Below are 41,873 nucleotides of genomic sequence, written 5' to 3' on the forward strand. Positions count from 1 at the left end.
GGAAGCTAAGCCCCTCTGCGCCGATGGTACTGCACGGGAGACTGTGTGGGAGAGTAGGTCGCCGCCGGACAACCATTGAAAAGAAAGAGCCATCCCTTCGGGGATGGCTCTTTCTTTTTGCCCAGACGCACTTGACGTGCGGATCCCGGTAGACGGGGTCCGCACACGTTGTGAGGGCCCGCGCACGTCCGACCCGCGTCCGACCCGGGAGATACTGGGGGCGCGTACCGGCTTCCCGCACCGGCGGAGCTGAGCCGGACAAGTTTGGAGAACTGAGACTTCGTGCTTCTGACGACCCCGTCCCCCCGCCCGCTGCGTATGGTGGCGACCGATCTCGACGGAACGATCATTCCGCACGGTCGAACCATCTCGGACCGCACTCGTGCGGCGCTCGAGGCCTGTGAAGAGGCCGGCGTCCAGGTGGTCTACGTCACGGGTCGGCCGCCGCGCTGGCTCGCACCCGTCGTGGCGGCGACCTCCGCGTCGCGCTTCGCGATCTGCGCGAACGGGTCGATCACGCTCGACCTCCAGACCGATGCGATCTTCTCGTTGCACGCGATCTCGAACGATGTCGTGCTCGAGGTCGCCCACCGGCTCCGATCCGCCGTCCCGGACGTCGTGTTCGCCGTCGAGACAGCGCACGGGCTGCGGGTCGAGGCCGGCTACGAGGCTGCGCGCGGCCAGGGGCCGGCGGAGGGGCTGGCCCCACCGCGGGGCGGGCCGCACGATCTGTGGTCGGCGGGGACGCTCGAGGAGCTGCTCGACGACGAGCCGCTCATCAAGATGGTGGCCATCAGCGCCGGGTCGACCCCGGACGGCCTGCTCGCGGCCGGGCGCACGCACGTGACCGATCTGGTCGCACCCACGCACTCGAGCCCGGGCCTCGCCCTGCTCGAGATGGGTCCGCTCGGGGTGACGAAGGCGTCCAGCCTCGGGGCGCTCGCTCGGGCATGGGGGATCGACGCGGCCGACGTGGTGTCCTTCGGGGACATGCCGAACGACATCGAGATGCTGCGCTGGGCCGGGACGAGCTACGCGATGTCGGGCGGGCACGCCGACGCGATCGCCGCAGCGGGCAACCTCGCGCCGCCTGCCGGCGAGGACGGCGTCGCGCAGGTGCTCGAACGGATGCTCCGGGGCGACTGACATGCGCGCGTCTGCCGACTACGTTGGCGATGGCGCGTACCGGATTCGGTGGCTGCGGGCCCGGTGCCCGACAGGTGATCGGGAGCACCGGCCGCCGCGGCGGAAGGGTGTGGGGTGGCAACGGAGACAGGGCACTCGTCCCGCGCGACGGCGGGGGCTGCCCATCCGGAGGTGAGCCGGTGGTTCCTCACCGCTGCCGAGCGCGGAAACGATCGGACCACGCTGGACCGTCGGCACGGCGACGGGACGGCCTGGTCGACGGGGAACGTGGTCGAGCCGCTGGTGCACGGTGCGGTCTACTTCGCCGAGCTGCTGCTCGCGGTGCAGGCCATGGGGTCGGGCGACCTCCTCCTGATCACGGTGTGGCGCGGTGATCGTGACCAGCTCTTGGCCGGACCCGGCACGGAGGTGGGCGCGGTCCTGGCCGCCGCCGCGCGCCGGGGCGTCGACGTGCGCGCACTGGTGTGGCGCTCGCACTCGGACAGGTTCCAGTTCAGCGCCGCGGGGAACCGTCAGCTGTGCGAGCAGATCGAGGCCGCGGGTGGGCAGGCCCTGCTCGACATGCGGGTGCGCCGGCTCGGCTCGCACCACCAGAAGCTGGTCGTGCTTCGGCACCCGGGCCACCCCGAACGTGATGTCGCGTTCATCGGCGGGATCGACGTGTGTCACGGTCGGCGCGACGACCGCCGGCACGAGGGCGACCCGCAGAGTCAGCAGATGGCCACGGCCTACGGCGGTCGTCCACCCTGGCATGACGTCCAGCTGGCGGTGCGCGGACCGGCCGTCGGCGACGCCGAGACCGTGTTCCGGGAGCGCCGGGACGACCCCGCCGCGCTGAGCCGCAACCCGGTGCACGTCCTGACGGCGCGACTGCGCGGTGAGCGGCAGCGGGGCACGTCCCTTCCGGCGCAGCTTCCCGATCCGCCGGCCCGTGGTCCCCATGCCGTGCAGCTGCTCCGGACGTACCCGGCCCGCCGCCCGGGGTACCCGTTCGCGCCGTCCGGGGAGATGAGCATCGCCCGGGGATACCGCAAGGCGCTCGGGCAGGCACGCTCGTTCGTGTATGTCGAGGACCAGTACCTGTGGTCGGCGAACGTGGCGAGGGCGTTCGCCGAGGCGTTGCGGCGGGAGCCCTCGCTGCACCTGGTCGTCCTGATCCCGCGCGCCCCGGAGCAGGCGGGTCGGGTCGCGGCGCCGCCGAGCCTGCGCGGTCGGGAGCCGGCGATGCGGGTGCTGCTGGCTGCCGGCGGCGACCGGGTCTCGATCTACTGCCTCGAGAACGAGGCGGGCACCCCGATCTACGTGCACGCGAAGATCTGCGTCATCGATGACATCTGGTCGTGCGTCGGCTCGGACAACGCGAACCGCCGCTCGTGGACGCACGACAGCGAGCTCAGCTGCGCGGTGCTCGACACCGTGCCCGGCGGGGGCGCCGTCGCGTCGGCGGCGCGCGAGCTACGGCTCGAGCTCGTCCGCGAGCACCTGGGGCGCCCCGCCGATGACGACGGCCGTGACCTGGCAGATCCGGGGCGCACGTTCCGCGCCCTCGCCCGGTCGGCTGCCGAGCTGGATGCCTGGTACGCGGGTGGCCGCCGTGGACCGCGCCCGCCGGGGCAGCTCCGCCGCTACACGCAGGAGCCCCTCTCGCGGTGGACACGCCTGTGGGCCACGCCGCTATACCGAGTACTTTATGACCCCGACGGGCGTAGCTTGCGGATGCGGCGTTCCCGCACCTTCTGATGGCCACGGCGGTGGTGGCCGCCTTTTCGTCACCCGTACGGGTGAACGTCACCTCAGCGCGGCAGAACCGGTGCCGATAGGGATCGCAGGGAAACCTGTGTGGTGCGCCGTCTGGCCCGTCACCTGGAGGATCCCTCACGACGATCAGAACGGGAGGGGTGTGGACGGCGCCGCGGCACTGCCTGCTCACGACGCGACCTCCCGGGTCGGTCGACTGGAGACGATCTTCGAGCTGGCCCCGGTCGGCATCGGCATCGTCGACCTCGAGGGCCGCACCACCATGACGAACGATCTGCTGCGTCGTTCGCTGGGCTTCACCGCGGACGAGTTCGCCGCCATGACCTTCACGGAGTTCACGCACCCCGACGACGCCGCGGCCAACCTCGAGCTGTTCGAGCAGATGGTCGACGGCGAGCTCGATCAGTTCTCGATGGACAAGCGGTTCATCGGCAAGGACGGGCAGATGGTCTGGGCCGAGCTGACGGTGTCGCTGGTCCGGAACCGCGCAGGGGCTCCCGACTACGCGATCGGCATGACCCAGGACATCACGGCCCGCAAGCGGCTCGAGCGCGAGCTGCGCACCGCCGAGGAGGGCTACCGCCTCCTGGTCGAACGGGTGCCTGCGGTCGTCTACGCCGCCGAGCCGGGGGCGGCCGGCCGGTGGGACTATGTCAGCCCGCAGATCGCGGGGATGTTGGGCTTCACCGCGGACGAGTGGCTGGCCGAGCCGGACCTGTGGAACCGACAGCTCGACCCGCGCGACCGCGCGGCGGTGCTCGACCATGAGCGCCGGGTGATCCGGTCCGGTTCGACGAACGAGAGCACGGACACCTACCGCCTGCGGCACCGCAACGGCACGACCGTGTGGGTACGGGACGACGCCATGCTGCTGTGGGACGCCGAGGGCCGTGCGGTCTTCCATGGCGTGCTCGTCGACGTCACGCGCGAGAAGCAGCTCGAGGAGCGGCTGGCGCACGAGGTCCTGCACGACTCGCTCACCGGGTTGCCGAACCGCAAGCTCTTTCGCGACCGGGTAGGACATGCCCTGACGGCCGCGGCGCGCTCAGGCGAGGCGGTGGCCGTGCTCTTCATCGACCTCGACGGCTTCAAGACGATCAACGACACGTTCGGCCACGCGGCCGGCGACGAGGTGATCGTGGCGGCGGCCCGTCGCCTGCAGACCTGCGCCCGGGCGGGTGACACCGCCGCGCGCCTCGGCGGCGACGAGTTCGCCGTGCTGGTCGAGAACCTGACCCCCGCGCAGGCGATGGCGCTGGGCGACCGCATCCTGGCCGTCCTGCGCGACACCCCGGTGGAGTTCGGTGGCCGAACCGCGACGGTCGGAGCGAGCATCGGGATCGCCGTGGCGGGAGCCGGGGAGACGACGGAGACCCTGCTGCGCAACGCGGACCTCGCCATGTATCAGGCCAAGGCGGAGGGACGCGGCCGTCTGGCGCTGTACACCCCCGGCATGCACGACGAGGTCGTCAACCGGTTCCGGCTCGAGTCGTCGCTGCATGCGGTGGCGGTCGCGACCGCTGCGATCTCGCTCGACTACCAGCCGATCGCGGACCTGGGTTCGGGCGTCGTCGTCGGGATCGAGGCGACGGTCCGCTGGTCCGACCCCGCGTTCGGTGAGCTGCCCCGCAATGAGCTCATCGCGGCGGCGGAGCACTCGGGTGTCCTGGCCGGAGTGGGCTCGGAGATGTTCCGACGGGCCTGCACGGCATTCGTCGCGTGGCGGTCCGCGGTCGGTCAGGACGCCTACCTCAGCTTCGCCGTCTCACCGCAGCAGGTCGAGCACGCCCTGTTCGCCACGGCGGTGCGGGGGATCATCGACGACCACGGGCTCGAGCCGGCCGGGCTCGTGATCGGGGTGGCTGACGGACTCGAGCTCGCCGAGGGCGGCCTGGGCGCTCTGGACGACCTGCGAGCGATGGGCGTCCGGATCGCGATCGAGGGCTTCGGCACCGCCCGGTCGTCCCTCGACTGCCTGCGCCGGCTCCCGGCCGACATGGTGAAGATCGACGGGTCGTTCCTGGAGCAGGGCGCGTCCCACGACCCGGCGCTGCTGCGCGCGATCGTCCAGCTGGTGCGCAGCCTCGACCTCGTGGCCATCGGCGACGGCGTCGAGACCCTCGACCAGCTGGCCGAGCTCCGGGCGGCGTCCTGCGACCTCGGCCGGGGACCACTGTTCGGGGTCGGCGCGATCGAGCTGATCCCCGCGACCATCCCGGTCCTTCGAACGACGGGCGCCACCGGACGCACCTGAGACCCGGTTACCGTCGTGCGTCCCGATCTGGAACGATCAGGGCAGGGGGGCGACGGTCGGTGACGGCAAGGAGCACAGCATGTCCGAGAGCGTGGACCGGGTGGTCGACGCCGCAATCGCGTCCGCCAGCGTCGATCTCGAGGCGCCCGCCGGTGCGCGGGTGCGGTTCGAACCTGACGCCCTCGAGTCGGTGCGGGCGCTGGGTGGCGACGAGCCCACCCGGGCCCGGGTGCTGGCGGTCCTGCGGCAACGGCTGAGCACGGCGATCCTGTCGATGGAGCCCGTCGACGCCGAACCGGACTGGCACGACGCCCAGGCAGCCCAGGGTCTGCTCAGCTGGGTCGAGGGCGCGTCGGACGGCTCAGGACGCGGTTGAGCATCCGTTTCGTCTTTCTTGTCCTGTGGTAAACAAGTCGTCATGACCTCTTCTCCTGCTGCCGGGCTCGTGTCATCTCCCGAACGGCTCTTCCGGTCGCCCGCAGGGGTCTGGGCCCAGTTCACCGAGAGCGCGACCCTGCGCCGGCTCGATGCCGGTGACCACAGCGTCCTGATGTACCCGTCCGACGACGTGGAGGCGGGACCCGCCAACATCTACCTGCGGCTGCACCTTCCCGGCGGCGTCGTCGAGGTCACCCCGCTGCTCGGCCCCGCGAGCCCGGGCGCCGTGACCTGGACGCGCACGGGGCCGGAGGTGAGCGGGACCTGGCGCGGTATCAGCTTCCTGGTCCGGTTCGCGCTGGCAGAGTCCGACACGGCCTGGTTCTGGCACGTCGAGGTGACCAACGAGACCGACGGGCCCACCACCGTGGACGTGGTCCACACCCAGGACGTGGCGCTGGCGCCGTACGGAGCCCTGCGGGTCAACGAGTTCTACGTGGCGCAGTACCTCGACCTGACCCCTGTCCTGACCCGCGCGGCGGGGACCGCGCTCGCCGTCCGCCAGAACATGCCGGCCGCGCAGGTGCCGTGGATGGTGCTCGGGGGCCTTCGCGACGTGGTGGCGTGGGGCACCGATGCCCTCCAGGTGGTCGGTCGGGCCGGGCTCACCGGGATCGTGCCCGTCGGCCTGCAGGCCGAGACGCTGCCGAGCGCCCGGCTGCAGCACGAGCACACCCTGGCGATGCTGCAGGACCGCCCGGAGCGGCTGGCTTCGGGCGGGTCGCTGACCACAGGGTTCTACGGCCTCTATCGCGCCGACCACCCGGCGGCCACCTCCGCTGCCGACGGTGCCGTGGCCGACGCTGCGCTCCGCCTGCCCGAGGCCGCGGCGCCGACGGGCCTCGCGCGACCCGGCGCCCGCGAGATCGTCGGGTCGCTGTTCTCCACCGCCCCGGTCCTCGAGACGCTCCCGCTGGACCAGAGCGCGCTCACCGCGTTGGCCGGTCCGGGGGTGCACCACGCCGAGCTCGACGGCGGTGCGGTGCTCGCCTATTTCACCGACGACGGCACGCACGTGGTCACCGCAGCCAAGGAGCGCGCGGTGCTGCGCCCCCACGGGCACGTCCTGCGCACGGGTGACGTGCTCGTGCCGGACGAGTCGAGCCTGACCTCCACGGCGTGGATGGCTGGCGTGTTCCACTCCCAGCTCACCCAGGGGCACGTCAGCCGGGACTCCCTGCTCTCCACCCGGCGGGGCTACCTCGGTCTGCGTCGCGCGTACGGCCTGCGGGTGTTCGTCGCGTCCGCCGGCGCCCCGGGCAGCTGGTCACTGCTCGACGTCCCGAGCGCCTGGGCGCTCACCCCCGACTCGTGCCGCTGGTGGTACCGGCACGACGGCGGCCTGCTCGAGGTCGTCTCGCGGGCCGCGGCGCCCTCGCACGAGGTGCAGCTGACGCTGCGCGTCGTGGCGGGTGGGCCGGTTCGCGCCCTCGTGTGCGCGCACGTCGCGTTCGGGGGCGACGACGGCGCAGACCCGATCCCCGTGATCGTGGACCAGGACTCGCGGGGGGGTGACCGTGCGCGCCCCCGCGGGCTCGGCGATCACGGCCCGGTCGCCCGGCGCGTCGTTCCGGATCGCCTGGGCCGACGGGGCGATCGAGGCCGTCGGCCGCGACGAGGCGCTGTTCGCCGACAGCACGTCGCGGGACATGCCCTGGCTGACCCTCGCGACGCCCTCCACCCGGCGGCTTGACCTGGCGATCACGGCCGACGTCGTCCCGGCCGGCCGCCTCGCAGCGCAAGGCCTGGGCACCGGGCCGTGGCCGGACTTCTGGACCGGCATCTCCGACGCGATCACGCTGCACGCGCCGGTCGGCACGCGGTGGGAGGCGGAGTTGGACCGCCTGAACGCCGTCCTGCCCTGGTTCTCCCACGACGCGCTGGTCCACTACCTCGCCCCGCGCGGGCTCGAGCAGTACACCGGCGGGGCCTGGGGCACGCGTGACGTGTGCCAGGGACCGGTCGGGCTGCTGCTCGCCCTGAGCGAGATGGCGCCGCTGCGCGCGCTCATCCTGCGGGTGCTGCGGGCCCAGAACGCGCGTGGGGACTGGCCGCAGTGGTTCGAGTTCCTCGACCTGGACGACGCGCGCGGTCAGTCGAGCGCGCACGGAGACGTCGTCTACTGGCCGTTGCTGGCCGTCGGGGAGTACCTCGCCGCCACCGGTGACCGGACCCTGCTCGACGAGTCGGTCGCCTTCGTCGGCGACGACGGTCCGACCGAGGCGACGTCCGTCCTCGACCACCTCTCTCGGGCGCTCGCGCACATCGCCGCGAGCACCGTGCCCGGCAGCCCGCTGCCCGCCTACGGCCACGGCGACTGGAACGACTCGCTGCAGCCCGCCGATCCGGAGCTCGCGGCGCGGCTCTGCTCGACCTGGACGGTCACGCAGCAGGTGTTCTCGTTGCGCACCCTCGCCGGCGCGCTGCGCGGACTGGACGCGGACGCAACGCGCGGTGCGGCCGAGTGGGACGGGTCCGCCACGCAGGCCGCCGCCGCCATCTGGGCCGGCGCCGCCGAGGACCAGGCGGACCGCAGCGCGACCGCCCTGGCGCAGGTCCTGGTGAAGGACGGCCTGCTGTGCGGGTACGGGCTGTTCCACGACGACGGGACGGTCGAGCATCTCGTGCACCCGAGCGACGAGCGCACCGGACTGCGCTACAGCGTGCTGCCGATGATCAACGCGATCACGGGCGACCTGCTCAGCCCGGAGGCGGCCCGCACCCACCTCGAGGCCCTCGAGCAGCACCTGCTCGGCCCCGACGGCGCCCGGCTCTTCGACGCGCCGGCGCGCTACCAGGGCGGCCCGATGGAGGTCTTCCAGCGCGCGGAGGCCAGCACCTTCTTCGGCCGGGAGATCGGCATCATGTACACCCACGCCCACCTGCGGTACGCCGAGGCGCTCGCCCGGCACGGGGATGCCGACAAGCTCCTGCCGGCGCTGCTGCTGGCCAACCCCGTCGGCCTCGCCGGCCGGGTCCCGACGGCAGCGCCGCGCCAGTCGACCTGCTACTACTCGTCGTCGGACGCGGCTTTCACCGACCGGTACGACGCCGCCGAGCACTACGACCGGATCGGTACCGGCGAGGTGGCCCTCGAGGGTGGCTGGCGGGTCTACTCCTCCGGTCCGGGGCTGTTCCTGCGGCTCGTGGTCGAGACCCTGCTCGGGATCCGCCGGCGCGGCGACGTGCTGGAGATCGACCCGGTGCTCCCGGCGGCGCTGGACGGCCTGACGGCAACCGTGCCGCTCGACGGCCTGGCGCTGCGCCTGGCCTACACCGTGGGGCCGCGGGGTTGCGGCCCGGTCTCCGTGCTCCTGGACGGCGCGGCGCTGCCCACGACGTCGCTGGTCAATCCCTACCGTCAGCCCGGGGTGGGCGTCGACCTCGAGCTGGTCCGCCGAGCGGTGCGGGCCGGGGGAGGTCTGCTGCAGATCGTCACCGCCTGACCGCGCGGAATGAAAGTCCTCGCGGCACGCTTCAAGCGGGGAAGTCCGCAATCGAGGGAGACACCGTGGGAACTCAGGGCGCGCTCGAGGCTGTGCGGGGGGCGACCTCGTTGCTCGAGGCCATCAGGCGGGCCGACGAGCTCACCCTCGCAGCGAGCCGCGACGGGGGACCCCGCGCCGTCCTCGTCCTCGCGGCGGCCGCGGCCGACCCCAGCGACCAGCTCACGGCGATCGCTGCCGTCCACGCGCTGGCCCAGGTGTTCGACCAGTCGGCGGACGAGGTGCTCGTCGGGCTCCTCGCGCAGGACGTGCCCTTCCTGCGCGAGCACACCGCCTGGGCGCTCGGGACGCGGCTGCCGCGCCTGGACGCCGTCGCGGGCCTGGTCGCCATGGTCGTCGACGGCGGCTTCCCCGGCATGCTCGCCCAGCGCACCCTCGAGCAGTGGGGAGGTTCGGCTCCCGATCACGTGGCGCTCGCGCTCGAGGGCGCGCTGCTCGGGATCGACGACCCACCGGCCAGGGCCCGGCTGGTCGAGACCGCCGGTCTGGTGCCCGGCCGGATCCCCGAGCGCATCCTGCGGCGCGCTGCGCTCAGGGCAGGCGAGGCCACGGTCGTCCGGGCGGCCGGCATCGCGGGGCTGGGCGACCGCACCGCGACCGACGCGGTGCTCGCCGTCCTGTCGGACCTGGCCCAGGGGGCCGATGAGCTCGCCGACCTGGCCCGGTTGGCGCTGGTCGACCTGACCGTTCCGGAGGCGTCCCGGGCACCGTGGAACCAGGGCATGACGATCGCCCAGCTCTTCCTGCACGCGGACCTCGACCGCGATCTCGCCCAGGTGGGCGCGGGAGACAACGGCGGCATCGCGACGCTGCTCGTGCGCCTGGGCGACGCCCTGGTGGCCGGCGATGTGTCGAGCTCCCGCCAGGTCGAGCGCGTCGTGACGATCTCCCGGGGCCGGCCCGCCCAGGCGCTGTCCTGCCTGGCCGAGATCGGCTCCACCGTGCCGGGACACTCCTTCGCGGCCGTGCCGTTCCTCGGGGAACCGGTCGCCTCCGTCGATGCCTGGCCGCAGCGGGTCGCCGCGCAACGCGGAATCCGTCGCGTGCTCCGCGCGGCCGGGCCCGTCGACGCGATCCACCTGCGGATGGCCGACGTCGGTTCCCTCGCCGCCGCGACGGTCGCGCGCGAGCGGGACCTGCCGATCCTGTTCACCGTCGCGCCCGACCCGCACGCGGCCATCGAGACCCTGGCGGCAGCCGGGACGCTGACCCGCGCGAACTTCGGCAGCGTGGACGAGACCGAGCACTTCTGGTTCCGGGTCCGCCTCGTGCAACGGCTCACCGCGGACGCTGCCCATCTCGTGCTCTTCCCGCGCCCGAACCTGGCGCCGGACCTGCGTCGGCTCGTCGGTCTCGACCTCGACGCGCACCCCGAGCGGTACTCGGTGATCGCCGAGGGCATCGACCTCGGGGTCATCGACCGCTCCCTGGCCGACGCGCGCGGTGCGATCGGGACCGCGCCGCACCTCGGCTCGACCGGACAGGCGGCCTTGGGTGCGCTCGATGCGCTGCTCAGCGACCTGCCGCCCGCGCGTCGCGGGCTCCCGCTCGCGGTCACGGTGGGACGGCTGCACCAGGTCAAGGGGATGGCCACCCTGGTCGAGGTGTGGGCGCAGGACCCGGCGCTGCGAGAGCGGTGCAACCTGCTCGTCGTCGGCGGTGACCTCACCCGGCCGTCCGTCGCCGAGCAGGGGCAGCTGACCCGCATCGCCTCCGCCGTGCCGGACGGTCCGCGGCAGGGGCTGCTGCTGGCCGGGCACCGGGCGAACGGGACGGTGGCGCGCTGGCTCGCGGCGGCTCGGTACGGCCGACCCGGCCTGGCGGCGCCGCACGGCGTCTACGTGTGCGCGAGCGTCAAGGAGGAGTTCGGCATCGCCCTGCTCGAGGCGATGGCGACCGGGCTCACGGTCGTGGCGCCGTCGTCCGGCGGTCCGGCGACCTACGTCGAGGACGGGGTGACGGGCCTCCTGGTGGAGACCCGTGACCCGCGCGCGCTCGCCGGGGCGATCGCCGCTGCGCTCGACCTGGCCTCCGGTCCGCACCGCGACGAGGGCGTCGAACGGGCCCGGGACATGGTCCGGGCGAAGTTCACGATCCAGGCCATGGCCACGAGGCTGTCCGACGCCTACCGCCGCGTCGCGGCGCCCGCCGGGTCGGCGTCCTGGGCGATGATCGGCTCATGACGCTGCTGATCATCAGCCCCGACTACGCCTCCCACCTGTTCCCGCTCGCGACCCTCGGTTCTGCCTGGCTGGCCGCGGGGGAGCGGGTGGTGGTCGCCAGCGGGCCGGCGACGGCCGACATCGTCGAGGCGTTCGGGTTCGAGCGCGAGCACCTCCAGCTGGGCCGGGGGTCGAACCCGGGCGTGATCCGGGCCGAGCAGCAGCCGAAGGGCGAGGACGACGCCCTGCGCGGCTTCTTCGCCGCCACCCGCGAGGGCATGGTCGCCACGCTGCGCTTCCAGGCGCAGGCCCGCAACGCAGATCTGCTGTGGAACCCCGTCGACACGGCCCGGGACGTGCAGCGCCTCGTGGCCCGGGTGCAGCCCGACGAGGTGATCGTCGACCACCTCGCCTTCAGCGCACGCCTGGCCCTGAAGAGCGCGGGGATACGCCACGCCGACGTCGTGCTCGGGCATCCGACCGCGCTCAGCGTCGGCGACGAGGTCTACGGGTATCCCGCGCGATGGCCGGCGTGCTTCGATCCGCACACTGCCGACCTGGCCGCGCTGCACCGGCTGTGCGGGCAGGTCCGGGACACCTTCACCGAGCAGTGGAACGGGGCCCTCGTGCTGCTCGACCCCGGCGCGGCCGCGAGCGAGGATGCGTTCACGGAGACCGGAGACGTGCTCCTGCTCAACTACCCGGTCGAGCTCCACGACCCCGACCGGGGGCGACTGCTCCCGCCGCACGCGTTCCTCGGCTCCGCGGTCCGTGCCGAGGTCGTCGACGACGACGTCGAGCGCTGGCTCGCCGGGAGCGATGTCCCGGTCGTGTACGTCAGCTTCGGCAGCTTCCTGTCCGTGCGGTCGGACGTGCTCGCGCGGGTGGTCGAGGCCCTGCGCGGGCTGGACGTGCGGGTCGCGATCGCGACCGGCTCGACGAGCCCGGTCGAGCTCGGCCCCGTTCCGGCGACCTGGCTCGTGCGTGAGTTCTTGCCGCAGGTGCGGTTGTTGGACGGCGCCGCGCTCGCCGTCTCGCACGGTGGCAACAACTCGGTGACGGAGGCGATGACCGCCGGTGTCCCCTTGCTCCTGCTGCCGTTCTCGACGGACCAGTTCGCCGGCGCCGCGGCCGTGGAGGACGCCGGTTTCGGGCTGGTGCTGGACCCGAACGTGGCAGGCGCGGGCGAGCTGCGCGCGGCGGCGAGCCGGCTCCTCGCCCTCGATCGGGAGGCACGCGACCGGCTCGACCGGCTCAGCGGGTCGCTCGCCGGCGGCGCCGGGTCCCGGCGGGCGTTCGCGGCCCTGACGGGTGCCGCCGCGCGGCCCTGACTGGTCCCGTCTACGACCGGTCGACGTCGAGGCCGGTGCCGAGGTCTGCGCACTCGATCTCGACGGCCTGGCGGGCCGCGAGGTAGGCGCGGGCGCCGCTGTCACCGGTGAGCCCGTCCAGCAGGGGGGCCCAGTGCCGACGTCCGAGCACGACCGGGTGGCCCGGCTGGCCGTGGAAGACCGCGCGTCGGAGGGTGCCGTCGTCGACCGGGGTCGTACCCGGACCGTTGGCGTGTGCGCCCGTGAGCCGCGCCACGAGCTCCGCGCTCAGGTCCGGCACATCGACGGGGACGACGACGACGGCGGTGGGCTCCGGCACCAGCGCCGCGACCGCGCCCAGGCCGGCACGCAGCGAGGCGGCCAGGCCCGCGGCCCAGTCTTCGGCGTGCACCACCAGCACCTCGGCCGACCGGTCCAGCAGCGCCTCGGCCTCGTCGGCGCCCGCGCCGAGCACCACGACGACCGGCGCGCACCCGCCCTGGCGGAGCGCGTGCACCGCACGCGAGAGCCACGGCGTGCCGTCGGCGTCCCGCGCCAGCGCCTTCGGGCCGCCGTAGCGGGACCCGCGGCCGGCTGCGAGGACCAGGCCGACGACCGACGGGTAGCGGATGGACGCGCGTGGGCTCGTGATGGTCGCCATCGTAGGCGCGAGCGGCGTCGATGCGGTGGCGAGAGCCTGTGCCAGGCTGCGGACATGACGTCAACCCGCGCACCCGCGCCGGGCCGATCCCGCCGGTGCCGTGCCCGTGCCGTGGTGCCGCCCGTCGGAGCCGTCCGTGCTTGAGATCGCGGGTCCGCTGCTCGACGCGCTCGACTCGGGGCACCGCGTGGCCGTCGCGACCGTCACGAGGGTGCTCGGCAGCGCGCCGCGCACCCTCGGCACAGCGATGGCGGTCACCGAGGCGGGGACGGTGGTGGGGAGCATCTCGGGTGGCTGCGTCGAGGGCGAGGTGTACGCGTTGTCCGGCGAGGTCCTCGCGGACGGACGATGCGTGCTCACGGAGTTCGGTGTCACGGACGACGACGCGTTCGCCGCGGGCCTGAGCTGCGGCGGCAGCCTCGAGGTGTTCGTCAGCGAGCTGGCCCCGGCCGGTGAGCGGAACGCGCTGAGCGCCGGGGTGCGGTCCGAGCTCGAAGCGGCGCGGCGCGGCGAGCCGGCCGGCCTGGCGATCGTCGTCGACGGGCCCGGGACCGGGATGATCCTGCCCGCGGGGGCGGGTGCCGCTGCGGACCACGACGTGGCACTCGACGACGCCACCGCGCGGCGGATCACCGCCGAGCTGCGGGCGCTCCTCGCCGCGGGCGCCACCGCCACCGGTGAGCTGGCGTGCGGCGCCCGTGAGGTCCGGGTGCTCTACGTGGTCGCGGCGCCGCCGCCCAGGCTCCTCATCTTCGGCGCGGTCGACTTCGCCGCGGCGCTGTGCGACGCCGCCACCCTCCTGGGGTACCGCGTGACCGTGTGCGATGCCCGCGCCGTGTTCGCCACACCCGAGCGGTTCCCTTCCGCGCACGACGTGGTCGTGCAGTGGCCGGCCGACTACCTCGCGGCCACGCCGGTGGACTCGCGCACGGTCGTCTGCGTCCTCACCCACGACGAGAAGTTCGATCTGCCGCTGCTCACCGTGGCGCTCCGGCTCGGAGTCGGCTACGTCGGGGCGATGGGATCGCGACGCACGCACGAGCGGCGCGTCGGGCGGCTCACGGATGCGGGGGTCGGTCCCGACGAGCTGGCCCGGTTGCACTCGCCGATCGGGTTGGACCTTGGCGCGAGCACCCCCGCCGAGACGGCCGTGTCGATCCTGGCCGAGGTGCTCGCGGCCCGCACCGGCGCGTCCGGTGCGCCGCTGGCCCGCACCGATGGTCCGATCCACCCGACCCGCGGCTGACCGGGCCGATCGATCCTGGTCGGGTTCAGAGCTGCAGCAGCCGCCAGATCCGGTCGCGCGACATCGGCAGCTCGAACGGTCGGACCCCGATCGCGTCCCGAACCGCGTTCGCGAGCGCCGGCGCGACCGGGTTGTAGGTGGACTCGCTCATCGACTTGGCGCCGTACGGGCCGAGGGAGTCGGTCGTGCTCGCGAAGTAGATCTCCGTGACCGGGACGTCGGCCAGCTGGGGCACGTGGTAGCTGCGCAGCACCCGGGTGGTGACGGTGCCGGCGCCGTCGAGCACGATCTCCTCGTACAGCGAGGTCCCGATCGCCTGCGCCACCCCGCCCTCGATCTGTCCGCGGCACTGCTCGGGGTTCATCACGACGCCGGCGTCGGCGGCCTGGATCGACTGCAGGATGCGCACCTCGCCGGTCTGCGTGTCCACCGCCACCCGGAACGCGTGCACGTTGAAGGCGAGCGACCGCACGGCGCCATCCTCCGCGCCCTTGGCCTCGAGCCCGGTCGCGCCGGCGAGCTCGGTCAGCGGCAGGAAGACCGACCCGGACCGCAGCCCGGTCGGCTCCGGTGTCCAGGACTCGGCCGGCAGCCCCGTCCGGGCGGCGGCGGTGAGCTGCAGCTGCTCGATGAGGGCGGTGGCGGCCGCGAGCACGGCCTTGCCTGCGACCGTGATCCCGGCCGACCCGTACGCGCCGGTGTCGTAGTCGGCGACGTCCGTGTCCGACTGCCGGATGTGGACCCGGTCCGCCGTGGTGTTCAGCGCGGTCGCCGCGATCTGAGCGTGCACGGTGGTCGTCCCGTTGCCGAACTCGACCGTCCCGATCCCCAGCGTGTAGGTGCCGGCGGGGTCCAGCCGGATCGAGGCCTGGGAGAAGTGCCCGCGCGGGGGCATCGTGGCGATCATGGCCGACGCCATCCCGGCGCCGACCCGCCACTGCGGTCCGGCCGGCGCTTCGACGCCGTTGCCGCGCGTGAGGGCGGCCTCGGCCAGGTCCAGGCACTGGTCCAGGCCGTAGCTGCCGATGATCAGGTCGGCGCCCTCGACCTCGGTCACCACGAGCGGGTCCGTCGGGCCGATCGAGTTGAGCCGCCGCAGGTCGAACGGGCTGATGCCGAGCCTGCGCGCGAGCTCGTCGAGGGCGGACTCGATCCCGAAGATCACCTGGCCGAGGCCGTACCCCCGGAACGCCCCCGACGGCGGGTTGTTCGTGTAGACGCACCGCGCGTCGACCCGCTTGTGGGGGACGGCGTACAGGCTGACCGACTCCGAGCAGCCGTGGTACATCACCCCGGGCCCGTGGTTCCCGTACGCCCCGGTGTCGGACAGGACCTCGAGCCCGAGCGCGGTGAGCCGCCCGTCCTGCGTCGCGCCGAGCGTGACGGTGACCTCGAACGGGTGCCGCACCGGCGAGATCGTCATCTCGTCGGTGCGGGTGAACTCGTACTGCACCGGCCGGCCGGTCGTCAGGACCGCCAGGGTGACGATGTCCTCGGTCAGGATCTCCTGCTTGCCACCGAAGCCGCCACCGACCCGGGCCGCGAACACGCGCACCTTGGCCGGTTCGAGGGCGAAGATCCGACAGATCTCCTTGTGCACCAGGAACGGCACCTGCGTGGCCGTGCGCAGCACGAGCCGACCGTCCTCGATCCAGCCGATGGTCGCGTGCGTCTCGAGCTGGACGTGCGCCACCCGCTGCGTCTGCCACGTGCCGGTGACGACGGTCGTGGCCTCGGCCAGGCCCGCGGCGAGGTCGCCGTGCTCGCCGTGCATCTCGGCGACCAGGTTGCGGCGGGGGTCGGCGAGCCGGGACGTGGCCGCGTCCTTGTCCCCGTGCACCAGCGCGGCGCCGGGGGCGAGGGCCGCCCGCGGGTCGAACACCGCCGGGAGCTCGTCGTAGTCGACCGCGATCAGGGCGCACGCCTGTTCGGCGATGGCCACCGTGTCGGCGACCACCGCCGCGACCCGCTGCCCGCGGAACCGCACGACGTCGTCGAGCACGAGCGAGTCGTCGGGGTCATCCAGGCGGCTCTCGTGGCGCGCCGAGGAGTAGAGCGTCGCGGGGGAGTCCACGTGGGTGAGGACCGCGTGCACCCCGGGAAGGGCGGCGGCGGCACGGGTGTCGATCCGGGTGATGCGGGCATGCGCGTGCGGGCTGGCGAGCACGGCCAGGTGAAGCAGTCCGGGCACCGCGATGTCCAGCGTGTACGGCTCCTGGCCGCTGACGATCCGGGTGCTCGCGGGCGCGGGATGGGACGTGCCCACCCGGCCGCAGGCGCGGGCGGCGGCGGCGCGCGAGGTGGCCGGGTCGGGTTCGCGGGGCTCGCCGACCCGACGGTGGGTGCCGCGCACGGCGTCCTCGATCGCGCGATAGCCGGTGCACCGGCACAGGTTGCCGCTGAGCATGCGCGGCAGCGCGTCGAGCTCGTCGGCGTCCAGCGTGGAGGCGGTGACGATCATGCCGGGGGTGCAGAACCCGCACTGGAAGCCCGCCGCGTCGACGAAGCGCTGCTGGAGCGGGGAGAGGTCGCCGTCGCGGCCGAGACCGGCGACGGTCGTGACCGCCGCGCCCTCCGCCCGGCCGGCCGGGTAGAGGCACGAGTGCACCGGGACGCCGTCGAGCAGGACCGAGCAGGCTCCGCAGTCGCCCGTGTCGCAGCCCTTCTTCACCTCGAAGTGCGCGCGATCGCGCAGGAACGTGCGTAGCGACTGTCCTGGTGCGGCGACCGCGTCGACGGTCTCGCCGTTGATCGAGAGCTTCATGCCACCGACCTGTCCTCGAGCTCGGTGCGGATCTCCTCGCCGAGCACCGCGCTCACGGCGCGTCGCCAGTCGGCCGCACCGTGCGGGTCGGTGAACCAGGAGCCGATGGCGTCGAGGTCCGCGCGCAGCTCGGCGGCGGTGGGTAGCGACGGGTAGCGCAGCAGCTCGGGCCGCACGGTCGCCCCGGTCACGGCGAGCAGGAAGCCACCGTCCGGGTCGAGCCGGCCCACCAGGACGGCGCCCGACCGGCCCAGCGGGGACAGGGCGATCTTGCGGTACGCGGTCCGGGCGCGCAGCGCGGCGAGGGGGAGGTGGATCGATCGCAGGACGTCCCCGGGTTCGAGCACGTTCGTCATGTTCCCGGTCACGAACTCGCTCGCCGGCAGGACCTCGTCCTGGCCGTCGCGACGCCAGACCAGGAGCTCGGCGTCGAGCGCGACCGCCAGTGCGGTCATCGGTCCCGCGGGCAGCGAGGTGCAGAGGTTGCCGCCGACGGTCGCGACGTTCCAGATCTTGAAGGAGCCGAACAGGGCGCCGCAGCACTCGAGAAACAGGGGCTGGGCGGTCCATCCGGGCACCGCGGGCAGCCGGGACAGCGCGGCGAGGGTGCAGGTCGCGGCGATCTCGAGGCCGTCGTCGGAGATCACCAGGGCGGGCCACCCCAGGCTGAGCAGGTCGACGAGCCCCACGAGCTCGGGCCGCGGAGAGGCGAACAGCTCGGAGCCGCCGGCCAGCGGGGCGACGCCCGGGCCGAGCAGGCGCAGGTCGTCGCGGCTTCGCGCCGGGGTGATCGACGCCACGGTGTTCAGGTCCATCAGCTCGTCCTCTCGCACCCGGTGGCCGCTCGGCGAACCATCAGGCCCGGCGCCGACGGGCCTGATGGTCCGACCCTAACGCGCCACGTCGGGCCCGCTTCCGCGGACCCGACGTGGACTCTGTCACCGTGCTTGGTGCCCGACGGTGAGCGGTGACCCGCGCTCCGCCGTCGTGGGTGCGACCGGCTCCACGGCCGGGGTGGGCGGGCCGAACGGGTCGTCGGCGAACGGGTTCGCGGCCTTGGACGAGGTGAAGACCGACAGGTCGAGAAGACCTTCGCGCTTCGCCACGATGGTCGGGATCACGGTCTGGCCCGCGACGTTGACCGCCGTGCGCCCCATGTCGAGGATCGGGTCGATCGCGAGCAGCAGCCCGACCCCCTCGAGCGGGAGGCCGAGGGTGGACAGCGTCAGGGTGAGCATGACCAGCGCGCCGGTGAGCCCGGCCGTGGCCGCCGAACCGACGACCGACACGAACGCGATGAGCACGTAGTCCCAGATCGACAGGTCGATGCCGAAGACCTGGGCGATGAAGATGGCGGACAGGGCGGGGTAGACCGCGGCGCAGCCGTCCATCTTGGTGGTCGCACCGAAGGGCACCGCGAACGCCGCGTACTCCTTGGGGACCCCGAGGTTCGCCACGGTGACGCGCTCGGTCACGGGCAGGGTGCCGAGCGAAGAACGCGAGACGAACGCGAGCTGGATCGCCGGCCAGGCGCCCGCGAACCAGCGCACCGGCGACAGACCGTTCAGCTTCAGGATCAGCGGGTACAGCCCGAAGAGCACCAGCGCGAGCCCGAGGTACACCGCGACCGCGAAGATCCCGAGCGGGCCGAGCAGCTCCCAGCCGTAGCTCGCGACCGCGTTGCCGAGCAGGCCGACGGTGCCGAGCGGCGCGAGCCGGATCAACCACCACAGCACCGTCTGGATGATGGCGAGGACCGACCGGTTCACGGAGAGGAACGGTTCGGCGGCCGCGCCGACCTTGAGCGCCGCGAAGCCCAGCACGAGCGCGATCACGACGAGCTGCAGGGCGTTGAAGGACAACCCGGTGCTGGCGGCCGCGACGACGCCGTCGGCCCCCGGCTCCAGGTGCGTGGTCGCACTCAGACCGAGGAAGTTGGCCGGCAGCAGACCGGTGAGGAAGTCGAGCCAGGAGCCGGTGCGGTCGGGGACCGCGCCGTCCTGCGGGGTGAGGCTGGTGCTGAGCCCGGGCCGCAGGACCAGGCCGAGGGTGATCCCGATCAGGACGGATGCCAGGGCCGTGATCGCGAACCAGAGCAACGTCTGCCCGGCCAGCCGGGCGGCGTTGGTGACGTTGCGCAGGTTCGCGACCGAGGCGATGATCGCGGTGAGGATGAGCGGCGGGACCAGCGCCCGGAGCAGCAGGACGAACGAGCTGCCGATGGTGGACAGCGTCACGGTGAGGCCGTTGTCGGCGCCGTCACCGGCCGGTCCGATCGAGCGGGCGAGGACGCCCAGGGCGACGCCCAGGACGAGGGCGACAAGGATCTGGATGCCGAACGAGGGCAGCCGAAGGCGGCGAACAGCCATGAGGGGGAGAGCCTTCCGGAGGGGTCAGGTCGTGCGGGGCGCGACAGCGCCACCGACTTCGCGTCAGCGAAGATTCGTCGGGTGCTCGACGTTGCGACAGGACCCGCTCGCCTGACGTCGAAGATCGACGTGGAGGCGGGAGGAGAGGTTCCAGGGATTGCGCATGAGGTGAGTCATCCTACGACTTGCCTCACGCCGGCGTGACGCCGGGCTCGTCCACCGGGCTGAACCAGGAGCGGACCAGGGCTTCTGCTGCCGCCAAGATCGCGAGCTGCTCGACCCGGTCGACCCGGTCGAGCAGCATCGCGCTCGTCGACATTGCGGCGATCGTCCGGGCGCGCTGGTCCACCACGCCGGCCCCGACGCGGGGGTCGCCCGCGATGGTCAGGGCCTGCCGGAGCGCCGCGGTGAACTCGTCCCAGTACGCGGCGACGAACTCCCGGGCGGCTTCGTCCTGGCCCGCGAGACCGGCGGCGCAGCCCACGAGCAGGCAGCCACGGCGCGCCGCGTCGTCGGGGAGGGACTCGATGGCGACCCGGACGGACGAGAGGTACCGCAGCACCGCGTCGGCGCCCGCTGGCTCGGTGCGCAGAACGCGAAGGCGGGGCCGGATGACCGTGTCGAGGTAGTCGTCGAGCGCGACGTCGAAGAGCCCGCGCTTGCTCCCGAAGCAGTGGTAGAGGCTCGACCGGTGCAGCCCGGTCGCACTCTCGAGCTGCGCGATCGAGGTCCCCTCGAAGCCCCGCACCCAGAAGAGGTCCCGGGCGCTGCGCACCACCGTGGTCCGGTCGAAGAGCGGGGTCCTGCCCATGATGACCTCCGTGCTCGACGGTTGCGGGGACGAGGGTTCCCTGCACTGCTCGGGGCCTCTCGGCCACGGAACCTATAGTAGAACGATCAGTACACAATCTAGCGAGAGGCTCGCGCTCATGGCGTTGCCCAGTGTCAGCACGCAGATCCAGCTCGTCGCGCGGCCCCAGGGCTGGCCGGTCGACGGCGACTTCCGGATGACCACGGTCGAGCTCGCCGAACCGGGACCCGGCCAGGTTCGGGTGGTGAACGAGTACATCTCCGTCGACCCGTACATGCGTGGGCGGATGAACGACGTGAAGTCCTACGTCCCACCCTTCGCCCTGGGCGAGACCATGACCGGGGGAGCGGTCGGCCGCGTCGTGGCGTCCACGGTGGACGCGCTCAAGGTCGGCGACGTCGTCGTGCACCAGCTCGGCTGGCGCGACGTCGCGCAGGGCGACGCGGCGCAGTTCCGGGTCGTGCCCGAGGTCGCCGGCGTGCCGGTCTCCGCCAACCTCGGGGTGCTCGGCATGACGGCGCTCACCGCGTACGTCGGCCTGCTCGAGGTGGCCCAGATGGTCCCGGGCGACACCGTCTTCGTCTCCGGCGCTGCCGGTGCCGTGGGCTCCATGGTCGGGCAGATCGCGCGGCTCAAGGGCGCGGCGCGGGTCATCGGCTCGGCCGGGTCCGACGCGAAGGTTGCACTCCTGACCGGCCGGTACGGGTTCGACACCGCCTTCAACTACAAGAGCGGCCCGGTGACCGACCAGCTCGCGGCCGCAGCCCCGGACGGCATCGACGTCTACTTCGACAACGTCGGCGGTGACCACCTCGAGGCCGCGATCGCCACCCTGAACGACGGCGGCCGTGCGGCGCTGTGCGGTGCGATCGCGCAGTACAACAGCACGGACGCTCCGGTCGGCCCGCGGAACATGGCCAACATCGTCGGTCGGGGACTGATGCTCAAGGGCTTCATCGTGGGCACGTACCTGCAGCACTACCCGGCGTTCGCCGCGGAGATGGCCGGCTGGCTCGCTGCGGGCGAGGTCGTGTTCGACGAGACGGTTGTCGACGGGATCGAGCACGCCGTCGATGCCTTCGGGTCGTTGATGCGCGGCGCCAACACCGGCAAGATGCTCGTCCAGATCGCACGCCCGTCCTGACCACCGGTGATAACGGAACCATGCGCTCCGGCCGCGCATGGCGGTGCCGGGCCCAGCGCGCACCAAGAACGCCCTGACCAGAGGGGTGGGCTTCCGTTATCACCGATGGTCTGAGGTCTTCAGATCCTGGAACCCGGTCATCCCCGTGGTAGACCACGGGGATGACCGACCAGACTGCAGCGTCGCGCGCGCGAGGGCAGATGCCGAGCGCTCAGGGCCTGGTCGAGGTCTACCTGGGTCAGCTCGAGGGCGCGGAGTCGACCGTGCGGCAGCGCCGGTGGGCGCTGCGCGACCTGCTGGCGTTCGTCGCCGAACAGGGGGAGCCCGCACACCTGACCGGCCGGATGCTGCTCGACCCGGAGCTGCTGACCGCGTGGGTCACCCGGGCCGCCAACGATCCGGATGCCCCGGCGTCGCAGGCGGGGCTGCGCGCCCGCGCAGGTGCCGCCCGAGCACTGGATGGCTTCGCGCGCGCCCAGAACCTGCTCGGACCTGATGTCCACGCGCCCGCTCCGCTCACCCTGGCGGCGCCACCAGGGCCCGCCAAGACCGATCGGTCCGCGGCCAGGCACCTGCTCACGGTCGCCGCGGGCGCCGCGCCCTGGCCCGTGCACCCGGGAGTGTGGGCCCGGTTCGCGGCGCATGCGCATCTCGCGGCCGTCACCGGCTCCGGCGAGGGTGCCCTCGCGGCGCTGACGGTGCACGACCTCACGGCCACCGGATCGCTCCCGGGCGTCGAGCTGGACGATCGCGCCCGGCTGACCGTCGCCCGGTGGGTCGGGGTGCGGACCGCCCTCGTCGCGGACCTGCAGGGCAGCGACCCCGGGGCGCTGTGGCTCCGCGTGCATCCCTCGACCAACCCGCGCACCGGGAAGATCGCGCCCGCCGGTCTCGCGATCACCGCCCGCGGGCTGCGGATGGCGTTCACCCACATGGTGGCGGCCGCCGCGGCCGTCGACGACCGGGTCGCCACGGTCCGGCCGCGTGACCTGCGTGCGCTGGGCCGGGAGCCCGTCTGAGCGGCCAGGCGCTACGGGTCGAACGCCGCTCGGTACGCCTTGACGGCGTTGTTCACCGTCGGGAAGAAGTGCTCCGGCCCGAACCGGGCGCCGACGCCGAACTTGACCAGGCGGTCCTTGATCGGGCCCTTCATCTCGGCGAAGACCATGGAGATCTCCCGGCGTTCGAGGAGCTCGTCGAGCTCGACGAGATCGTCGAGGGCGGTCGTGTCGAGCCCGGTGATCGGCTCGGCCGCAACGATCACCCAGCGCACCGGCTGGGGAGCGCGGGCGACGAGATCACGGATGTGCGATTCGAAGACCCCTCCGTTGGCGAAGAAGAGCGGGGCATCGAACCGGACGATCACCAGGCCGGGGATCCGCTCGCCGTCGGCGTGCCGGCTGACGTCGTGGTAGCCGGGCACCCCCTCGAGATTGACGAGCTCGGTGCGATACGGGTTCCACGCCTGCCGCACGAACACCATCAGCGACAGCCCGACGGCAACCAGGATTCCCTCGAGCACCCCGACGAAGGCGACGCCGAGGAAGGCCGCCACGAGCAGCGCGGTCTCGGTACGACTGATCCGCGCCAGGCGTACGAGCGTGCGCACGTCCACCATCGACGCCGCCGCGACGATGACCACGGCCGCGAGGGTGCTCGTCGGCAGGAACCGCGGGAGCCCGGGAACCACGACCATGAACACGATCAGCAGCCCGGCCGCCACGACCCCTACCAGCTGCGTCCGGGCCCCGGCCTGGACCGCCACCGGCGTGCGCGACGTGCTGCCCGAGACCGGGAACCCGCCGAACAGGCCGCTGGCGGCATTGGCGATCCCCAGCGCCCCCATCTCCTGGCTCCCGTCGACCTGGTAGTGGTGCCGCATCGACAACGTGCGGGACAGCACCCCGGTGTCGGCGAACGCGATCACCGCGATCCCCGCGGCCGGGCCGAGGAGGTGGACGACGTCGTCCAGGTCGAGCCCGGTCAATGCCGGTGCCGGCAGGCCCTGGGGCAGCGCCCCCACGACCGGGATCTGGGTGTCCAGCCCGAGGACGGCGGTCACGACCATCGAACCGACGACGGCCACGAGGACTCCGGGGACCTTCGTGTGCGCGATCCGGGTCACGACGATGGCGGCCAAGGAGGCGAGGCCGATCGCGAGCGCCAGCCCGTTGGCCTCACCCGCGGCCAGGGCCTGTGCTGTCTGCCCGAGGTGGACCCACACGGAACCGCCCGGCACGGAGACGCCGAGCAGCTTGGGCAGCTGGCTCGCGATGACCACGAGCGCGATCCCGTTGAGGTAACCCACCCGGATGGGCTTCGACAGCAGACCGGTGACGAAGCCGAGCCCGAACACTCGCCCGGTCAGCAGGATCAGGCCCACGAGGATGGCGAGCAGTCCCGCCAGCGCGACGCTCTGCGCGGGGTCCCCGAGCGACAACGGGAGCACCGCCGCGGCGATCATCGGCGCCAGCGACGAGTCCGGTCCGAGCACGAGGACGCGGGACGGGCCGAAGAGCGCGTAGGCGAGCAGCGGCACGATGGACGCATACAGCCCCGTCACCGGTGGCAGCCCGGCGACCTCCGCGTACGCCATTCCCGCCGGGATCATCAAGGCGCTCAACGTCGCACCGGCGACCAGATCGGGCCGCAGCCAGGAGCGCTCATAGGTCCGGGCGGTCGCCACCCCGGGCAGGGCACGGTCGATCCGGCGGCGCTCCATCGTGAAAGGTTAGGCCGAGAGGCCTGGTCACCGCCGGAATTCCCCCGGTGGGCGCATCGTCTCACCGGGTCGACCCACCGGCCCCGGGCTAGCCTGAGATCGAACCGAGGGCGCCGCGTTCGCCTCGCCCCGGCCGGTGAGAGGGGGCAGTGATGCGCGCCACCTCGCGTGTCATCCTGGTCGGGCTGGGCCTGCTCGTCGCGGGCACGGCGGTCTTCATGATGACCCGGGGCGACGACGATCCCCTCGACGGGTCCAGCTGGGTGCTGACCGACTGGTCGGAAGACGGGATCGACCCCGCCGAGTTCGCGATCACGGCCGAGTTCGCCGATGGCCGGCTGGCTGGCAGCTCGGGGGTCAACCGGTACACGGGCGGCTACACCGCGACGTCGGCCGGTGAGTTCTCGGTGAGCGAGGTCGCCTCGACCATGATGGCCGGCCCAGAACCGGCCATGGCTGCGGAGGCGGCGTATCTCGAGCTGCTGGCGTCGGCGCGCGGGTTCCGGATCGAGGGCGACCGCCTGGCCCTGCTCGACGCCGAGGACCAAGAGATGCTGACGTTCGCCACCGGTCCTGACGCCACCGCCACGTGATGACGAAGCCGCACCGACGACGTAGCGTCGTGGCATGACCTGTATGCGGTTCGCGCGCGTCGCGGTGCCTGGAGGGTGTGGCTGGTGACTCGAACCTGGCAGCGATGGCTGCCCGCCCTCGTCGTCCCGACGCTGATCGGGGCGGGAGCCCTCGTCAACGCCTCCCAGGCCGGCGCCACGGTCGACCTTCCCGACAGGACGGCCGCGCAGGTCCTCGCGATGATCGGCGAGAGCTCCGTCGATGCGCTGTCGGGGACCCTCGAGCAGACCTCCGACCTGGGCCTGCCTGAGCTGCCGACGGAGGCAACCGGTGCGGGCGGCGGCACGGGCACCGGCGGAGCGGCCCTCGAGCTGCTCACGGGGTCGCACACCGCTCGGGTCTACCTGGACGGGCCCAGCCGGTTGCGCGTGCAGGTGCTCGACACGCTGGCGGAGCGGGACGCGATCCGCAACGAGCGTGAGATCTGGCTCTACAGCTCGGCGGACAACGCCGCCACCCACATCGTCGCGCCGGCCGACCAGGCGCCGGCCGACGAGAGTGCGGACCGGACCACGGACGAGCAGACGATGCCCGGTCACGTCGGGACTCCCGCCGAGGTGGCCGAGGAGCTCCTCGCCGCGATCGATCCGAGCACCCGGGTCACCGTGGGCACGGACACCGTGGTCGCCGGCCGGTCGGCGTACGAGCTCGTCCTCACGCCGCGCACGACGCAGACCCTGGTCGGCTCGGTCTCGATCGCGGTCGACTCCGAGACGGGACTGCCGCTGAGCGTGGCCGTCACAGCCCGGGGCCAGGACGAGCCGGCCTTCCGGATCGCGTTCACCCAGATCGACCTGAGCACGCCACCGGCCGCCCGGTTCGAGTTCACGCCACCACCGGGCGCCACCGTGACCGAGCTCGTCCCCGACCTCCCCTCGGCCATCCCGGAGTCGGGGATCCCCGGATCGACCACGTTGCTCGGGATCGGGCGGCCCACGGTCTCGGGCTCGGGCTGGGACGCGGTCGTGGAGATGCCGCTCGGGCTCGCCGCGACCGTCCTGACGGACTCGCCGCTGCTCGAACAGCTGACGCACGCCACCGCAGGCGGTCGTGTGCTCGAGTCCGCACTGATCACCGTCCTCGTCACGGACGACGGCCGGATCCTCGTCGGACCGGTACCGCCGGAGCGGCTTCTGGCCGCGGCCGGCACGCGGTGACCGTTTCGACGCCATCCGTCGACCTCGCGATCGAGACGCACGGGCTGACCAAACGCTTCGGTCATCAGGCCGCCGTCGACGGGATCGACCTGGTCGTGCCCCGGGGGGCGGTGTTCGGGTTCCTCGGGCCGAACGGGTCGGGAAAGACCACCACGATCCGGCTGATGCTGGGCCTGGCCGCGGCCACGAGCGGGGACATCCGGGTGCTCGGCCGGGCCATGCCGCAGAGCCTGCGGGACGTGCTGCCGCGGGTCGGTGCCCTGGTCGAGGGGCCGGCGTTCTACCCCTTCCTGTCCGGTGCAGCGAACCTGCAGCGCCTGGACACCGCCGACCGGTACGCGCCGTCGGCCACCCGGGCCGAGCGCGTGGAGCTGGCGCTGGAGCGGGTCGGCCTCACCCACGCCGCGGGCAAGAAGGTCCGCGCCTACTCGCTCGGGATGAAGCAGCGGCTCGGGATCGCGAACGCCCTGCTGTCACCTCGGGACCTGCTCGTGCTCGACGAGCCGACGAACGGGCTCGATCCGCAGGGCACCCGCGAGGTGCGGAACCTGGTCGCCTCGCTCGCGGCGGACGGCGCCACGGTGTTCGTCTCGAGCCATCTGCTCGCCGAGGTCGAGCAGATGTGCACCCACGCCGCGGTGATGAGCTCGGGCCGGATCGTGGCCCAGGGAACCCTCGCCGACCTGCGCGGCGGGGGCATCGCGCACGTGCGGATCCGCACCCCGGACGGCGCCGAGGCACGGGTCGTGCTCGCCCGCCTGGGGCTCGTGCCGGCACCGCGGGTCGGGGCACCGGACCGCCCGCCCGAGCTCGACGACGTCGTGACCGCACCGCTGCTCGACGACTCGACCGCGTCCGAGGCGATCGTCGCCGCCCTCGTCGCCGCGGGCGTACGGGTGCGGGGCTTCGCCGTGGAGGGTTCCACTCTCGAGGACCGTTTCGTGGCCCTGACCGGGGAGGGGTTCGACGTTGCCCAGTGACCTGGTCGTGCGCCCGGCGCGTCCCGCCGCCGGCTGGGCACTGCTGTCCTCGGAGCTCTCCGTGCTCTTCCGGCGCCGGCGGACCTGGGCGATGCTCGCCGCGCTGGCCGCGATCCCCATCCTCATCGCGGTGGCCGTGCGCCTGTCGTCCTCGCCACCCGCTGCGGGGGAGGGCCCGCCGTTCCTCGACCGCGTGACCCAGAACGGGCTGTTCGTCGGGATCACCGCACTGGTGGTCTCCATCCCGCTGTTCCTGCCGCTCACCGTCGGTGTGGTCGCCGGCGACACGATCGCGGGCGAGGCGAGCCTCGGCACGCTGCGGTACCTGCTCGTCGGCCCCGCCGGGCGCGTCCGGCTGCTGTTCGTGAAGTACGCCGGCGCGGCGGCGTTCTGCCTGGCCGCGACGATGACGGTGATGCTCGCCGGCGCCCTGATCGGCGCCGCGCTGTTCCCGGTGGGCCCGGTGACCCTGCTGTCGGGCGATACCGTCGCAGTCGCCGAGTCCGCTGTTCGTGCGCTGCTCGTCGCGGCCTACGTGACCGTCTCGCTGCTCGGGCTGTCGGCGATCGGGCTGTTCATCTCCACGCTCACCGAGGTGCCCGTCGGCGCGATGGCCGCCACGATCGTCCTGTCCGTCGTGGCCCAGGTGCTCGACTCGCTGAGCCAGCTGGACTGGCTGCACCCCTGGTTGTTCAGCCACTACTGGCTCGGGTTCGCCGACCTGCTGCGCCAGCCGATCTCCTGGGCGTCGTTCGGCGACAACGCTGCGCTCCAGGCTGCGTACGTCCTCGTGTTCGGCGCGCTGGCCTACGGCAGGTTCGTGACGAAGGACGTCTTGACCTGACCTCGTCACGGGAGCCGAGCCGACCTCTGGCACCATCGGGGGGTGATCAGCAACCGCGCGACGTGGCAGCCCAGCACGAGCGTCCTGGCCGGCATCCTCGTTCCCCTGGCCGTGCTGGCGATCGTGGGCATGATCGCGCTGTGGCCGTCGGGGGACTCCGCCACGCACGGGGAGATCGTCGCCGTCGACACCGAGTACCCCGCCGCTCGGGTGACCGGGACGGCCGCGGAGAGGTGTGAGTCCTCGTCGGAGGATCGGCTGGCCGACGGCACCATCCCGGCCCAGGTCGACTGCCTGCGGGTGCAGGCCGTCGTGTCCAGCGGAACTGGGAAGGGACAGGCCGTCGAGGTGTGGGCGACGGCCGGGCTCCGCGCGCAGGACGTACCGATCGGCACCCGGATCACCCTCGAGCACTACGGCGCCACAGCGGGCGAGGCGGAGGCCTGGGCCTGGCACGACTTCGCGCGGACCCTGCCCCTGCTCGTGCTCGCCGCAGCCTTCGCGGCCGTCACGATCGCCGTCGCGCGGATGCGGGGCCTGCGCGCGCTCATCGGCCTTGCCCTCTCGTTCGTGGTGATCGCCTCTTTCATGCTGCCGGCGCTGCTCGCAGGTGAGAATGCGCTCCTGGTCGGACTCGTGGGCTCCACGGTGATCATGTACGTCGTCCTCTACCTCGCACACGGCCTGAGCAGGCGGACCTCGACCGCCCTGCTCGGGACGATGGCGGGCCTCGGGGTGACCGCCGGGCTGGGGGTGATCGCCGCGAGCGCCGCACACATCACCGGGGTCACGTCGGAGGACAGCTTCCGGCTCGCCTCGCTGCTCGGGCAGTCGGACAGCACCGCCCTGCGCGGGATCTTCCTGTGCGGCGTCGTGCTGGCCGGCCTCGGGGTCCTCAACGACGTCACGATCACGCAGGCGTCCGCGGTCTGGGAGCTGCGGTCCGCCGATCCGGAGGCGACCCGCCGCGACCTGTTCACGCAGGCGATGCGCATCGGCCGCGACCACATCGCCTCGACTGTGTACACGATCGCGTTTGCCTATGCGGGCGCCTCGCTCCCGCTGCTGCTGCTCGTCGAGGTCTACCAGCTGCCGCTGGTGCAGACCCTCACGAGCGGGGAGTTCGCCGGCGAGATCGTGCGCACGCTCGTCGGGTCCATCGGGCTGGTCCTCGCGATCCCGCTCACGACGGCGATCGCGGCCCTCGTCGTGACCGCGGACCCCCAGGGGGCTCTGCGCAGACGTCACCGGGAGACCGTGCCGCTCGCACACCACCACTGAGGTCGCCGGACCACCGCGACCGGCCGGCAGCCCGCTTCGGGCCGCCGGCCGGTCGGAGGGCGAAGGTAGGGGGGTGGGCCTGTCGGGTGCTGGGGGCTAGGCCAGCGCCTTGGCCTTGAGCGCCTCGAACTCCGCCGGGGAGATGGCCCCGGCATCGAGGAGCGCCTTGGCCTTCGTGACCTGGTCGACGGACGTTCCGGTGCCCGCCACGTCCTTGATGTAGGACTCCTGCGCCGACTGGATCGCCCGTGCGTTCTGGGCCGAACGCTCGGCCATCCCACCACCGCGCGCGATGAGGTAGATCAGTGCGGTGAGGAAGGGCAGGAATATGAGCGCCAGGATCCACAGCGCCTTGACGAAACCACCGGTCTCCCGATCCCTGAATAGGTCGGCGATGATCGAGAACATCACCATCAGATAGGCGATGAAGGCGAACGAGATGACGATGAACCAGACGATGTCCCAGAATGACATGTCAATTCCTTCCGACGAACATGAACCCACCGCCGCGTGCCGCGACACCTAAATCGTGACACTATTCGCCCAAAACGACCACCGCTGGGCGGGTCGCGGGGCAGCGAGCCCGACTGGTCAAGGACTTCCGCACCGGGGCAAGAACCGGGCAGGATGACGCCATGACCTCACTCGCGATGAATGCGGATGACGTGCCGGCCGGGGGAGTCAAGGAACGCGCTGCCCGCGGAAAGGCCGCGCGCCAGTTCGCGCCGCTCGACGACCATGCCCGGTTCGAACGGTCGCCGACGGTCGACCCGATGGGGATCCTCGCGACCCAGGCGCTGACCCGGGTACCCGAGCTCCTTCCGATCCGGCACGGACGCATGGCCGCGTCCCCGTTCGCCTTCTATCGAGGCGCGGCCGGGATCATGGCCGCCGATCTCTCCTCCACCCCGTCGTCGGGCCTCCGTGCCCAGGTATGCGGCGACGCGCACCTGTCGAACTTCGGGCTCTACCTCGCCCCGGACCGGCGGATGGTCTTCGACGTCAACGACTTCGACGAAACCCTGCCCGGTCCGTGGGAGTGGGACGTCAAGCGCCTTGTCGCCAGCGTGGAGATCGCCGGCCGGGAGCGCGGCTTCACCGACCCCGAGCGACGCAAGATCGCCCTCGCTGCGGGGTCCGGCTACCGGGAGGCCATGCGCGACTTCGCGGGCAGACCCAACGCGTCGGTCTGGTACGCCCGGGTCGACGTCCAGGATCTGCTCCGCCGGCGAAAGTCCGAGCTCACGGCGCGCCAGCGTTCCCGGACGGCGGCCGCAGTGACGAAGGCCGGCCGGCGGGACAGCCTGCAGGCCGCACGGAAGATCACCCGGCTGGTCGACGGTGAACGACGCCTGATCAGTGACCCACCGTTGCTGGTGCCGCTCGAGGACCTGCTCCCCGCGGCGGTCGCGGACGAGACCCTCGCCGGGCTCACCGCGATGCTCAGCGGGTACCGCCGTTCGCTGCAGCACGACCGCCGCGCGCTGCTCGACCAGTTCCGTCTCGCGCACGTCGCGCACAAGGTCGTCGGGGTGGGGAGCGTCGGGACGCGCGCGTGGGTGATCCTCCTGGTCGGCCGCGACGACGACGACGTTCTCCTGCTGCAGGCGAAGGAGGCCCAGCCGTCGGTCCTGGCCCCGTACGTCCGCCCCGGCCGGATCACCCACCAGGGCGAGCGGGTGGTGCGGGGCCAGCACCTGATGCAGGCGGCCACCGACATCTTCCTCGGGACCCAGCGGCTGACCGGACCGCAGGGGGTGCGCCGCGACTTCTACATCCGCCAGCTCCGGGACGGAAAGGGATCGGCCGCGGTCGCCGAGATGATCCCGTCCGGGATGGCGGCCTACGCGCGGTTGTGCGCCTGGACGCTCGCGCGGGCGCACGCACGATCCGGTGATCGGGTCGCCATCGCGGGCTACCTCGGGTCCAGCGGCCGGTTCGAGCGGGCGGTGGCCGACTTCGCGGTCGGGTACGCCGACCAGAACGCGGCCGACCACGCGGCCCTGGTGCGTGCCGTGGCCGCCGGCCAGATCGTCGCGTCCAGCGGCATCTGATCCCGATCGCCCGGAGATGGCGTGCCCTTGCTTCGCACGCGCGGAGGACTTCCGACCACCGCGAGTAGGAGTCACCATCAGGTTGGCAGGCGTCGGAGGGTACCCGGCCAGTAGTGTTCACGAAGGCGTGGAACACGCGGTGCATCGCTGCCACATCGTGGGGGTCTCATGGGCGTCACAGACTCGACCGTCGGACCGGCAGCGAATGAGCCCGGCCCCACGACCCTGAAGCCGAACGCGATCGGATTCGTCGATGCCCTGGTCATCGGGCTCGCAGCCACCTCGCCTGCCTACTCCCTGGCGGCCGTGCTCGGCCCGATCGTGGCCCTCGTCGGGATCAATGCCCCGGGCGTCCTGCTCGCGTCGTTCGTCCCGATGCTGCTGATCGCCTCTGCCTTCTACTACCTGAACCGGGTCGATCAGGACTGCGGCACGACCTTCTCCTGGGTGACCCGTGCCATGGGGCCCTGGTTCGGCTGGATCGGAGGGTGGGCCATCACCCTCACGGGCGTGCTCGTGATCGGTTCGCTCGCCGAGGTGGGGGTGCGGTTCGGCCTGCTCACCGTCGGTCTCGACGGCGTCGCGGAGTCCAAGCTCGCCGTCACGGTCGGTGCGGTCGCGCTGATCCTCGTGATGACCTGTTTCTGCGTCCTGGGGACCGAGCTGTCGGCGCGCGTCCAGAACATCCTCATCCTCGCGCAGGTCGGTTCGCTGCTGGTCTTCGGTCTCGTCGCGCTGATCAAGGTGTCCCAGGGGAACGCCGCCACGGGCGCCCCTGCGATCTCGCTCGCCTGGCTGAACCCGTTCGGGGCGGGCGGCGCGGCGCTGACCGGCGGCCTGCTGCTGGGGGTGTTCGCGTACTGGGGCTGGGAGTCGGCGGTCAACCTCAACGAGGAGACCGAGGACTCGGCGAGCGCGCCCGGCCGGGCCGGGGTCCTGTCGACCGTCATCCTGCTGGTCACCTACGTCGGCGTGGCGATCGCCCTGGTCGCCGCGGTGGGGACCGAGTACCTCACGCAGAACGCCGAAGAGGAGGAGTTCATCTTCGCGTTGATCGCGACCGACATCCTCGGCGGGTGGGACTGGATCGTGCTGCTCGCGGTCACGACGTCGGCGATCGCCTCCACCCAGACGACGATCATCCCGGCCTCCCGGACAGCCCTGTCCATGGCGCGGCGGCAGGCGATCCCGGCGCGGTTCGGTCATGTGAGTCCCCACTACCGCACCCCGGACGTGTCCACCTGGTGGGTCGCCGGTATCGCCATCGTCTGGTACCTCGTGCTCGGCCTGACGAGCGAGAACGCCCTGTTCGACTCCCTCACCGCACTGTCCCTGCTGATCGCGTTCTACTACGCGCTCACCGGCGTCGCCTGCGCCATCTACTACCGCCGGCACCTGCTGGACAGCGCACGCAACCTGATCCTGATCGGCGTCGGACCGGTGGTGGGATCGGTACTGCTCATGTGGCTGCTGGTCGAGTCGGTGATCGACATGTCGGACCCGGCCAACTCCTACACCGGCCAGGCATGGTTCGGGGTGGGGCCGCCGCTCGTCATCGGGGTCGGCGTGTTCGTCATCGGGCTCGCGCTCATGTTCGTGTGGCGGCGCAGGGACGCATCGTTCTGGCAGGAGCGGGCCGGCGTCGCCGACCCGGACCTGGTGCCGCGAGCGAGCAAGGGGAAGTCATGACGATCGTGGTCGGCTACGACGAGACACCAGGTGCCGATCTCGCGCTCGATGCGGCCATCGATCTCGCTGCGACGTACGGGGAGCTGCTCGTCCTCGTGTACGGCGTCGCACCGCCCGGAGTGGTGGGGGAGGAGTTCGCGGCGCACATGGCTGCGGTGGAGGAGATCGGTCGAGCAGCCACGGCCCACGCCCTTGCCCGGGCGACGGCGGCCGGTGTCACGGCCGAGGTCGAGCTCGTCCACGAGAAGCCGGCCGCCGCGCTGCTGTACGTGGCCGATCAGCGCGATGCCCGCATGATCGTCGTCGGCTCGTACGGCGAGAACCCGATCCGCGGGTTCATCCTCGGGTCGACGACGTACAAGGTCCTCAACCAGGCTCAGCGACCGGTGCTGGTCGTCAAGGGCTGACGGTCACCTCAGCGAGCGAGCCGGATCCACCTACTGCGCGGCCGCCAGGACCTTCATGAACTCGCGCATCCACGCCGGGTGATCCGGCCAGGCGCGACCGGAGACCAGATTGCCGTCGACCACCCCGGCCCCGTTCTCGAAGGTGCCACCGCCGAACTCGACGTCCGGCTGGAGCGCCGGGTAGGCCGACGTCGTGCGCCCGACCAGCACGCCCGCGGTGGCGAGCAGCAGCGGACCGTGGCAGAGGGCAGCGACGGGCAGGTTCTTCTCGAAGAAGTAGCGCACGATCTGCTTGGCGTGCTCATCGTTGCGGATGTACTCCGGGGCACGTCCGCCCGGCACGACGACCGCGATGTAGTCGGCCGGATCCACGTCCCGGAACGCCAGGTCCGCATCCCAGGTGTGCCCGAGCTTCTCGGTGTAGGTGTCGAAGCCGTCGACGAAGTCGTGCACGACGAACTGGAGCTTCTTCTTCTCCGGGGCGGCGATGACGACCTCGTACCCCTCCTCGAGCAGGCGCTGGTAGGGGTAGAAGACCTCGAGCGTCTCGGCGGCGTCCCCGGTGAGCATGAGTACCTTGGGCATGTCATACCTCTTCGTATGTCGGAGCGGATTCGTACCGTTTGCATGGATCTGGTCGAAGCCCCACCCTGGCGCGACACGGAGCCGCAGACAACCCCGATGCGCCTTCCGTCGCCCCGGGTCGGGCGGCCCCGCCGGGATGTCTACGCTCGTGCCATGGAAACGCGCAGGCTCGGCAGCAGCGGACTCGCCGTCTCGGTGGTGGGGCTCGGAGCCAACAACCTCGGCCGGGCCGGCACCGCGAGCGAGACCCCGGACGGGGCAGCCGCCGTCGTGCATGCCGCCATCGACGCCGGGATCACGTTCTTCGACACCGCCGACTGCTACGGCAAGTCACCCGGGCTGAGCGAGGACCTGCTCGGCCGCGCGCTGGGTGCTCGGCGCGACGACGTCGTCGTGGCGACCAAGTTCGGGATGGACATGGCCGGCACGGACGGTCCGGACCACGGTGCCCGCGGCTCGCGCAGCTACATCATCCGCGCGGTGGAGGCCTCGCTACGGCGGCTGCGCACCGAGTGGATCGACCTGTACCAGTTCCACACCCCGGACCCGCTGACCCCGATCGACGAGACGCTCGCCGCGTTGGACGCCCTGGTGACCTCCGGGAAGGTCCGGTACCTCGGCCACTCCAACCGCGCCGGCTGGCAGATCGCCGAGGCCGAGTTCGTGGCCCGCAGCGGCGGCTTCACCCGGTTCGTCTCGGCACAGAACCACTACAACCTCCTTGACCGGCGCGCGGAGCTCGAGGTCATCCCCGCGGCGCACGCCTACGGACTGGGCGTGCTGCCGTACTTCCCGCTCGCCAACGGACTGCTCACCGGCAAGTATCGCGGGGGCACGGCGCCGCAGGGGAGTCGGCTCACGCGGTCGCGCACGCAGCTGCTGCAGTCGACGGACTTCGGGCAGCTCGACCGTTTCGGCGACTTCGCCCGGGCCCGCGGGCTCACCGAGGTCGCGGTCGCGTTCTCGTGGCTCGCGAGCCAGCCCGCCGTCGCCAGCGTGATCGCCGGGGCGACGACCCCGGCGCAGGTCGGCCAGAACGCGGGGTCCGCCGGCTGGGTGCCGTCGGCGCAGGACCTGATCGAGCTCGACGAGATCTTCCCGCGGCCCGCCAAGGTCGCGCTCTTCTGATCGGACACTGATCCCCCAAGACCGCGCCGCGGGTGACCGTCCGGCCCTACGCTGCGACCTATGGCCAAGAGCGCGAAGGTCCGCCAGTCCGCGAAGAAGTCCGCCAAGACGACCGCGTCGAACCGGTTGCCCAAGAAGCTCTACGAAGAAGAGCTCTTCCGGCTCCAGGCCGAGCTCGTCACGATGCAGGAATGGGTCCGCACCGAGGGCAAGCGCGTCGTGATCATCTTCGAAGGCCGCGACGCCGCCGGTAAGGGCAGCACCATCAAACGCGTCACGCAGTACCTCAACCCGCGCGTCGCCCGCATCGCCGCACTGCCCGCCCCGAGCGACCGCGAGCGCACGCAGTGGTACTTCCAGCGCTACGTCGACCAGCTTCCGGCCGCCGGCGAGATCGTCCTGTTCGACCGGTCCTGGTACAACCGCGCCGGTGTCGAGCGGGTGATGGGCTTCTGCACGAACGACGAGTACCACCGGTTCCTGCACCAGTGCCCGATCTTCGAGCGGATGCTCGTCGAGGACGGCGTGATCCTGCGCAAGTACTGGTTCTCCGTGAGCGACTCCGAGCAGGAGGCCCGGTTCCGCTCGCGCCTCGAGGACCCGATGCGGCGGTGGAAGCTGTCGCCGATGGACCTGCAGTCCATCACCCGCTGGGAGGAGTACTCCCGGGCGAAGGACCAGATGATGGTGCACACGAGCATCCCCGAGGCGCGCTGGTCGGTGGTCGAGAGCGACGACAAGCGGCGGGCGCGGCTCAACATGATCCAGCACCTGCTCTCGACGATCGACTACCGCGAGGTCATCCGGCTCCCGCTCGACCTGCCGCCGCGGCCGCCGTCCACCGGCTACGTCCGACCGCCGCGCGACCCCGAGGACTACGTGCCCAACCACGCCGACACCCTGCTGACCTGAGGACGGGCCCGGGCAGAGGCCCGGGCAGAAACGGGGCACACTGCACGCGTGGCCGATGACCCGATCCTGCGGCTCCTGGCCGACCCGCCCGACCTGCCTGTCCGCTTCGGGCTTCCTGCCTTCGCCGACGCCGTCCGGTCCCGCGGCCTGGCGGTGCTGCACGCCCCGCCCGGCACCGGCAAGACCACCCTCGTGCCGCCCGCGCTGGCCACCCTGGTGCACGGCCGCGTGGTGGTCACCCAGCCGCGCCGGATCGCGGTGCGCGCCGCGGCGCGTCGGCTCGCCCAGCTGCTGGGGGAGCCGGTCGGCCAGAGTGTCGGGTACGCCGTTCGGGGCGAGCGCCGCAGCAGCGCCGCGACCCGTATCGAGGTGGTCACCACGGGGGTGCTGCTGCGCCGCCTGCAGCACGATCCCGAGCTGCCCGGGGTCGACGCCGTCATCCTCGACGAGTGCCACGAGCGGCACCTCGACGCCGACCTCGCCCTCGCGCTGCTCGTCGACATCCGCGGAAACCTGCGCGAGGACCTCACCCTCGTGGCGATGTCGGCCACCGTCGAGGCGGCGCGCACCGCCGCCCTGCTCGGGGGCGACGAGCCCGCCCCGGTGATCGCCGTGGCCGGGTCGCTCTTCGACGTCGCCGAGGTCTGGTGCCCCCCACCGCCGTACGCCAAGCGCACCGACGACCGCGGCGTCACGCCGGGGTTCCTCGACCACGTCGCAGCGTGCGTGCGGCGCGCCCTGACCGAGCGGGCGGGCGACGTGCTCGTCTTCGTCCCCGGCGCCGGGGAGGTCAACGGGACGGCGCGCCGCCTGGCCGGTGTCGACGCCGACATCCGCCCGCTCCACGGCCGGCTCTCGCACCGCGAGCAGGACCTGGCGCTGACCGCGGGCACGCGTCGGCGCGTGGTGATCGCCACCGCCGTGGCCGAGTCCTCGCTCACCGTGCCCGGGGTGCGGATCGTGGTCGACGCCGGCCTCGCGCGCCAGCCGCGGACCGATCACCGGCGGGGGCTGGCCGGACTGGTCACCGTCAGCGTGAGCCGATCGGGCGCGACGCAGCGGGCCGGGCGGGCCGGGCGTGAGGCGCCCGGAGCGGTCTACCGCTGCTGGTCTGCCGCCGACCATCGCCTGCTGCCCGAGCACCCCGAACCCGAGATCGCCACCGCCGACCTGACGGCGTTCGCCCTCGAGCTCGCCTGCTGGGGCAGTCCGTCGGGTGCGGGGCTGGCGTTGATGGACCCGCCACCGGCGCCCGCGATGGCGGCCGCCCGCACCACCCTGCTCGGGCTGGGCGCCGTCGGGGCCGATGGACGCGTCACGGCGCGCGGCCGGGTCATCGCCGGGATCGGCGCGGACCCCCGCCTGGCCCGCGCCCTGCTGGACGCCGCGGCGGTCATCGGCGCGCGCCGGGCGGCCGACGTCGTCGCCATGCTCTCCGACGACGTCCGCACGCCCGACGGCGATCTCGTCGCCGCGCTGCGCGGCCTGCGGCGCGGGGGACCGGAGGCGTCGGCCTGGTCGGCCCAGGCCAACCGCCTGCACAGCGCCCTGCCCGCCGGCGTCGGCCGCACGCCGACCGAGGGGGGCCTGACCGACGACCTCGCCGTCGGGCTGGTCGTCGCGCTGGCGCACCCCGACCGGATCGCGCGCCGCCGATCGAGCGGGGCCGCGTACCTGATGACGTCGGGCACCGGGGCGACCCTGCCGGCGGGCTCCGCGCTGACCGGGCTGGCGTGGCTCGCGATCGCCGACGCCGACCGGGGCGCCGGGCGCCGCGACGCGACCGTGCGCTCCGCGGCCCCGCTCGACGAGAGCCTCGCGACCGAGGCGGCGTCGTCGCTGCTGCGCGAGGACGCCACGGTGGCGTGGACCGACGGCCGGATCGTGGCCCGCCGCACCACGCTGCTCGGAGCGATCGAGCTGTCCTTCCAGGCGTTCACCGACCCCCCGCGAGACCTCGTCGTGGCCGCCGTGCGCGACGGGCTCGACCGCGACGGGCTGTCCCTCCTGCCGTGGTCGGCGAGCGCAGCGTCCCTGCGCCGGCGGCTGGCCTTCCTGCACTCCGCGCTCGGCGAACCCTGGCCGGACGTCGGGGACGAGGCGCTGCTGACCGACCTCGAGGTCTGGCTGGGTCCCGACCTGGCGCGCATCAAGGGCGTGCGTGACCTGCAGCGGATCAACGTCACCGCGGCCCTGCGCCGACTGCTGCCCTGGCCCCAGGCCGGGCGCCTTGACGAGCTCGCCCCCGAGCGCGTCGAGGTCCCCAGCGGCGCGAGCGTGCAGGTCGACTACGCAGCCGACCAGCCGGTCCTCGCGGTACGCGTCCAGGAGGTGTTCGGCTGGCGGCGCACCCCCCGGCTCGCGGACGGCCGGGTGCCCCTGCTCCTGCACCTGCTGTCGCCGGCGCGCCGCCCGGCCGCCGTCACGGCCGACCTGGAGTCGTTCTGGCGCACCGGCTACCCCCAGGTGCGGGCCGAGCTGCGCCGGCGGTATCCGAAGCACGCGTGGCCGGACGACCCGTTGACCGCGGTGCCGAGCCGCGGACCGCGCCGCCCACCCCGGGGCTAGGCTCCACGATCTGCCGACCGAAGGACGTCCTCCCATGAACACCGACCTGTTGCTCGACGGCGTCCCGACCGTCGCGGCGGTCTTCGCGACCGTCGCGGCCCTGATCCACGTGTACATCTTCGTGCTCGAGAGCATCCTGTGGACGACGCCCCGCGCGCGGGCGACGTTCGGCATCCGGTCGGAGCAGGAGGCCGCCGCGACGCGTGCCCTGGCGTTCAACCAGGGTTGGTACAACCTGTTCCTCGCGATCGGGACGGGCATGGGTCTGGTGCTGGCCGGATCCGCGACCGACGTCGTCCGGGCCGCGGGGGTCGGCGTCCTGCTGCTGGCCACTGCGTCGATGGTGTGCGCGGCCCTCGTCCTGGTGATCAGCAACCCCCGGATGGCACGCGGTGCGGCGGTGCAGGGACTCGCCCCGCTGATCGCGGTGGCCGTGACGGTCGCCCACGGTCTCGCCTGAGTACGCTCGGGCGTCGTGGCACAGGCGAGCGCACCGCAGGAGGACGCAGCGCAGCCGACGTGGCTCACCCGCGGCGTGGGCAGCATCGGCGCGGCGTCGTTCTTCAGTGATGCCGGGCACGAGATGGCGACGAGCGTGCTGCCGACGTTCCTCGCGACGACAATGCACGGTGGGCCGGGGGTGCTCGGCGCGATCGAGGGGACCTCGAACGCGCTGATCGGGTTGAGCAAGCTCGCCGGCGGGCCGCTGGCGAACGACCCGGAGCGTCGCGGCCGCATCGCCTCCGGCGGGTATCTCGTGACCGCCGTCGCGACGTCGGCCATCGGGCTCACCACCGCGGTGTGGCAGGTCGGGGCGCTGCGATCGCTCGCCTGGATGTCTCGCGGCCTGCGCTCGCCCTCGCGGGACACCCTGCTCATGTCGCTGGTCCCCCGGGAGGCGTACGGGCGCGCGTCCGGGGTGGAGCGGGCGGGCGACAACGCCGGCGCGATCGTCGGCCCCTTGCTCGCGGCGGTGCTCGTCGGGGTGGTGGGCGTGCGGCACACCATCTTGCTCGCGTTGGTCCCCGGGGTCTTCGCCGCCCTCGCGATCACGGTTGCCGTCCGGGAGGCCCGCCGCGGGCTCGCGCCCGTGCAGGCCAGACGCGCGCTGTCGTTCAACCTGCGCGAGCTGCGCGCGGCCGGGCTGGTGCGCGTCCTCGCCCCGGTCGCGCTCTTCGAGGTCGGCAACATGGCGACCACGCTGCTCATCCTGCGCGCGACCGACCTGCTGCACTCCGGCGGCCGGTCCCTGGCGGCCGCGACCAGCGTGGCGATCGTGCTCTACGCGGCGCACAACGGTGCCGCCACGGTCGCCGCGCTCGGTGGCGGGCACCTGTCCGACCGGCGCGGCCCCCGGGTGGTGTTCGCCGCCGGATGCGCCAGCTACGTCGCGGCCTACGCGGTGTTCGCCTGGGACCAGACGGCCTGGCCGGTGCTCCTCGCCGCGTTCGTGCTCGCCGGCGTGGGGATCGGCCTCGCCGAGACGGCGGAGTCGACCGTCGTGGCGCTGATGCTCCCCGACCGGTTGCGCGGCAACGGCTTCGGCGTCCTCGGGCTGGTCCAGTCGATGGGCGCGCTCGCCGCGTCACTGGTCGTGGGTTTCCTCTGGACCGTCGCGTCCCCGACACTGGCCTTCGGCTACGCGGCGGCCTGGATGATGGCGGCCGTGGTCGTCACCGTCCTGGTCGTCCGTCCCACGACCCCGGCCGCGGCGGAGGCCTCCGCGTGACCGACCCGAGATCCACCCTCACCACCGAGACGGGAGCAAGCCCACCGATGTCCGCGCTCCGCACGCCGACCCGCCCGCGGGTGTGGGACGTGACGCTCACGATCGCCGCCGGTGGGGCGCTCGGTGCGATGGCCCGGTACGGCGTGGCCACGGCGTGGCCGCACGCGCCGGGGGCCTTCCCGTGGGCGACCTTCGGCGTGAACGTGCTCGGTTGCCTGCTGATCGGCGCCCTCATGGTGGTCCTCACCGAGATCGTCGGCCGCCCGCACCGCCTGACCCGGCCGTTCCTCGGGGTGGGGATCCTCGGCGGTTTCACCACCTTCTCGACCTACGCCGTCGAGGTCGACCGGCTGGTGGCCGGCGGCCAGCTCGAGCTCGCGCTGGCCTACCTGTTCGGCACCGTGGCCGCCGCCCTGCTCGCGGTCCAGGTCGGCATCGTCGCGACCCGGCTCGCCACCCGCGCCCTCACCCTCGTCCTCACCCGTGCTCGAACCCGGAAGGGAACGCCCGCATGAAACCCCACGAGATGGCGCTGCGCCTGACGATCTACCTGGGCGAGGCCGACCAGTGGCACCACCGGCCCGTCTACACGGAGATCGTGCACCGGGCGCACGCCGCCGGGCTGGCGGGGGCGGCGGTGTTCCGGGGGTTCGAGGGGTTCGGGGCTTCGCACCACATCCACACCACCCGGATGCTCAGCGTGAGCGAGCACCTGCCGGTGACCGTGGTGATCGTGGACACCGAGGACCGTGTCCGCGCCTTCCTGCCCCAGCTCGACGAGCTCATCCAGACGGGTCTGGCGATCCTCGACCCGGTCGAGGTCGTGCGGTACGTCGGCCGCCGGACGCAGGCGCCCGCGTCGTGACCCTCCTGCTCGTCGCGCTGGGCGCCGCCGTCGGGGCGCCGCTGCGGTACTTCACCGACCGCGCCGTCCAGGCGCGCCACGACTCGGTCTTCCCCTGGGGCACGCTCGCCGTGAACGTGGTCGGCTCGCTGGTGCTCGGGCTCCTGCTCGGCGGCGCCGCCGCGGGTGGGATCCCGGCCGCGGTCGTGACGGCCGTGGGCGTCGGGTTCTGCGGTGCCCTGACGACGTACAGCACGTTCGGCTACGAGACCGTCCGGCTCGCGGAGGGCGGTTCGCTGCTGTACGGGTCCGCGAACATCGTCGTCAGCCTGGCGGCCGGGCTCGGCGCCGCGTGGCTCGGGCTCGCCGTCGCCGGCGCCATCTGGACCTGAGCCGCACCACGTGACCGCTACAACGCGGCCCGCCGGTCGGCGGTGACTCCGGACGGGACCGTCGAGGCGGCCCACGCGGACACGTCGGTGCAGCCCTCGGCGCAGTACAGGCCACAGGCCGGGCAGACCCATACGAGGTGACGCCGCTCGACCGTGCACACGCACGACACCGAGCGCTCCGAGGGGCGCCCGGGACCGTCCACCGTCCATCGGTGACCGCGCGGGCAGCCCGACGGCGGGATGAGCTCCCACCCGCGTGCGGTCTGCCGCCATCGCGACCAGTCAACGTCCGGCATCGAACAAGTGTACTGTGTCGCTTAGCGTGGATATGGCACGCTCAAGATTGTCCGCTCAGGACCACAAAGACGGAGTTGCGGCA

At 72.7% G+C, this 41,873-nt stretch carries 36 protein-coding genes and 1 rRNA gene; 28 read left to right on the forward strand and 9 right to left on the reverse strand.

All coding sequences use genetic code 11. The features are described from left to right. From rrf to EUA98_RS15305, 9 genes are all read left to right on the forward strand, one after another. Positions 1 to 70 (forward strand): 5S ribosomal RNA (gene rrf, locus EUA98_RS20660); the annotation flags it as partial. Positions 71 to 282: 212 nt separating this feature from the next. Continuing rightward, positions 283 to 1,146, forward strand: coding sequence for an HAD family hydrolase (locus EUA98_RS15275; RefSeq protein ID WP_130103557.1), 864 nt, complete (start codon positions 283 to 285; stop codon positions 1,144 to 1,146). 114 nt (positions 1,147 to 1,260) lie between these two features. Then, complete coding sequence (locus tag EUA98_RS15280; RefSeq protein ID WP_242511575.1) at positions 1,261 to 2,886, forward strand: phospholipase D family protein; 1,626 nt, start codon at positions 1,261 to 1,263, stop codon at positions 2,884 to 2,886. A gap of 160 nt (positions 2,887 to 3,046) precedes the next feature. Further along, the gene (locus EUA98_RS15285; protein ID WP_165372852.1) at positions 3,047 to 5,158 is read left to right on the forward strand and encodes a putative bifunctional diguanylate cyclase/phosphodiesterase; all 2,112 of its coding nucleotides are present in this window, start codon (positions 3,047 to 3,049) and stop codon (positions 5,156 to 5,158) included. Between the two features lie 79 nt (positions 5,159 to 5,237). Further along, the gene (locus EUA98_RS15290; protein ID WP_130103559.1) at positions 5,238 to 5,534 is read left to right on the forward strand and encodes a hypothetical protein; all 297 of its coding nucleotides are present in this window, start codon (positions 5,238 to 5,240) and stop codon (positions 5,532 to 5,534) included. 42 nt (positions 5,535 to 5,576) lie between these two features. Beyond that, on the forward strand, positions 5,577 to 7,289 hold the full coding sequence (locus EUA98_RS20300; RefSeq protein WP_242511576.1) for a hypothetical protein: 1,713 nt from the start codon (positions 5,577 to 5,579) through the stop codon (positions 7,287 to 7,289). After that, positions 7,246 to 9,042 carry a GH36-type glycosyl hydrolase domain-containing protein gene (locus tag EUA98_RS15295; protein ID WP_242511579.1) on the forward strand — a complete coding sequence of 599 codons (1,797 nt, stop codon included), beginning with the start codon at positions 7,246 to 7,248 and terminating at the stop codon, positions 9,040 to 9,042. Before EUA98_RS20300 ends, EUA98_RS15295 begins: the two co-directional genes overlap by 44 nt. Positions 9,043 to 9,107: 65 nt before the next feature. Continuing rightward, positions 9,108 to 11,285, forward strand: a complete 2,178-nt coding sequence (locus tag EUA98_RS15300) for a glycosyltransferase (protein WP_130103561.1) — start codon at positions 9,108 to 9,110, stop codon at positions 11,283 to 11,285. Then, entirely contained in the window at positions 11,282 to 12,595 is a 1,314-nt protein-coding gene (locus EUA98_RS15305) for a glycosyltransferase (protein WP_130103562.1), read from the forward strand. The genes EUA98_RS15300 and EUA98_RS15305 overlap by 4 nt, the downstream gene beginning before the upstream one ends. Positions 12,596 to 12,605: 10 nt before the next feature. Here EUA98_RS15305 and EUA98_RS15310 read toward each other — a convergent pair whose 3' ends face one another. Next, on the reverse strand, positions 12,606 to 13,235 hold the full coding sequence (locus EUA98_RS15310; protein WP_130103563.1) for a nucleotidyltransferase family protein: 630 nt from the start codon (positions 13,233 to 13,235) through the stop codon (positions 12,606 to 12,608). 136 nt (positions 13,236 to 13,371) lie between these two features. On the opposite strand from EUA98_RS15310, the gene EUA98_RS15315 reads away from it, so the two are divergent. Further along, positions 13,372 to 14,481, forward strand: coding sequence for an XdhC family protein (locus EUA98_RS15315; RefSeq protein WP_130103564.1), 1,110 nt, complete (start codon positions 13,372 to 13,374; stop codon positions 14,479 to 14,481). 25 nt (positions 14,482 to 14,506) lie between these two features. On the opposite strand, the gene EUA98_RS15320 is transcribed toward EUA98_RS15315, so the two are convergent. The 4 genes from EUA98_RS15320 to EUA98_RS15335 form a co-directional block, all read right to left on the reverse strand. Further along, positions 14,507 to 17,245 carry a molybdopterin-dependent oxidoreductase gene (locus tag EUA98_RS15320; RefSeq protein ID WP_130103565.1) on the reverse strand — a complete coding sequence of 913 codons (2,739 nt, stop codon included), beginning with the start codon at positions 17,243 to 17,245 and terminating at the stop codon, positions 14,507 to 14,509. Then, on the reverse strand, positions 17,242 to 18,060 hold the full coding sequence (locus EUA98_RS15325; protein WP_130103566.1) for an FAD binding domain-containing protein: 819 nt from the start codon (positions 18,058 to 18,060) through the stop codon (positions 17,242 to 17,244). The genes EUA98_RS15320 and EUA98_RS15325 overlap by 4 nt, the downstream gene beginning before the upstream one ends. Positions 18,061 to 18,183: 123 nt before the next feature. Next, a complete protein-coding gene (locus EUA98_RS15330; RefSeq protein ID WP_130103567.1) occupies positions 18,184 to 19,614 on the reverse strand; it encodes a dicarboxylate/amino acid:cation symporter in 1,431 nt (476 codons plus the stop codon). A 190-nt stretch (positions 19,615 to 19,804) separates the two neighbouring features. After that, complete coding sequence (locus EUA98_RS15335; protein WP_130103568.1) at positions 19,805 to 20,425, reverse strand: TetR/AcrR family transcriptional regulator; 621 nt, start codon at positions 20,423 to 20,425, stop codon at positions 19,805 to 19,807. 118 nt (positions 20,426 to 20,543) lie between these two features. Here EUA98_RS15335 and EUA98_RS15340 point away from each other — a divergent pair, with 118 nt between their 5' ends. Beyond that, on the forward strand, positions 20,544 to 21,569 hold the full coding sequence (locus EUA98_RS15340; RefSeq protein ID WP_130103569.1) for an NADP-dependent oxidoreductase: 1,026 nt from the start codon (positions 20,544 to 20,546) through the stop codon (positions 21,567 to 21,569). Between the two features lie 161 nt (positions 21,570 to 21,730). Next, entirely contained in the window at positions 21,731 to 22,588 is an 858-nt protein-coding gene (locus tag EUA98_RS15345; protein WP_130103570.1) for a hypothetical protein, read from the forward strand. A gap of 11 nt (positions 22,589 to 22,599) precedes the next feature. Here the strand turns inward: EUA98_RS15345 and EUA98_RS15350 are convergent, their stop codons facing one another. After that, positions 22,600 to 24,291 (reverse strand): SulP family inorganic anion transporter, encoded by a 1,692-nt coding sequence (locus EUA98_RS15350; protein WP_130103571.1) that lies wholly within the window; start codon positions 24,289 to 24,291, stop codon positions 22,600 to 22,602. 152 nt (positions 24,292 to 24,443) lie between these two features. Between EUA98_RS15350 and EUA98_RS15355 the strand changes: the two genes are divergently transcribed. From EUA98_RS15355 to EUA98_RS15375, 5 genes are all read left to right on the forward strand, one after another. Then, entirely contained in the window at positions 24,444 to 24,884 is a 441-nt protein-coding gene (locus EUA98_RS15355; protein ID WP_130103572.1) for an META domain-containing protein, read from the forward strand. Between the two features lie 84 nt (positions 24,885 to 24,968). After that, positions 24,969 to 26,081 carry a LolA family protein gene (locus tag EUA98_RS15360; protein WP_130103573.1) on the forward strand — a complete coding sequence of 371 codons (1,113 nt, stop codon included), beginning with the start codon at positions 24,969 to 24,971 and terminating at the stop codon, positions 26,079 to 26,081. Beyond that, positions 26,078 to 27,061, forward strand: coding sequence for an ABC transporter ATP-binding protein (locus EUA98_RS15365; protein ID WP_130103574.1), 984 nt, complete (start codon positions 26,078 to 26,080; stop codon positions 27,059 to 27,061). The genes EUA98_RS15360 and EUA98_RS15365 overlap by 4 nt, the downstream gene beginning before the upstream one ends. Beyond that, the gene (locus tag EUA98_RS15370) at positions 27,051 to 27,905 is read left to right on the forward strand and encodes an ABC transporter permease (protein ID WP_130103575.1); all 855 of its coding nucleotides are present in this window, start codon (positions 27,051 to 27,053) and stop codon (positions 27,903 to 27,905) included. The genes EUA98_RS15365 and EUA98_RS15370 overlap by 11 nt, the downstream gene beginning before the upstream one ends. A gap of 42 nt (positions 27,906 to 27,947) precedes the next feature. After that, positions 27,948 to 29,186 carry a YibE/F family protein gene (locus EUA98_RS15375; RefSeq protein ID WP_242511578.1) on the forward strand — a complete coding sequence of 413 codons (1,239 nt, stop codon included), beginning with the start codon at positions 27,948 to 27,950 and terminating at the stop codon, positions 29,184 to 29,186. Positions 29,187 to 29,282: 96 nt separating this feature from the next. Here EUA98_RS15375 and EUA98_RS15380 read toward each other — a convergent pair whose 3' ends face one another. After that, on the reverse strand, positions 29,283 to 29,660 hold the full coding sequence (locus tag EUA98_RS15380; RefSeq protein WP_130103576.1) for an SHOCT domain-containing protein: 378 nt from the start codon (positions 29,658 to 29,660) through the stop codon (positions 29,283 to 29,285). 161 nt (positions 29,661 to 29,821) lie between these two features. Here EUA98_RS15380 and EUA98_RS15385 point away from each other — a divergent pair, with 161 nt between their 5' ends. The 3 genes from EUA98_RS15385 to EUA98_RS15395 all read left to right on the forward strand — a co-directional run bounded on the left by EUA98_RS15385 (position 29,822) and on the right by EUA98_RS15395 (position 33,336). Then, on the forward strand, positions 29,822 to 31,240 hold the full coding sequence (locus tag EUA98_RS15385) for a DUF2252 domain-containing protein (protein ID WP_130103577.1): 1,419 nt from the start codon (positions 29,822 to 29,824) through the stop codon (positions 31,238 to 31,240). Positions 31,241 to 31,408: 168 nt separating this feature from the next. Beyond that, complete coding sequence (locus EUA98_RS15390; RefSeq protein WP_130103578.1) at positions 31,409 to 32,929, forward strand: APC family permease; 1,521 nt, start codon at positions 31,409 to 31,411, stop codon at positions 32,927 to 32,929. Beyond that, positions 32,926 to 33,336 (forward strand): universal stress protein, encoded by a 411-nt coding sequence (locus EUA98_RS15395; protein ID WP_130103579.1) that lies wholly within the window; start codon positions 32,926 to 32,928, stop codon positions 33,334 to 33,336. Before EUA98_RS15390 ends, EUA98_RS15395 begins: the two co-directional genes overlap by 4 nt. Before the next feature lie 30 nt (positions 33,337 to 33,366). On the opposite strand, the gene EUA98_RS15400 is transcribed toward EUA98_RS15395, so the two are convergent. Then, positions 33,367 to 33,921 (reverse strand): DJ-1/PfpI family protein, encoded by a 555-nt coding sequence (locus tag EUA98_RS15400; protein WP_130103580.1) that lies wholly within the window; start codon positions 33,919 to 33,921, stop codon positions 33,367 to 33,369. Positions 33,922 to 34,074: 153 nt separating this feature from the next. Here EUA98_RS15400 and EUA98_RS15405 point away from each other — a divergent pair, with 153 nt between their 5' ends. The 8 genes from EUA98_RS15405 to crcB are packed head-to-tail and all read left to right on the forward strand — an operon-like array spanning position 34,075 to position 41,494. After that, positions 34,075 to 35,049 (forward strand): aldo/keto reductase, encoded by a 975-nt coding sequence (locus tag EUA98_RS15405; RefSeq protein WP_130103581.1) that lies wholly within the window; start codon positions 34,075 to 34,077, stop codon positions 35,047 to 35,049. 60 nt (positions 35,050 to 35,109) lie between these two features. After that, positions 35,110 to 35,961, forward strand: coding sequence for a polyphosphate kinase 2 (gene ppk2, locus EUA98_RS15410; RefSeq protein WP_130103582.1), 852 nt, complete (start codon positions 35,110 to 35,112; stop codon positions 35,959 to 35,961). A 48-nt stretch (positions 35,962 to 36,009) separates the two neighbouring features. Continuing rightward, complete coding sequence (hrpB, locus tag EUA98_RS15415; protein ID WP_130103583.1) at positions 36,010 to 38,529, forward strand: ATP-dependent helicase HrpB; 2,520 nt, start codon at positions 36,010 to 36,012, stop codon at positions 38,527 to 38,529. Between the two features lie 34 nt (positions 38,530 to 38,563). Beyond that, positions 38,564 to 38,989: a DUF1304 domain-containing protein gene (locus EUA98_RS15420; protein ID WP_130103584.1), complete on the forward strand. Its 426-nt coding sequence runs from the start codon at positions 38,564 to 38,566 to the stop codon at positions 38,987 to 38,989. Positions 38,990 to 39,004: 15 nt separating this feature from the next. Continuing rightward, positions 39,005 to 40,258, forward strand: coding sequence for an MFS transporter (locus EUA98_RS15425; protein WP_130103585.1), 1,254 nt, complete (start codon positions 39,005 to 39,007; stop codon positions 40,256 to 40,258). Positions 40,259 to 40,305: 47 nt separating this feature from the next. After that, positions 40,306 to 40,773, forward strand: coding sequence for a fluoride efflux transporter FluC (locus tag EUA98_RS15430; RefSeq protein ID WP_130103586.1), 468 nt, complete (start codon positions 40,306 to 40,308; stop codon positions 40,771 to 40,773). Continuing rightward, positions 40,770 to 41,123: a DUF190 domain-containing protein gene (locus EUA98_RS15435; RefSeq protein ID WP_130103587.1), complete on the forward strand. Its 354-nt coding sequence runs from the start codon at positions 40,770 to 40,772 to the stop codon at positions 41,121 to 41,123. The genes EUA98_RS15430 and EUA98_RS15435 overlap by 4 nt, the downstream gene beginning before the upstream one ends. Then, positions 41,120 to 41,494: a fluoride efflux transporter CrcB gene (gene crcB / locus EUA98_RS15440; RefSeq protein WP_130103588.1), complete on the forward strand. Its 375-nt coding sequence runs from the start codon at positions 41,120 to 41,122 to the stop codon at positions 41,492 to 41,494. Before EUA98_RS15435 ends, crcB begins: the two co-directional genes overlap by 4 nt. Before the next feature lie 17 nt (positions 41,495 to 41,511). On the opposite strand, the gene EUA98_RS15445 is transcribed toward crcB, so the two are convergent. Then, positions 41,512 to 41,790, reverse strand: coding sequence for a hypothetical protein (locus EUA98_RS15445; protein WP_130103589.1), 279 nt, complete (start codon positions 41,788 to 41,790; stop codon positions 41,512 to 41,514). Between the last annotated feature and the right edge of the window lie 83 nt (positions 41,791 to 41,873).

Origin of the sequence: Pengzhenrongella frigida (assembly GCF_004168625.1) — a bacterium.
GTDB lineage: Bacteria > Actinomycetota > Actinomycetes > Actinomycetales > Cellulomonadaceae > Pengzhenrongella > Pengzhenrongella frigida.

Bases quoted from the DNA above. Each gene is read 5' to 3' on its own strand.
- EUA98_RS15390 (WP_130103578.1), top strand. From the start codon at position 31,409: ATGGGCGTCACAGACTCGACCGTCGGACCGGCAGCGAATGAGCCCGGC.
- EUA98_RS15295 (WP_242511579.1), top strand. From the start codon at position 7,246: ATGCCCTGGCTGACCCTCGCGACGCCCTCCACCCGGCGGCTTGACCTG.
- EUA98_RS15325 (WP_130103566.1), bottom strand. From the start codon at position 18,060: ATGGACCTGAACACCGTGGCGTCGATCACCCCGGCGCGAAGCCGCGAC.
- EUA98_RS15395 (WP_130103579.1), top strand. From the start codon at position 32,926: ATGACGATCGTGGTCGGCTACGACGAGACACCAGGTGCCGATCTCGCG.
- EUA98_RS15350 (WP_130103571.1), bottom strand. From the start codon at position 24,291: ATGGAGCGCCGCCGGATCGACCGTGCCCTGCCCGGGGTGGCGACCGCC.
- EUA98_RS15310 (WP_130103563.1), bottom strand. From the start codon at position 13,235: ATGGCGACCATCACGAGCCCACGCGCGTCCATCCGCTACCCGTCGGTC.
- EUA98_RS15400 (WP_130103580.1), bottom strand. From the start codon at position 33,921: ATGCCCAAGGTACTCATGCTCACCGGGGACGCCGCCGAGACGCTCGAG.
- EUA98_RS15420 (WP_130103584.1), top strand. From the start codon at position 38,564: ATGAACACCGACCTGTTGCTCGACGGCGTCCCGACCGTCGCGGCGGTC.
- EUA98_RS15345 (WP_130103570.1), top strand. From the start codon at position 21,731: ATGACCGACCAGACTGCAGCGTCGCGCGCGCGAGGGCAGATGCCGAGC.
- EUA98_RS15335 (WP_130103568.1), bottom strand. From the start codon at position 20,425: ATGGGCAGGACCCCGCTCTTCGACCGGACCACGGTGGTGCGCAGCGCC.
- EUA98_RS20300 (WP_242511576.1), top strand. From the start codon at position 5,577: ATGACCTCTTCTCCTGCTGCCGGGCTCGTGTCATCTCCCGAACGGCTC.
- EUA98_RS15330 (WP_130103567.1), bottom strand. From the start codon at position 19,614: ATGGCTGTTCGCCGCCTTCGGCTGCCCTCGTTCGGCATCCAGATCCTT.
- EUA98_RS15380 (WP_130103576.1), bottom strand. From the start codon at position 29,660: ATGTCATTCTGGGACATCGTCTGGTTCATCGTCATCTCGTTCGCCTTC.
- EUA98_RS15355 (WP_130103572.1), top strand. From the start codon at position 24,444: ATGCGCGCCACCTCGCGTGTCATCCTGGTCGGGCTGGGCCTGCTCGTC.
- EUA98_RS15430 (WP_130103586.1), top strand. From the start codon at position 40,306: ATGTCCGCGCTCCGCACGCCGACCCGCCCGCGGGTGTGGGACGTGACG.
- EUA98_RS15305 (WP_130103562.1), top strand. From the start codon at position 11,282: ATGACGCTGCTGATCATCAGCCCCGACTACGCCTCCCACCTGTTCCCG.
- EUA98_RS15340 (WP_130103569.1), top strand. From the start codon at position 20,544: ATGGCGTTGCCCAGTGTCAGCACGCAGATCCAGCTCGTCGCGCGGCCC.
- ppk2 (WP_130103582.1), top strand. From the start codon at position 35,110: ATGGCCAAGAGCGCGAAGGTCCGCCAGTCCGCGAAGAAGTCCGCCAAG.
- EUA98_RS15445 (WP_130103589.1), bottom strand. From the start codon at position 41,790: ATGCCGGACGTTGACTGGTCGCGATGGCGGCAGACCGCACGCGGGTGG.
- EUA98_RS15405 (WP_130103581.1), top strand. From the start codon at position 34,075: ATGGAAACGCGCAGGCTCGGCAGCAGCGGACTCGCCGTCTCGGTGGTG.
- EUA98_RS15290 (WP_130103559.1), top strand. From the start codon at position 5,238: ATGTCCGAGAGCGTGGACCGGGTGGTCGACGCCGCAATCGCGTCCGCC.
- EUA98_RS15320 (WP_130103565.1), bottom strand. From the start codon at position 17,245: ATGAAGCTCTCGATCAACGGCGAGACCGTCGACGCGGTCGCCGCACCA.
- EUA98_RS15385 (WP_130103577.1), top strand. From the start codon at position 29,822: ATGACCTCACTCGCGATGAATGCGGATGACGTGCCGGCCGGGGGAGTC.
- EUA98_RS15435 (WP_130103587.1), top strand. From the start codon at position 40,770: ATGAAACCCCACGAGATGGCGCTGCGCCTGACGATCTACCTGGGCGAG.